This is a genomic window from Bradyrhizobium sp. CIAT3101 (assembly GCF_029714945.1).
GTDB lineage: Bacteria > Pseudomonadota > Alphaproteobacteria > Rhizobiales > Xanthobacteraceae > Bradyrhizobium.
The window spans coordinates 7,833,980-7,890,417 of sequence record NZ_CP121634.1 but is presented as its reverse complement, the minus strand read 5'-3'; the positions used below and the strand labels follow the sequence as shown (position 1 = coordinate 7,890,417).

The 56,438-nt window shown below is 63.4% G+C and carries 54 protein-coding genes, 2 tRNA genes and 1 pseudogene (2 of these 57 running past the window's edge); 37 read left to right on the top strand and 20 right to left on the bottom strand.

Annotated features, from left to right (window positions below; genetic code table 11):
- Both QA645_RS36815 and QA645_RS36810 read left to right on the top strand, forming a co-directional pair.
- Positions 1-434 carry the 3' portion of a hypothetical protein gene (locus QA645_RS36815; protein WP_254134327.1) on the top strand. 193 nt of this gene lie to the left of the window's left edge, so 434 of the gene's 627 nt are visible here — the last part of the coding sequence; its start codon lies off the left edge, out of view; it ends in the stop codon at positions 432-434.
- 99 nt (positions 435-533) lie between these two features.
- The gene (locus tag QA645_RS36810; protein ID WP_283053493.1) at positions 534-1,142 is read left to right on the top strand and encodes a hypothetical protein; all 609 of its coding nucleotides are present in this window, start codon (positions 534-536) and stop codon (positions 1,140-1,142) included.
- A gap of 109 nt (positions 1,143-1,251) precedes the next feature.
- Here the strand turns inward: QA645_RS36810 and QA645_RS36805 are convergent, their stop codons facing one another.
- Positions 1,252-2,394 carry an alpha-hydroxy acid oxidase gene (locus QA645_RS36805; protein WP_283046047.1) on the bottom strand — a complete coding sequence of 381 codons (1,143 nt, stop codon included), beginning with the start codon at positions 2,392-2,394 and terminating at the stop codon, positions 1,252-1,254.
- A gap of 103 nt (positions 2,395-2,497) precedes the next feature.
- On the opposite strand from QA645_RS36805, the gene QA645_RS36800 reads away from it, so the two are divergent.
- The 13 genes from QA645_RS36800 (at position 2,498) to QA645_RS36740 (ending at position 16,044) form a co-directional block, all read left to right on the top strand.
- On the top strand, positions 2,498-2,665 hold the full coding sequence (locus QA645_RS36800) for a hypothetical protein (protein WP_254134325.1): 168 nt from the start codon (positions 2,498-2,500) through the stop codon (positions 2,663-2,665).
- 222 nt (positions 2,666-2,887) lie between these two features.
- Positions 2,888-4,234 carry a phosphoglucosamine mutase gene (gene glmM, locus QA645_RS36795; protein ID WP_254134324.1) on the top strand — a complete coding sequence of 449 codons (1,347 nt, stop codon included), beginning with the start codon at positions 2,888-2,890 and terminating at the stop codon, positions 4,232-4,234.
- Between the two features lie 305 nt (positions 4,235-4,539).
- Positions 4,540-5,793, top strand: a complete 1,254-nt coding sequence (locus tag QA645_RS36790) for an MFS transporter (RefSeq protein WP_283046046.1) — start codon at positions 4,540-4,542, stop codon at positions 5,791-5,793.
- A gap of 237 nt (positions 5,794-6,030) precedes the next feature.
- Positions 6,031-6,867 carry an outer membrane beta-barrel protein gene (locus QA645_RS36785; protein WP_254134322.1) on the top strand — a complete coding sequence of 279 codons (837 nt, stop codon included), beginning with the start codon at positions 6,031-6,033 and terminating at the stop codon, positions 6,865-6,867.
- A 169-nt stretch (positions 6,868-7,036) separates the two neighbouring features.
- Positions 7,037-7,921 carry an outer membrane beta-barrel protein gene (locus QA645_RS36780; RefSeq protein ID WP_254134321.1) on the top strand — a complete coding sequence of 295 codons (885 nt, stop codon included), beginning with the start codon at positions 7,037-7,039 and terminating at the stop codon, positions 7,919-7,921.
- A 73-nt stretch (positions 7,922-7,994) separates the two neighbouring features.
- Positions 7,995-8,585 (top strand): glutathione S-transferase family protein, encoded by a 591-nt coding sequence (locus tag QA645_RS36775; RefSeq protein ID WP_254134320.1) that lies wholly within the window; start codon positions 7,995-7,997, stop codon positions 8,583-8,585.
- A gap of 33 nt (positions 8,586-8,618) precedes the next feature.
- The gene (locus QA645_RS36770) at positions 8,619-9,083 is read left to right on the top strand and encodes a GNAT family N-acetyltransferase (protein ID WP_283046045.1); all 465 of its coding nucleotides are present in this window, start codon (positions 8,619-8,621) and stop codon (positions 9,081-9,083) included.
- 125 nt (positions 9,084-9,208) lie between these two features.
- Complete coding sequence (locus tag QA645_RS36765; protein WP_254134318.1) at positions 9,209-9,463, top strand: hypothetical protein; 255 nt, start codon at positions 9,209-9,211, stop codon at positions 9,461-9,463.
- A 79-nt stretch (positions 9,464-9,542) separates the two neighbouring features.
- Positions 9,543-10,715, top strand: coding sequence for a phosphoserine transaminase (locus QA645_RS36760; protein ID WP_254134317.1), 1,173 nt, complete (start codon positions 9,543-9,545; stop codon positions 10,713-10,715).
- Positions 10,716-10,882: 167 nt separating this feature from the next.
- Positions 10,883-12,472 (top strand): phosphoglycerate dehydrogenase, encoded by a 1,590-nt coding sequence (gene serA / locus QA645_RS36755; protein ID WP_254134316.1) that lies wholly within the window; start codon positions 10,883-10,885, stop codon positions 12,470-12,472.
- Positions 12,473-12,658: 186 nt separating this feature from the next.
- On the top strand, positions 12,659-13,831 hold the full coding sequence (locus tag QA645_RS36750; RefSeq protein ID WP_283046044.1) for an acetyl-CoA C-acyltransferase: 1,173 nt from the start codon (positions 12,659-12,661) through the stop codon (positions 13,829-13,831).
- 276 nt (positions 13,832-14,107) lie between these two features.
- Positions 14,108-15,676 carry an FAD-dependent oxidoreductase gene (locus tag QA645_RS36745; RefSeq protein ID WP_283046043.1) on the top strand — a complete coding sequence of 523 codons (1,569 nt, stop codon included), beginning with the start codon at positions 14,108-14,110 and terminating at the stop codon, positions 15,674-15,676.
- Positions 15,677-15,801: 125 nt separating this feature from the next.
- Positions 15,802-16,044 carry a DUF1127 domain-containing protein gene (locus QA645_RS36740; RefSeq protein ID WP_283046042.1) on the top strand — a complete coding sequence of 81 codons (243 nt, stop codon included), beginning with the start codon at positions 15,802-15,804 and terminating at the stop codon, positions 16,042-16,044.
- 14 nt (positions 16,045-16,058) lie between these two features.
- Here QA645_RS36740 and QA645_RS36735 read toward each other — a convergent pair whose 3' ends face one another.
- Positions 16,059-19,538 (bottom strand): PAS domain-containing protein, encoded by a 3,480-nt coding sequence (locus QA645_RS36735; protein ID WP_283046041.1) that lies wholly within the window; start codon positions 19,536-19,538, stop codon positions 16,059-16,061.
- Positions 19,539-20,254: 716 nt separating this feature from the next.
- On the opposite strand from QA645_RS36735, the gene QA645_RS36730 reads away from it, so the two are divergent.
- The 7 genes from QA645_RS36730 to tenA all read left to right on the top strand — a co-directional run bounded on the left by QA645_RS36730 (position 20,255) and on the right by tenA (position 26,407).
- Positions 20,255-20,686, top strand: coding sequence for a phasin (locus QA645_RS36730; RefSeq protein WP_254134311.1), 432 nt, complete (start codon positions 20,255-20,257; stop codon positions 20,684-20,686).
- Between the two features lie 310 nt (positions 20,687-20,996).
- Positions 20,997-21,073: transfer RNA gene (locus tag QA645_RS36725), tRNA-His, on the top strand.
- A 445-nt stretch (positions 21,074-21,518) separates the two neighbouring features.
- Positions 21,519-22,148: a type II toxin-antitoxin system antitoxin SocA domain-containing protein gene (locus QA645_RS36720; protein WP_283046040.1), complete on the top strand. Its 630-nt coding sequence runs from the start codon at positions 21,519-21,521 to the stop codon at positions 22,146-22,148.
- Positions 22,087-22,794, top strand: a complete 708-nt coding sequence (locus tag QA645_RS36715) for a hypothetical protein (protein ID WP_283046039.1) — start codon at positions 22,087-22,089, stop codon at positions 22,792-22,794. The genes QA645_RS36720 and QA645_RS36715 overlap by 62 nt, the downstream gene beginning before the upstream one ends.
- 393 nt (positions 22,795-23,187) lie before the next feature.
- Positions 23,188-23,652 (top strand): hypothetical protein, encoded by a 465-nt coding sequence (locus QA645_RS36710; RefSeq protein WP_283046038.1) that lies wholly within the window; start codon positions 23,188-23,190, stop codon positions 23,650-23,652.
- Between the two features lie 642 nt (positions 23,653-24,294).
- Positions 24,295-25,521 carry a hypothetical protein gene (locus QA645_RS36705; RefSeq protein WP_283046037.1) on the top strand — a complete coding sequence of 409 codons (1,227 nt, stop codon included), beginning with the start codon at positions 24,295-24,297 and terminating at the stop codon, positions 25,519-25,521.
- Positions 25,522-25,732: 211 nt separating this feature from the next.
- A complete protein-coding gene (gene tenA, locus QA645_RS36700; RefSeq protein WP_283046036.1) occupies positions 25,733-26,407 on the top strand; it encodes a thiaminase II in 675 nt (224 codons plus the stop codon).
- A 476-nt stretch (positions 26,408-26,883) separates the two neighbouring features.
- Here the strand turns inward: tenA and QA645_RS36695 are convergent, their stop codons facing one another.
- Positions 26,884-27,822 (bottom strand): AEC family transporter, encoded by a 939-nt coding sequence (locus QA645_RS36695; protein WP_283046035.1) that lies wholly within the window; start codon positions 27,820-27,822, stop codon positions 26,884-26,886.
- A gap of 456 nt (positions 27,823-28,278) precedes the next feature.
- Here QA645_RS36695 and QA645_RS36690 point away from each other — a divergent pair, with 456 nt between their 5' ends.
- Positions 28,279-28,617, top strand: coding sequence for a hypothetical protein (locus tag QA645_RS36690; RefSeq protein ID WP_254195556.1), 339 nt, complete (start codon positions 28,279-28,281; stop codon positions 28,615-28,617).
- A gap of 459 nt (positions 28,618-29,076) precedes the next feature.
- A pseudogene (locus QA645_RS43405) lies at positions 29,077-29,497 on the top strand (ParA family protein); the annotation flags it as partial.
- 331 nt (positions 29,498-29,828) lie between these two features.
- On the opposite strand, the gene QA645_RS36680 reads toward QA645_RS43405, so the two are convergent.
- From QA645_RS36680 to trxB, 5 genes are all read right to left on the bottom strand, one after another.
- Positions 29,829-29,975 carry a hypothetical protein gene (locus QA645_RS36680; RefSeq protein ID WP_254134304.1) on the bottom strand — a complete coding sequence of 49 codons (147 nt, stop codon included), beginning with the start codon at positions 29,973-29,975 and terminating at the stop codon, positions 29,829-29,831.
- Between the two features lie 128 nt (positions 29,976-30,103).
- Positions 30,104-30,259 (bottom strand): hypothetical protein, encoded by a 156-nt coding sequence (locus QA645_RS36675; protein ID WP_254195555.1) that lies wholly within the window; start codon positions 30,257-30,259, stop codon positions 30,104-30,106.
- Between the two features lie 293 nt (positions 30,260-30,552).
- The gene (locus tag QA645_RS36670; protein ID WP_283046034.1) at positions 30,553-31,524 is read right to left on the bottom strand and encodes a 4-hydroxy-tetrahydrodipicolinate synthase; all 972 of its coding nucleotides are present in this window, start codon (positions 31,522-31,524) and stop codon (positions 30,553-30,555) included.
- A gap of 446 nt (positions 31,525-31,970) precedes the next feature.
- Positions 31,971-32,894, bottom strand: coding sequence for a LysR family transcriptional regulator (locus QA645_RS36665; RefSeq protein ID WP_187436649.1), 924 nt, complete (start codon positions 32,892-32,894; stop codon positions 31,971-31,973).
- A 5-nt stretch (positions 32,895-32,899) separates the two neighbouring features.
- Positions 32,900-33,865: a thioredoxin-disulfide reductase gene (gene trxB / locus QA645_RS36660; RefSeq protein WP_254195553.1), complete on the bottom strand. Its 966-nt coding sequence runs from the start codon at positions 33,863-33,865 to the stop codon at positions 32,900-32,902.
- A gap of 266 nt (positions 33,866-34,131) precedes the next feature.
- Here trxB and QA645_RS36655 point away from each other — a divergent pair, with 266 nt between their 5' ends.
- Positions 34,132-34,611, top strand: coding sequence for an Lrp/AsnC family transcriptional regulator (locus QA645_RS36655; RefSeq protein ID WP_027534298.1), 480 nt, complete (start codon positions 34,132-34,134; stop codon positions 34,609-34,611).
- A gap of 10 nt (positions 34,612-34,621) precedes the next feature.
- On the opposite strand, the gene QA645_RS36650 is transcribed toward QA645_RS36655, so the two are convergent.
- From QA645_RS36650 to QA645_RS36635, 4 genes are all read right to left on the bottom strand, one after another.
- Positions 34,622-35,017, bottom strand: coding sequence for a DoxX family protein (locus tag QA645_RS36650; RefSeq protein WP_283046033.1), 396 nt, complete (start codon positions 35,015-35,017; stop codon positions 34,622-34,624).
- Between the two features lie 136 nt (positions 35,018-35,153).
- Positions 35,154-35,627 carry a transcription elongation factor GreA gene (greA, locus tag QA645_RS36645; protein ID WP_212236205.1) on the bottom strand — a complete coding sequence of 158 codons (474 nt, stop codon included), beginning with the start codon at positions 35,625-35,627 and terminating at the stop codon, positions 35,154-35,156.
- Between the two features lie 210 nt (positions 35,628-35,837).
- A complete protein-coding gene (gene carB, locus QA645_RS36640; RefSeq protein ID WP_283046032.1) occupies positions 35,838-39,302 on the bottom strand; it encodes a carbamoyl-phosphate synthase large subunit in 3,465 nt (1,154 codons plus the stop codon).
- A 144-nt stretch (positions 39,303-39,446) separates the two neighbouring features.
- Complete coding sequence (locus tag QA645_RS36635) at positions 39,447-40,616, bottom strand: MFS transporter (RefSeq protein ID WP_254195552.1); 1,170 nt, start codon at positions 40,614-40,616, stop codon at positions 39,447-39,449.
- Positions 40,617-40,729: 113 nt separating this feature from the next.
- Between QA645_RS36635 and QA645_RS36630 the strand changes: the two genes are divergently transcribed.
- Entirely contained in the window at positions 40,730-41,101 is a 372-nt protein-coding gene (locus tag QA645_RS36630; RefSeq protein ID WP_283046031.1) for a helix-turn-helix transcriptional regulator, read from the top strand.
- 116 nt (positions 41,102-41,217) lie between these two features.
- Here QA645_RS36630 and QA645_RS36625 read toward each other — a convergent pair.
- Both QA645_RS36625 and QA645_RS36620 read right to left on the bottom strand, forming a co-directional pair.
- Positions 41,218-41,293, bottom strand: a tRNA-Ala gene (locus QA645_RS36625).
- Positions 41,294-41,347: 54 nt separating this feature from the next.
- Positions 41,348-42,049: a methyltransferase domain-containing protein gene (locus tag QA645_RS36620; RefSeq protein WP_283046030.1), complete on the bottom strand. Its 702-nt coding sequence runs from the start codon at positions 42,047-42,049 to the stop codon at positions 41,348-41,350.
- 104 nt (positions 42,050-42,153) lie between these two features.
- On the opposite strand from QA645_RS36620, the gene QA645_RS36615 reads away from it, so the two are divergent.
- Positions 42,154-42,678, top strand: coding sequence for a DNA starvation/stationary phase protection protein (locus QA645_RS36615; RefSeq protein WP_254134295.1), 525 nt, complete (start codon positions 42,154-42,156; stop codon positions 42,676-42,678).
- 118 nt (positions 42,679-42,796) lie between these two features.
- On the opposite strand, the gene QA645_RS36610 is transcribed toward QA645_RS36615, so the two are convergent.
- Together QA645_RS36610 and carA are read right to left on the bottom strand one after the other, a co-directional pair.
- Positions 42,797-43,318: a cupin domain-containing protein gene (locus QA645_RS36610; RefSeq protein ID WP_283046029.1), complete on the bottom strand. Its 522-nt coding sequence runs from the start codon at positions 43,316-43,318 to the stop codon at positions 42,797-42,799.
- A gap of 127 nt (positions 43,319-43,445) precedes the next feature.
- A complete protein-coding gene (gene carA, locus QA645_RS36605; protein ID WP_254195547.1) occupies positions 43,446-44,636 on the bottom strand; it encodes a glutamine-hydrolyzing carbamoyl-phosphate synthase small subunit in 1,191 nt (396 codons plus the stop codon).
- 146 nt (positions 44,637-44,782) lie between these two features.
- On the opposite strand from carA, the gene QA645_RS36600 reads away from it, so the two are divergent.
- From QA645_RS36600 to QA645_RS36570, 7 genes are all read left to right on the top strand, one after another.
- Positions 44,783-45,511, top strand: coding sequence for an alpha/beta hydrolase (locus tag QA645_RS36600; protein WP_283046028.1), 729 nt, complete (start codon positions 44,783-44,785; stop codon positions 45,509-45,511).
- A 33-nt stretch (positions 45,512-45,544) separates the two neighbouring features.
- Positions 45,545-46,000 (top strand): GatB/YqeY domain-containing protein, encoded by a 456-nt coding sequence (locus tag QA645_RS36595; protein WP_283046027.1) that lies wholly within the window; start codon positions 45,545-45,547, stop codon positions 45,998-46,000.
- 250 nt (positions 46,001-46,250) lie between these two features.
- The gene (locus QA645_RS36590; RefSeq protein WP_283046026.1) at positions 46,251-47,390 is read left to right on the top strand and encodes an epoxide hydrolase family protein; all 1,140 of its coding nucleotides are present in this window, start codon (positions 46,251-46,253) and stop codon (positions 47,388-47,390) included.
- A gap of 10 nt (positions 47,391-47,400) precedes the next feature.
- Entirely contained in the window at positions 47,401-49,011 is a 1,611-nt protein-coding gene (locus QA645_RS36585) for an acyl-CoA synthetase (protein WP_283046025.1), read from the top strand.
- Between the two features lie 9 nt (positions 49,012-49,020).
- Complete coding sequence (locus QA645_RS36580; RefSeq protein ID WP_254195543.1) at positions 49,021-49,488, top strand: MarR family transcriptional regulator; 468 nt, start codon at positions 49,021-49,023, stop codon at positions 49,486-49,488.
- A gap of 80 nt (positions 49,489-49,568) precedes the next feature.
- A complete protein-coding gene (locus QA645_RS36575) occupies positions 49,569-49,937 on the top strand; it encodes a nuclear transport factor 2 family protein (RefSeq protein WP_283046024.1) in 369 nt (122 codons plus the stop codon).
- 2 nt (positions 49,938-49,939) lie between these two features.
- Complete coding sequence (locus QA645_RS36570; RefSeq protein WP_254134286.1) at positions 49,940-50,380, top strand: hypothetical protein; 441 nt, start codon at positions 49,940-49,942, stop codon at positions 50,378-50,380.
- Here the strand turns inward: QA645_RS36570 and QA645_RS36565 are convergent.
- Positions 50,377-52,605, bottom strand: a complete 2,229-nt coding sequence (locus tag QA645_RS36565; protein WP_283046023.1) for an ATP-binding protein — start codon at positions 52,603-52,605, stop codon at positions 50,377-50,379. The two genes, QA645_RS36570 and QA645_RS36565, sit on opposite strands and share 4 nt — an antisense overlap.
- 241 nt (positions 52,606-52,846) lie before the next feature.
- On the opposite strand from QA645_RS36565, the gene QA645_RS36560 reads away from it, so the two are divergent.
- A complete protein-coding gene (locus QA645_RS36560; RefSeq protein WP_283046022.1) occupies positions 52,847-53,620 on the top strand; it encodes a DUF2189 domain-containing protein in 774 nt (257 codons plus the stop codon).
- Positions 53,621-53,894: 274 nt separating this feature from the next.
- Positions 53,895-54,836 (top strand): IS110 family transposase, encoded by a 942-nt coding sequence (locus QA645_RS36555; protein WP_283046021.1) that lies wholly within the window; start codon positions 53,895-53,897, stop codon positions 54,834-54,836.
- Between the two features lie 40 nt (positions 54,837-54,876).
- On the opposite strand, the gene QA645_RS36550 is transcribed toward QA645_RS36555, so the two are convergent.
- Genes QA645_RS36550 through QA645_RS36540 form a run of 3 tightly spaced genes read right to left on the bottom strand, consistent with a single transcriptional unit; the run spans position 54,877 to position 56,163 of the window.
- Positions 54,877-55,389, bottom strand: coding sequence for an SRPBCC family protein (locus QA645_RS36550; protein ID WP_283046020.1), 513 nt, complete (start codon positions 55,387-55,389; stop codon positions 54,877-54,879).
- The gene (locus tag QA645_RS36545; RefSeq protein ID WP_283046019.1) at positions 55,386-55,856 is read right to left on the bottom strand and encodes an SRPBCC family protein; all 471 of its coding nucleotides are present in this window, start codon (positions 55,854-55,856) and stop codon (positions 55,386-55,388) included. The genes QA645_RS36550 and QA645_RS36545 overlap by 4 nt, the downstream gene beginning before the upstream one ends.
- Entirely contained in the window at positions 55,849-56,163 is a 315-nt protein-coding gene (locus tag QA645_RS36540) for a helix-turn-helix domain-containing protein (RefSeq protein ID WP_283046018.1), read from the bottom strand. Before QA645_RS36540 ends, QA645_RS36545 begins: the two co-directional genes overlap by 8 nt.
- Before the next feature lie 116 nt (positions 56,164-56,279).
- Between QA645_RS36540 and QA645_RS36535 the strand changes: the two genes are divergently transcribed.
- Positions 56,280-56,438, top strand: partial view of a hypothetical protein gene (locus QA645_RS36535; RefSeq protein WP_283046017.1) — the 5' end (the start) only. 1,287 nt of this gene lie beyond the right edge of the window; the window shows 159 of its 1,446 coding nt (coding positions 1-159); it begins with the start codon at positions 56,280-56,282; its stop codon lies off the right edge, out of view.

Sequence of the window (56,438 nt, the reverse complement as noted above, 5' to 3'; positions counted from 1 at the left end):
ACGTCCGCGTGGCCGGCGTCACCAAGATTTCGCTCGCCGATATCAAGGTCGGTTCCTTCGTCGGCGCGACCACCGTGCCGGGACCGGACGGCGGCGAGAACGCCGTCGAGGTTCACGTGTTTCCGGAGAGCATGCGTGGCACCGGCGAAGGCTCGCGGCCCTACGACCTCAAGCCCAATTCCAGCATGACCAACGCGACGGTGTCGGAGAGCGTGGTCGGCAATGACGGCCACACGCTGCTGGTGAAGTACAAGGACGGCGAGAAGAAGGTGTTCGTCTCCGATATGACACCGGTGGTGACCTTCGTGCCCGGCGACAAGTCCGAGCTGAAGGCCGGCGCCAAGGTGATCGCCTTCATGAAGCAATTGCCGGATGGCTCGTTCGAGACCAACCGCGTCAATGTCGGCCGCGACGGCCTAACCCCGCCGATGTGATCAGGAATTCAGGGAATAGCGGCGGTCGCACGGGGTTTGCCGTGTGATCGCCGCAACATGCCTGGAAGGGACAAGGCCATGCCGACACTGAGCAACTGGATGCCGCGCGCCGTCGTGGCAGCGCTCGCCACCTTTATCGCCGTATCGACCGCCTCGGCGCAGCAGCAGGCGCCGACCGTCCGCATCCGTGGCGCCATCGAGAGCGTCGACGGCAACACGCTCGGCATCAAGACGCGCGAAGGCACCGACGTGAAGGTGAAGATGACCGACAACGTCGCCGTCTTCGCGGTGGTGAAGACCGAGCTCTCCGAGATCAAGGAGGGCTCCTATATCGGCGTCACCGCCATGCCCGAGCCCGACGGCACGCAGAAGGCCATTGCCGTCCACATCTTCCCGGAGAACCAGCGCGGCGCCGCCGAAGGCTTCCGCCCCTGGGATGCCCGCGCCAATTCGACCATGACCAATGCCACCGTGGCGCAGACGGTGAAGGGCACCGACGGCCAGAACATCACGGTCAAATACAAGGACGGCGAGAAGAAAGTCGTGGTGCCGCCGGAGACCCCGATCGTCACCTTCGTCGCGAGCGACAAGTCGGAAGTGAAGCCCGGCGCCAAGCTGATCATCTTCGGTGCGGCGAAGAAGGATGACGGCACGCTGGAAGCGAACCGGGTCAATGTCGGCCGGGATGGAATTACGCCGCCGATGTGAGCGATCGAGCGCTGAACTCGTAGGGTGGGCAAAGGCGCAACGCGCCGTGCCCACGCAATGAAAATGGTGGGCACGCTTTCGCTTTGCCCACCCTACGGCACCGCCGTCGTTACGGCGCTTCCGCGATGATGTGCTCGTCGATCTCGTCGATCCGGTTGACGCCGCACAGGCCCATGGTCGTGAGCAGCTCCTTCTGGATGATGTCGATCGCCTTGGCGACGCCGGCCTGGCCGCCGGCCCCCAGCCCGTAAGCATAGGCGCGGCCGATCATGCAGGATTTTGCGCCGAGCGCGAGCGCGCGCATCACGTCCTGGCCGGAGCGGATGCCGCCGTCGAACATGATCTCCATCCTCTCACCGACGGCGTCGGCGATCTCGGGCAGCACCTCGATCGAGGACGGCGCGCCGTCGAGCTGACGGCCGCCATGGTTCGACACCACCAGCGCCTGCGCGCCGGTCTTGGCCGCTTCCTCGGCGTCCTCGACGTCGAGAATGCCCTTGATGATGAGCTTGCCCGGCCAGATGCTCCGGATCCACTCGACGTCCTTCCAGTTCAGCGAGGTGTCGAACTGCGACGCCGTCCATTCGGCCAGCCGGTTGAGGTCCTCGGTGTTCTTCACATGGCCGGCGATGTTGCCGAAGGTGCGGCGCTTGCCCTGCAGCACGCCGGAGACCCAGGCCGGCTTGGTCGCGAAATCGATGAATTTCGACAGCGACCATTCCGGCGGGATCGTCATGCCGTTCTTGATGTCGGCATGGCGCTGGCCAATCACCTGCAAGTCGACGGTGAGCACGAGCGCGCTGCACTTCGCCGCGATCGCGCGCTGGACCAGCTCCTTGATGAAGCCGCGGTCCTTCATGACGTAGAGCTGGAACCAGAATGGCTTGTCGACGGCGGCGGCGATGTCCTCGATCGAGCAGATCGACATCGTCGACTGCGTGAACGGGATGCCGGCGGCCTGCGCCGCGCGGCAGGCGTGGATCTCGCCGTCGCCGTGTTGCATGCCGAGCAGGCCCACCGGCGCCAGGATCAGCGGCATGGTCGATTTCTCGCCGAGGATCGTGGTCGAGGTGTCGCGCTTGGAGACGTCGACCAGGATGCGCTGGCGGAACTTGATCGCCTGCATGTCCTCGCGATTGGCGCGCAGGGTTTCCTCGGCATAGGAACCGCGATCGCAATAGTCGAAGAACGCCTTCGGCACCCGGCGCTTATGCAGCGCGCGAAGATCGTCGATACAGGTGATGTGCTTCATGAACGTTCCCCGGCCGTCTCGTATTTAAAGTCTTGCATCGGAAGGTTTCGGGGTCATCTAGCATGGTTGGATGCACAGCCAAATCGTTTGCGAGAGGGGCGCCATGACCAAGCCGCGCACGGGACCTTCGCCCGAAGAGATCAAGGAGAAGCAGGACCTCGAGGACGCCTTGGAGGAGGGTCTGGAAGAGACCTTTCCCGGCTCCGATCCCGTGAACGTCACCCAGCCGGCGCCGAGCCGCGGGGACCGCCACGTCAAGCGAACGGATTAGCCCGGAATTCCCGCTCGGTCCGCCTTTTGGGAGAAAATATAGCGTTAACAATATGTTACTATGGGCAGAGCGTGCCCTGGTTCCGTAATGATTCATCATATTTTTTGAAGCCAAGTTAGCCGCGAACGCTTTATAAGACCCAAGCGTAATCAGGGATGGCGGAGCCGTAGAAGGCATCCGGTAGTTGTCGTGGGGATCCCTGGTTGTTGCGTGGGGGACGATATGAGCCGCAAATATTTCGGGACTGACGGGATTCGGGGCCGCGCCAACGGACTGATCACGCCGGAGCTCGCGCTCAAGGTCGGCCAGGCCGCGGGCCTCGCGTTCCAGCGCGGTGAGCATCGCCACCGTGTCGTGATCGGCAAGGACACCCGTCTGTCCGGCTACATGATCGAATACGCGATGGTCGCGGGCTTCACCTCGGTCGGCATGGACGTGCTGCTGGTCGGCCCGATGCCGACGCCGGCGGTCGCGATGCTCACCAAGTCGATGCGCGCCGATCTCGGCGTCATGATCTCGGCTTCGCACAATCTGTTCGAGGACAACGGCATCAAGCTGTTCGGCCCGCAGGGCTTCAAGCTCTCCGACGATGTCGAGAAGCAGATCGAGCTGCTGCTCGACGAGCCGATGGACAAGAAACTCGCGCAAAGTGCGAGCCTGGGCCGCGCCCGTCGTATCGACGGCGTGCATGACCGCTACATCGAATTCGCCAAGCGCACGCTGCCGCGCGATCTCTCGCTCGACGGCCTGCGCGTCGTGATCGACTGCGCCAATGGTGCCGCCTACAAGGTGGTGCCGGAAGCGCTGTGGGAATTGGGCGCCGACGTGGTGCCGATCGGCGTCGAGCCCGACGGCTTCAACATCAACAAGGATTGCGGCTCGACCTCGCCTGAGGCGTTGTCGCGCAAGGTGCGCGAGATGCGCGCCGATATCGGCATTGCGCTCGATGGTGATGCGGACCGCGTCATCCTGGTCGACGAACGCGGCCATGTCGTCGACGGCGACCAGCTGCTGGCGGTGATCGCGCAGAGCTGGAAGGAAGACGGACGGCTGTCGCATCCCGGCATCGTCGCGACCGTGATGTCCAATCTCGGCCTCGAGCGCTTCCTGAAAGGGCAGGGGCTCGATCTCGTGCGCACGCCGGTCGGCGATCGCTACGTGCTCGAGCAGATGCTGACCGGCGGCTACAATCTCGGTGGCGAGCAGTCCGGCCACATCATCCTGTCCGACTACGCCACCACCGGCGACGGCTTCGTGGCCGCGCTGCAGGTGCTGGCAGTGGTGCAGAAGCTGCGCCGGCCGGTGTCCGAAGTCTGCCATCGCTTCGATCCGCTGCCGCAGATCCTCAAGAACGTTCGCCACAAGGGCGGCAAGCCGCTCGACGCGTCCGAGGTGCAGTCGGCGATCTCCGACGGCGAGAAGCGGCTCAACGGCCATGGCCGCCTCCTGATCCGCTCCTCCGGCACCGAGCCCGTGATCCGCGTCATGGGTGAGGGCGAGGACCGCGTCCTGGTCGAGGACGTCGTCGACACCATCGTCTCCGCGCTGGGCCAGGCCGCGGCGGCCTGAGCCTTTCTTGCCCTCCCCTGGAGGGGGAGGGTCGATCGCGCGAAGCGCGAGCGGGGTGGGGTGATCTCTCCCCACGGGCAGCATTCGAGGTGGAGAGACCGTCACCCCACCCCGTCTCACATTTTCGCTGCGCTCGATGTGAGCCGACCCACGAGCGAGCTACGCTCGTCTCGGACCCCTCCAGGGGAGGGTAAGCGACGAGAGCACACACGCATCCCAGCTATCGACGATTGGCGGTGGTTCCACCGCCTCACGCATCGTAACCAGTAGATGCGGTGGTTCGCCGCGCCTGCCGGGATGCTCCCTTGAACAAGCCTGTCGTCGTCTCTGAGGAAACGCTGACCGAGCCCGTCGTCGTCAGCGATGTTGCGCCCTCCGCTGCCAAGGTGGTCGCGGGGCCGGCCTATGTCGTGCTCGCCGGCATCAGCTTCTCGCACTTCCTCAACGACACCATGCAGTCGCTGATCGCCTCGGTGTATCCGATCCTGAAGGACACCTACGCGCTCGACTTCGCGCAGATCGGCATGATCACGCTGGCGTTCCAGTTCACGGCGTCGCTGCTCCAGCCGGTGGTCGGGCACTACACCGACAAGAAGGCGCAGCCGTACTCGCTGTCGATCGGCATGGCCTCGACCTTTTTCGGCCTGCTGCTGCTCAGCGCCGCGCACCAATATCTCGTCATCCTGGTTGCCGCAGCCCTGGTCGGTCTGGGATCGGCGGTGTTTCACCCGGAATCGGCGCGCATTGCGCGGCTCGCCTCCGGCGGCCGCTACGGCTTCGCGCAATCGGTGTTTCAGCTCGGCGGCAGCTTTGGCACGTCGATGGGCCCGGTGCTTGCGGCGCTGATCGTGGTGCCGTTCGGGCAGGGCAGCATCGCCTGGTTCTCCTCGATCGCGTTCCTCGCGATCGTCATCCTCTGGCGCATCGGCCGCTGGTACGAACCGCAGATCAAGGCGAAGAAGGCCGCGGCGGTTCAGGCTCATCCCGATGCGCCGAGCTCGCGCCGCGTCGCGGTCGCGCTTGCCGTGCTCGTCGCGCTGTTGTTCTCAAAACAGCTCTACGTCTCGAGCCTGTCGAGCTACTATATTTTCTACCTGATCGACCGCTTCAACGTGTCGACGCAGGCCGCTCAGATGTACCTCTTCATCTTCCTGGCGGCGAACGCCGTCGGTGCGTTTCTCGGCGGACCGCTCGGGGATCGCTTCGGCCGCAAGATCGTGATCTGGATCTCGATCCTCGGCGCGCTGCCGTTCACGCTGGCGCTGCCTTATGCGGGGCTCTACGCGAGCGCGGTGCTATCAGTCGTCATCGGTCTCATCATCTCCTCGACGACGTCGTCGATCATCGTGTTCGCGCAGGAACTGGTGCCGCATCGCTTCGGCATGATCTCCGGCGTATTCTTCGGCGTCGCCTTCGGCATCGGCGGCCTCGGCGCGGCGGTGCTCGGCAAGCTCGCCGACCACACCTCGATCGAGTTCGTCTACCAGGTCTGCGCCTACCTGCCGGCGATCGGGCTGCTTGCGGTGTTCCTGCCCAAGCTGCCGCAGCACAAGCGTTAACAAAGCTTCCTTCGCTGCATTGCGGCTTCATACATCGTTAGGAAATGCGGCGAAAAACGCCGCTTTGGCGCGGCATTTTCGCAACGCTCGCACCTCATCCGCGTGTGCGGTGAGAAAATATCAACCTTAAAAATTAGGGTTAAGTGGCGCTTAAGCATTTGCTGCCATCGTCCGCCCGTGAGTTTCCAGAACGTGAGGCATCTGCATTTTGTCTCACCGGCCATAAGGACGAAGCCAATGCGTAGCGTTAAGTCTCTCCTTGCCGCGGGTGCGGCATCTCTGATCTCGTCGATGGCGTTTGCCGCCGATATGCCGATCGCGGCTCCGCCCCCCATGTACGCGCCGCCCGCTCCGCCCGCCGACTTCGGGGGCTGGTATCTGCGCGGCGACATCGGCATGACCAACCAGACTGCAAAGAGCATCGACAGCGCGACGTCGGCGACGTTCCCGACCACGACCGCCGGCCTTGGCTTCGACTCCTCGCCGCTGTTCGACGTCGGTGTCGGCTATCGCTTCAACAACTGGTTCCGCGCCGACGTGACCGGCCAGTACCGCGGCAAGTCCAATCTGCACGGTTCGCAGAGCGTTGCCCTCGGCGCGGCTGACGTCGAAGCCAACACCTACACCGGCAGCAAGTCCGAGTGGGTCGTCATGGCCAACGCCTATGTCGATCTCGGCACGTGGTGGTGCATCACGCCGTTCATCGGCGCCGGTGTCGGCGGCTCCTACAACCAGCTCTCGAGCTTCCAGGACAACGGCGTTCGCTACACCGCCGGCGCGCTGTCCAACAGCGTCACCTATTTCGACACCAACGGTAAGTGGAACTTCGCATGGGCCGCCCATGCCGGTCTCGCCTACAAGGTCAATCCCGGGTTCACCGTTGAACTGGCCTACAGCTACATGAATCTCGGCGACGCTGCGCCCGGCAACTTCCGTGCGTTTGATGGCAGCATCTCCGGCCCCTCCACGATCAAGATCAAGAACATCACCTCGAACGACGTGAAGCTCGGCGTGCGCTGGGAGCTCAACAGCCCGCCGGCCTACGTGCCGCCGCCGCTCGTCACCAAGGGCTGATCGCAAGCTTCATCGCTTAACTTCTCTTAACGGCGCGGGATCATCCCGCGCCGTTTTGCTTTGCATATTTTTCATGGCGCGCGGCGACGAAAACGTCAGACGCAACCATTGGTTAAGGTTAACAGGCGATGATCACGCTCAAGAGTTCGGAGTTCGATGGAGCGTTGCAATGCGTAGGCTTTGGGTGGTGGTGGCGGCCTTGGGATCTGTGTCCGCCGCACACGCGGCCGACATGCCGGATCTGCCCGTCCTGCGCGGCGGCTTCACCGACGGCCTGTCCACGACGTCCCACAATTGGGATGGCGCCTATGTCGGCGTCAATGGCGGCTACACGACCAACGCGACCGATTTCAGCCAGAGCGTCGTCGGCCTGACCAACTTCATCTTCCGCGACAGCGTGCTGCAGCAGCCGACCGCGAGCTGGTCGCTCATGAACAAGACCAACACGCAGAGCACGAATTTCGGCGCCTTCGTCGGCCGCAACTGGCAATGGTACGATGCCATTCTCGGTCTCGAGGGCACCTACAGCTACTTCAACAACCTTGCCACGTCGACGTCGGGCTCCAATTCGCTCATCATCACCAATCCGGCCGGCGACAACCCGCCCACCGGCACGACGGACAACTATAACGTCACGTTGACCGGTACCGCCGCGGCGAAGGTCAAGGACATGATTTCGCTCCGCGGACGCGTCGGCTGGGACGGCGGCGACTTCATGCCTTACGCCTTCGCCGGTGCTGCCATCGGCCGGATGGACGTTTCCCGCACGGTGACGAGCGATGTGACGCTGACCCAGATCGTGACGACGACGGGCGCGGGTGGCGCCACCACGACCACGAGCACGACATATGCCGTTCCTGCGCAGTCGCAGACGCAGAGCCAGCATCGAACCAACGCGTTCGCGGTGGGCTGGGTCGCCGGCCTTGGCCTCGAATACTGCATCTGGAACGGTCTGTTCGCGCGGATCGAATACGAATACGTGAAGTTCTCGCCCGTCATGAACACCTCCGTGACGCTGAACAACGCGCGCGTCGGGCTCGGCTACAAGTTCTGACGCGGCTTTGCTGCGCCGCGGTTGACAGGTCGGCCGCGTCCTGATGCTCTGTCGCCAGATGCGGGCGGCAGCGATGCAGATTTACGGCGACAGCAATTCCGGCAATTGTCTCAAGGTGAAGTGGGTCTGCGACAAGCTCGCATTGCCCTATCGCTGGATCGAGATCGACACCCGCAAGGGCGAGACGCGCACGCCGCAATTCCTGAAGATGAACGGCGCCGGCCAGGTGCCGACCGTCGCCTTCGACGACGGCCGCACGCTGGCGCAGTCCAACGCCATCATCCGCTATCTCGCCCGCGACAGCGCGCTCGTTCCGCGCGATGCCTTTGCCGCAGCCAAGATGGACGAATGGCTGTTCTGGGAGCAGTACAGCCACGAGCCCTATATCGCGGTGTGCCGCTTCCAGCTGGTCTATCTCGGCAAGGACGTCTCCGAGCTCGATCCTGACAAGGTCAAGCGCGGCTATGCGGCGCTCGACCGCATGGAGGCGCATCTCGCCGCCGTCAGCTTCTTTGCGGGCGATGAGGTCTCGCTCGCCGACGTCTCGCTGCTCGCCTATACCCGCCTCGCGCATGAAGGCGGTTTTGATCTCGGCCGCTATGCCGCCATCCGCCGCTGGATCGGAGAGACCGAGGCCCATCTTGGCCTTCCGTCGGCGCGCTAGCGTCCCTTGGCGCGGAGCTCTGGAGTTGCCTGCATGAACGATAAATCAGTCGCTATCCGTCCCGCGCGCCGCGAGGACGTTCCCGCGATCGTGGCGATGCTCGCCGACGATCATCTCGGCCGCGCCCGCGAGCGCCTCGAGGATCCGCTTCCGGCCGTCTACTATCAGGCGTTCGAGCGCGTCGAGCGCGACCCAAATCTCACGCTCGTGGTTGCCGAGAGCGAGGGCAGGGTGGTCGGCTGCCTGCAACTCGCGGTGCTCTCAGGCATCAGCTCGCAGGGCGGCATTCGCGGCCTGCTCGAGGATGTCCGTGTCGCCAGCGATTGCCGCAGCCGCGGCATCGGCGAACAATTGGTGCAATGGGCGATCGCGGAAGCCAAAGTGCGCGGCTGCAATCTGGTCGAATTGCTGACGCATCAGAGTCGCGTCGACGCGCAGCGCTTCTACAAGCGTCTCGGATTTTCACTCAGTCACGCCGGCATGACTGTCCGCTTTTGAAGCGGCGCGTTTTGAGGCAGGTGAATGCGAGCGTTGCATGATCAGCGAAATCGGATCGCGCATTCGTTCATCTTAACAGCTGATAAACTACCCGTTCGTCGTTCACGTTGATCGGGGAACGAACGGTGCTACGCAACGTCAGGACACCGGGCTCGGTCGGTTCGGGGATTTCGATGACAAATTATTCGATGATCAAGGTCGGCAACGACTACGTTGTGCAGGCCAATGACAAATGCATTTTGAAAGTCGGCAGCCGTCGGCGCGCAGCGCAATTGATCAGCGATGCCACGGACTTGCTGAACGCGCTCGCTGCGGTGGAATCCCCCGATATCGTGCCGGAATTGCCCTCACGCCGCCGTGAGCCGCCGGAAGTTTCTTGACGATCCTTCCCGATTCCCGTATCAGCCGCGGCGGGACACCTCCCCCCAACGGGAGGCTTACTATCTGGAAGGGTAGATCATGACTGTAGCGAAGCCCGCTTCGCGGCCGAACGTGCCGCATTTCTCCTCCGGCCCCTGCGCCAAGCGCCCCGGCTGGAACGCCCAAAATCTCAAGGACGCAGCGCTCGGCCGTTCGCATCGCGCGAAGGTCGGCAAGACCAAGCTCAAGCTCGCGATCGATCTGACGCGCGAAGTGCTTGAAGTACCGGCCGATTATCGCATCGGCATCGTGCCGGCGTCGGATACCGGCGCGGTCGAGATGGCACTGTGGTCGCTGCTCGGCGCACGGCCCGTCACCACGCTCGCCTGGGAATCCTTCGGCGAGGGTTGGGTCAGCGACATCGTCAAGGAATTGAAGCTCAAGGACGTCACCAAGCTCAACGCGGCTTACGGTGAGATTCCCGACCTGTCGAAGGTCGATCCCAAGAGCGACGTCGTCTTCACCTGGAACGGCACCACCTCCGGCGTGCGCGTGCCGAACGCCGACTGGATCAGCGCGACCCGTGAAGGTCTGACCATTTGCGATGCGACCTCGGCCGCGTTCGCGCAGCCGCTCGATTGGGCCAAGCTCGACGTCGTCACCTTCTCCTGGCAGAAGGCGCTCGGCGGCGAGGCCGCGCACGGCATGCTGATCCTGTCGCCCCGCGCGGTGGAACGGCTCGAGACCTACAAGCCGGCCTGGCCGCTGCCGAAGATCTTCCGCATGACCAAGGGCGGCAAGATCAACGAAGGTATCTTCGTCGGCGAGACCATCAACACGCCGTCGATGCTGTGCGTCGAGGACTATCTCGATGCGCTGAACTGGGCCAAGTCGATCGGTGGCCTGAAGGCGCTGATCGGTCGCGCCGATGCCAACACCAAGGTGCTCGCCGACTGGAAGGCGAAGACGCCCTGGATCGACTTCCTGGCCAAGGACGCGGCGATCCGCTCCAACACTTCGGTGTGCCTGAAGTTCACCGATCCCGCGATCACCTCGCTCTCGGAGGACGCACAGGCCGACTTCTCCAAGAAGCTGGTCGCTCTCGTCGAGAAGGAAGGCGCCGGCTACGACTTCGCGTACTACCGCGATGCGCCGGCAGGCCTGCGCATCTGGTGTGGCGCCACCGTCGAGGCCAAGGATGTCGAGCTGCTTACGCAGTGGATCGACTGGGCCTTCGCCGAGACCAAGGCCCAGCTCGCCAAGGCGGCGTAAGTTCTTACCCTCCCCTGGAGGGGGAGGGTCGACGCACCGTCAGGTGCGTCGGGGTGGGGTGATCTCTCCACACGGCGCACCGGCAACTTTCTTTTTGCAGCTTCACCCCACCCCGGCGCTTCGCGCCGACCCTCCCCCTCCAGGGGAGGGTGTGAAGGATACACCTCATGACCAAACCCAAAGTTCTCATTTCCGACGCGCTCTCGCCCGCCGCTGTTCAGATCTTCAAGGACCGCGGCGTCGAGGTCGACTTCCAGCCCAACCTCGGCAAGGACAAGGACAAGCTCGCCGAGATCATCGGCAATTACGACGGCCTCGCGATCCGCTCCGCGACGAAGGCGACCGCCAAGATCCTGGAGAAGGCCACCAACCTCAAGGTGATCGGCCGCGCCGGCATCGGCGTCGACAACGTCGAAATCCCTGCGGCCACCGCCAAGGGCATCATCGTGATGAACACGCCGTTCGGCAATTCGATCACGACCGCCGAGCACGCCATCACCCTGATGCTGGCGCTGGCCCGCGAGATCCCGCAGGCCGACGCCTCGACCCAGGCCGGCAAGTGGGAGAAGAACCGCTTCATGGGCGTCGAGATCACCGGCAAGGTGCTCGGCGTGGTCGGCTGCGGCAATATCGGCTCGATCGTCGCCGATCGCGCGCTTGGCCTGCGTATGAAGGTCGTGGCGTTCGACCCCTTCCTGTCGCCGGAGCGCGCCAAGGACATCGGCGTCGAGAAGGTCGACCTCGATGACCTGCTCAAGCGCGCCGACTTCATCACGCTGCACACGCCGCTGACGGAGAAGACGAAGAACATCATCGACGCGGCCGCAATCGCAAAGATGAAGAAGGGCGTGCGCCTGATCAATTGCGCCCGTGGCGGTCTCGTCGACGAGCAGGCCGTGGTCGATGCGCTCAACGCCAAGCACATCGCGGGCGCCGCCTTCGACGTGTTCGTCGAGGAGCCCGCGAATACCAACGTGCTGTTCGGCCATCCCAACGTGATCTGCACGCCGCATCTCGGCGCCTCCACCACGGAAGCCCAGGAGAACGTCGCGCTTCAGGTCGCCGAGCAGATGTCGGATTACCTGCTCACCGGCGCGATCTCGAACGCGGTGAACTTCCCCTCGATCACCGCGGAAGAAGCGCCGAAGCTGAAGCCGTTCATCACGCTCGCCGAGAAGCTCGGCTCGTTCGCCGGCCAGCTCACCGAGAGCGGCATCCTCAAGGTCGAGATCACCTATGAGGGCCACGTTGCCGAGATGAAGATCAAGGCGATCACGTCAGCGGTGCTGTCGGGCCTGCTGCGGCCGATGCTGGGCGAGGTCAATGTCGTGTCCGCGCCGGTCGTCGCCAAGGAGCGCGGCATGGTGGTGGACGAGATCGTCCGCGCCGCCCAGAGCGACTATGAGAGCCTGATCACGGTCACGGTGGCGACGGAGCGCCAGGAGCGCTCGGTCTCGGGCACCGTGTACCACGACGGCAAGCCGCGACTGGTCGACGTCAAGGGCATCCGTGTCGATGCCGAGTTCGGCAAGTCGATGCTCTACATCACCAACGAGGACAAGCCGGGCTTCATCGGCCAGTTCGCGAGCCTGCTCGGCGATGCCAAGATCAACATCGCGACCTTCCATCTCGGCCGCGTCGCGCCCGGAAGCGATGCCATCGCGCTGGTCGAGGTCGACGGTGCGGTGCCGGCAGATCTGCTGGCCAAGGTGCAGGCGCTGCCGCAGGTCAAGCAGGTCAAGGCGCTGACGTTCTGAGGCGTCCGCGGGGCGCGCGCCTCGCGGAATGACGCCCATCATATATTCCGACGTGCGGAACAACGCCGCCCTTCTCGCGAGGGGCGGCGTTTTTGTTGATGCGGCGCGCCGCTTTATGTCTCCCAAGGCTGCCGAACTTTGTGTACCAATGGCGCCCAGAACGCTTTTTGCCAAAGGGAGAAAACAATGCGTGAAGCCGTCATCGTTTCCTACGCGCGCACGGGCCTGGCCAAGTCCGGCCGTGGCGGGTTCAACATCACCCCGCCGATGTCGCTCGCGGCCCACGCCATTCACCACGCGGTTGACCGCGCCGGCGTCGACAAGGATTACGTCGAGGATTGCTATCTCGGCAATTGCGCCCATGGCGCACCGAATATCGGCCGCCAGGCCGCGCTGCTTGCGGGCCTGCCGAAGTCGACCGGCGGCGTGTCGGTGAACCGCTTCTGCTCCTCGGGGCTTCAGACCATCGCGATGGCTGCGAACTCGATCCGCTCCGACGGCGCCGACTGCATCGTCGCCGGCGGCGTCGAAAGCATCTCGATCCCCGGCGGCGGCTCGCCGAAGGAGTGGGTTGATCCCGAACTGCTCAAGACCGCGCCCGACATCTTCATGGCGATGATCGACACCGCCGACATCGTCGCCGAGCGCTACAAGCTCAGCCGCGAGTACCAGGACGAGTATTCGCTGGAGTCGCAGCGCCGCATGGCCGCCGCCCAGCAGGCCGGCAAGTTCAAGGACGAGATCGTCCCGATGAAGACCAAGATGAAGGTGGTCGACAAGGCGACCAAGGCCGAGAGCATCGTCGACTACGTGGTCGACCGCGACGAGTGCAATCGCCCCGAAACCACGCTGGAAGGGTTGGCCAAGCTCGAGCCGGTGAAGGGCCCGGGCAAGTACGTCACCGCCGGCAACGCCAGCCAGCTCTCCGACGGCGCCGCCGCCGTGGTGCTGATGGAAGCCAAGGACGCCGAGAAGCGCGGCCTCAAGCCGCTCGGCCGCTTCGTCGCCTGGGCAGCCGCGGGCTGCGAGCCGGACGAGATGGGCATCGGCCCGATCTTCGCGGTGCCGAAGCTGTTGAAGCGTCACGGCCTGAAGATCGACGACATCGATCTCTGGGAGCTCAATGAGGCCTTCGCCAGCCAGTGCCTCTATTCGCGCGACAAGCTCGGCATCGATCCCGAGAAGTACAACGTCAACGGCGGCTCGATCGCGATCGGCCATCCCTTCGGCATGACCGGCGCCCGTCTCACCGGCCATCTGCTGCAGGAAGGCGCCCGCCGCAAGGCCAAGTGGGGCGTCGTGACCATGTGCATCGGCGGCGGCCAGGGCGGCGCCGGCCTGTTCGAGATCTATAGCTGATCTGAACCGCCTGAATTAACGAAAGGCACGGCGCCCAAAGCGCCGTGCCTTTTTTGTTGCGCATCCATCGCGACGAAACTATAGAGGCCCCGTCGGAAAAGGCAGACTTGGTCTGGTAAGCCCAAGTCCTTCTGGTAACGGAAGCTCTGGTCTTTGGCCTTGTGCCGAGATCCCCGCGACGAACATCGGGCGCCACGCAGGCGCTCAATCGTTCGTCCGTGTGATTCTCGCATCTCAGGGAACGCTCCGGTCGAACATCGACCACAGGAGCGTCTCATGCGAACCCAATCCCTCGATATCTACGACGTCGTCATTGCCGGTGCCGGACCGGTCGGCCTGTTTCTCGCCTGCGAGCTGCGGCTCGGCGGTCTCTCGGTGCTGGTGCTGGAACAATCAGAGGATCCGTACTCGGCGCTGAAGCAGCTCCCGTTCGGCTTGCGCGGTCTTTCGATCCCGACAACCGAGGCCTTTCACCGGCGCGGCCTGCTTGACGATATCCTGGCCGCGCAGCGCGCGAGGTCGGGTGCGATCAAGAGTGCCGCGCACTGGATGCAGCAGACGCGCCGGCCCGCCGGTCATTTCGCCGGTCTCCAGTTCTATCAGGAGGACGTCGACGCCGCGAAGTGGCCCTGGCGCCTGCCGACGCCAGCCGATGCCAACGTCGCCGTCGACATGGACACGCTCGAATCCGCGCTCTCTGCGCGCGCCGGACGCATGGGTGCCGACATCCGATGCGGTCTCGGCGTCACCGCCATTGCAGCGTCGGACCACGACGTGACCGTGCAGGCGGGGGGAGAAACGTTTCGCGGTCGCTGGCTGGTCGGTTGCGACGGCGGCCGCAGCGCGGTGCGCAAACTCTGCGGATTCGATTTCGTCGGCACCGACCCCGAATTCACCGGCTATTCCATCGACGTCGAGCTGGCCGATCCGGAGAAACTCAACCCCGGCCGCAACTACACGCCCACGGGCATGTACACCTATGCGCAGCCGGGCACGATCGCGATGGTCGATTTCGACGGCGGCGCGTTCCACCGCAGCGCGCCGATCACGCCCGAGCATGTGCAGGATGTCCTGCGCCGCGTCTCCTGCACCGACGTCACCATCACCGCGCTCCGCCTGGCCGCGACCTGGACGGACCGCGCCCGGCAGGTCGCAACCTATCGCAAGGGGCGCGTGCTGCTCGCAGGCGACGCCGCGCATACCCATTCGCCGCTGGGCGGCCAGGGCCTCAATCTCGGTCTCGGCGATGCCATGAACCTCGGCTGGAAGCTGGCCGCGACGATCGGCGGCCACGCGCCCGCAGATCTGCTCGATACCTATTCGCACGAGCGGCACGCGATCGGCGCGCAGATTCTCGACTGGTCGCGCGCGCAGGTCGCGATCATGCGGCCGACGCCAAGCGCCCGCGCGCTGCAGGCCATCATCCGCGATCTCGTCGCGACCCGCGACGGCGCGACCTATTTCGCCTGTCGCGTGCGCGGCGTCTCGCTGCGCTACGATCTCGGCGGCAGCCATCCGCTGGTCGGCCGCAGTAGTCCCGATTTCGAGCTCTCGGGCGGCACGACGGTCGGAGAGCTGCTCAGGCCAGCGAAAGGCCTGTTGCTGGATTTCGACGCGCGTGCGCCGCTGCAAGTGCTTGCCAGCCGCTGGGGCGATCGGGTTGCGTATATTGCAGGCGAGCCGAACAATCGGCTCGGCTTGAGCGCGGTGTTGGTCCGCCCCGATGGTTTCGTCGCGTGGGCCAGTGATGGCGCCCCCGACGCCGATGAGCTTGCTCTCGCTGCGGCCCGATGGTTCGGCGAACCCACGTCACGGCCATGTGAGCGGCCGGCGGAAACCATGTGAACTCGTTCACACAGGGCAACGCCGAAGCCGCGGTACGATCGGCAGGTCAACCGGATGTCGAGCATTTTCTCGCGCGGCCTGACACATTCATCCAATGAAAAGAAACACCCGCGGGAGATGCTGTGATGAGCATAACCTATGGTGCAACTGGGCTGCGACGGACCGCCGCGAGAAAGCGGTACGTCTCCCATGTCTTCAGGCAATATTGGCGTGCGTTTTTGCAATGGCGCTGCCGCGAGAGGCTGCGCACCGACCTGTGCAATCTCAGCGACAGGGAGCTGATGGATATCGGCACCACGCGCGGCGAGATCGACTACGTCGCCTCGAACCAGTGGCGCGACCCGCGCGGCATCCGATCCGTCGAATAGCGGCGGCGTCGACCTCAGGCCCGCGCCACCACCGGTGCGAACGTCACTTCGATCAGCGTGCCGGAACTGCCTGCGCTCTTGATGTTGAACTGGGCGCGGTTGGCTTCGACCAGCGCTTTCGTCAGCGACAGGCTCAGCGCGGAATTGTCCGCGGCATCGCCCGGCGGCGGCGTGCGGAACGGCTCCATCGCGGCGGCGACTTCCCGCTCGCTCAGGCCCTGGCCGGTGTCGCGGATGCGCAAGCACACCTCGCCGCGATCGTTCAATGCGGTCGAGACGATGACCTGGCCGCCGGCGCTGGCCAGCCGGATCGAGTTCGAGATCAGATTCATCGTCACCTGCCGCAGCGTGCGCGTGTCGGCCGTCACCTGCGGCAGCGCGTGCGCGAGCGAGGTGCGGATGATGATGCGCTCGCGGTTGGCCTGCGGCTGCATCACGGTGACGCAGGCTTCGACGAGGTCGTTGAGGTTGAGATTGGCGAAGACGAGATCGAGCTTGCCGGTCTCGATCCGCGACAGCTCCAAGAGATCGTCGATGATGGTGATCACGCGCTCGCCGGAGGCGCGGATGTCCTTCATGTATTCGCCGTAACGCTCGTTGCCGAGCGCGCCGAAGCGCTCGGAGATCATCACCTCGGCAAAGCCGATGATGGCGTTGAGCGGCGTGCGGATCTCGTGGCTGATTCGCGCCAGCATGTCGGCCTTGGCATTGGCTGCGCCGTCGACGAGCCGTCGCGCCTGCGTCAGCTCGCTCTCGCCCTTCTTCGCATGCGAGAGGTCGCGGAACACGGCAAAGAAGTTCGGCCCGTCCGGCCGCGTGCGGCCCATGATCATGGCGAGCGGCAGCACGCCGCCCTTCTTCTCGCGGCCGAGCACCTCGCGGCCGTGATCGAGCAGGCTCGCGATGTCCTCGTTCTTCACGCTGTCGAGATAGTCGACGACGACCTGCTGGCTCTCGGGCGCGAACAGCGTCAGCAGATTCTGCTGCATCAGCGTCTCGCCGTCATAGCCGAACAGCGCTTCCGCGCTGCGGTTGCAGGCGTGGATGTTGCCTTCGGCATCGAACATCACGATGCCCTCGGCCGTGGTGTCGAGGATCGCGGCGAGATCTTCGGCGTCGGCATCGCCGGCCTCCAATTCCGCCTCAGGCTCCGGCAGGTCGGGGATCACCACCATCGGCTCCGCCATCGCGGGTGCGACCACGACAGGCGTGACTTGCGGCAGCGCGCAGATCAGCGCATGCGCGCTCGCGCCGTCCCAGTCGATCGTGTGCAGATGCGCTTCGGTGGTTGCCAGCGGCTGCTCGCCATTGGCGACCGCGGCGCTGATCGTCACCGGCGTGCCGCCCTGCGAGGTGCTGCTGGCGGCGGAGACGCCGGGCTCGACATAGAGCGCATCCAGCCCGCCGGCATCTTCCAGCGCACTGATGCTGGCATAGCCCATGCGGGCGAGGAAGGCGGGGTTGGCGTAGAGCAGGCGATCGAGCCGGTAGATCAGCATGCCCGTCGGCACCAGGTCGAGCAGCGCGCGGTCGCGCATGCTGTGGCCGTGCGCGGGCGGCGCGGGCTCGATCAGCCATTCGGCCGCGGCCGGCGGCGCGTCGGGCTCGGCCGGCATCAAGGGTTCATGCGCGATCTCTTCCGTCGGCGGCGCGCTTGCGGCGGATGTAATCTGCTCGCGCTCGCGTTCGAGCCGCTCGGACAATTGCCGCGCGAGCTCGTTGAACGCGCTGTTCTCGACCGGCGTCAGCGTCGGCGATCTCGTATCATTGGATGATCTCTGATCGCCGGGTGCGCGGAACGGCACGACATTGGGAGGCGTTTCCACGGGCGTTTCCAAATCGGTTGGGTGTGAATTCGCTTCGATGAAGATTGCGGGCGGTTCGGGTTCAGTGGCAGTCGGCGGTTCGGGCTCAGGTGCGGGCGGCTCGACCGGCGGAGCCTCGATCGAAGGCGCCGCCGCCTCGGGTTCGGGATCAGGCTCGACCACATCGGCCGACAGGCGCTGCGCGGCGCGCGGCTCGGAGAACAGTTCGTATCGGCGCAGCGCATCGAGCCGGTTGAGCCCGTCGAGATCGCGGCAGACGCCAAAACCCTTGAAGCCCGCGAAGTTGCGCGCGTGGTCGTAGACGGGAAGGCCTGCAAGCTCGACCGGCAGGTGCTCGCCGCCATCGGCCGGCCAGTTCACGGTGATGCCGGCCCAGGTGTCGTGGCTCGCCAGCGCCTGCGCGACGCGGCCGTCCGGATCGAGTGCAAATTCGTCAGCGATCTCGCGCCAAGGCCGGCCGAAGCCGGCCGCGGTGTGCGCGCCCATCAGACGGATGAATTCGGCCGAGGCCAGCACAAACCGCCCCTCCGCATCCATCTGCCACAGGAAACGCAGCGGATGCTGGCGCGGTGTTTCCGCTAGCGCATGCGGCGGCTCGACCATGGCGGCCGTGATCGGCGCGGCTTGCGGCGGCACGATGGCTGCGGGCGGGTTTTCAACCGGTGTTTCCGGTGCGGCTGCCGCGATCGTGTCCGCGACAGGCGCCTCAGCCGCCTCGCTCACGGCGTCCTGGATTGGGACGATCTCTGTCGCCAAATCTTCCGTCGCCAAATTCTCCGTCGGCAAGTCTGGCGCGGGCGGCTCCGGCGTGATCGTCGCGGCCGTCTCAGGCGTCTCGTCCAGATCGGCAAAGGCATCGAACAGGTCGATCCCCGCGGCAGGTTCGTTGGCCTGCGGCATTTTCGCGGTTTGCGGCGCGGGCTCGACCGGCGCGTGCGGGGCAGGGGCCGCCACCGCGTCAGGCATCATAGCGGGCGCAGGATCCCGCGTGATCTCAGCGTCGGCCGCAGCTTGCGCCACCGCCGGCTCGATCAGCGCGACGAGGCCGACATCGGCCCCGGTGCCGACCCGCTGCAGCACCATCTTGCCGATGCCGATCGGCATCTCGACGCGGCCTTGCGCCAGCGCATCGCTGCGCGCCTGTTCGAGGCCGGCCTCGCCGAGATCGCGAAAGCCGAGCAGAGCGCGCGCGGCTTCGCTGGCGCCGGCGAACATGCCATCGGGCGCGAACGCCGCCATCGGGACATCAGCGCCGTCGACGAGACGATGCAGCCGCTCGACCAGCGACATGGTGCGCGCGCCCGCATCCATCGCGGTGACGAGCACGGCAGAGCTGCCGTCGGCAAAGTCGAGCCGCGCACAGGCGCAGGTCATCAGCGTGCCGAGCCGGGCGCCGAAGCCGCGCAGCCGCTCCAGCCGGACGGCGCCGTTCGCCGGCAGCTTGCGGGCGAGGCGGGTGACCTGGCGGCGATGGGTATCGGCTGGGCCGAACGTCTTTCCGGCGAGCGCCGCCGCATTGGCCGCGCCAAAGAACCTGGCGCCGACCGCATTGGCCCACAGCAGGCGGCTGCCGTCGGGCGACCAGAGCCAGGCCGGCAGCGGAGAGGTCGCATGCACGGACAACCGCGGATCGCCGACGCCTCGCAACTGGAAATCCGAATTCGTCATCCGACCGGCTTTAAGTCTCTCTCACGCGTCACTTGGGGGGCTGCCGGGAAGGGCAGCCTTAAGAAAGGGTTACTATCGCCCGCGGTCACGGGCAGGTCCACGGTGCAGGTCTACAGAGGAAGCCCTAAAGCCGCGATAACCTTAATCCGGCCGCCCCCGCAAGGAGCAGCAGGCGCGCATCCGCAGGATTCAGTGGCCTCGGGCAGGCCAGCGAGATGAGCGAGGTCCGGCGCGGCGCCACAGGTGCCCATCCTCCCCTGGAGGGGGAGGATCGGTTCGCATGAAATGCGAACCGAGGTGGGGTGATCTCTCCCCGCAGGCGGTGCCCGTGAGGAGAGATCACCCCACCCCGCTCGCGCTACGCGCGATCGACCCTCGAGCGAGCTTCGCTCGTCTCGGACCCCTCCAGGGGAGGGTAAGAGAGAGAGAGAGAGCGCCGCTTCACCGGGACCAAAATACCTCAACCCCCGGTTCCCCATCCCGGGAACCTCATCCTCTCCGAGATTAAATTTTGCGCAGCACCCCCGGATCACATTGCGGTGCACAATGTTGACATGTTAGGCAGCGATACTACTGGGCGCTGGACGAGCCATCTCGTTTGTTCTGCGTTTTCCAGTCTTTCGTACCCGCCAAGCGTCAAGAAGAAATGGCCCCGGTTGGGTCGGCGGGCGCGCCAGAAGGCTCACTCCATTTTTGTTTATCGCGAGGGACCAACCATGACAGGTGCGACTGATCCGTTTTCTGCCTCGATCATTCCGTTCGAGGTTCCCGAGCAGGTGCGTGCGTTCGCCGAAAAGGGCGTTTCGCAGGCCCGCGAGAACTACGCCAAGTTCAAGGACGCGGCCGAGACCCACAACGGCACCATCGAGGCCGTGTTCGCATCCGCCCAGAAGGGCGCGAACGAGTACACCGCCAAGCTGATGGAATTCGCCAAGGCCAATTCCACCGCCCATCTGGACTTCACCCAGGAGCTGCTCGGCGTGAAGTCGCCGACCGACGCCTTCCAGCTCTGGAGCGGCCACGCCAAGACCCAGCTCGAGACCTTCCAGGCCCAGGCCAAGGAGCTGCTCGAGATCGCCCAGCGCGCCGCCAGTGCGACCGCCGAGCCGATCAAGGCCTCCGCCTCGAAGTTCTACCCGGCCGCCTGATCAAAAGGCGGATCGATCGAGTTTGCGAAACCCGGGCCGCGAGGCCCGGGTTTTTCTTCACCTCTCCCGCGCGCGGGAGAGGTCGGCGCTCCGGGCGATGCGAAGCATCGTCGCGCGCGCCGGGTGAGGGCTCTCCCCCCACGGGAGTTTCCCCCAATTAACCCGATTTCATCGCGCGAGAGGTGATTTCCGCTGGTTTTTCGTGCGTTTGCGGCCTTGCCAAAAAGGCCCGTTGCACCTAGTTTCCGCCCCGTCCAGCCCCCCTCGGCAGTCGGCCTTTTCAGGCAGCCCCAAGGCGGCTCGCAAGGATGCAGTTGTAGCTCAGTTGGTTAGAGCGCCTGTCTGTGGAACAGGAGGTCGGTGGTTCGAGCCCACCCAACTGTACCAGCGTCAACAATCAGCTACCTCAAGGCGCTCGATCTTCATAAGCCGTCGGGTGGGCACATTTGCAAACTCGCCCACACAGCTAACCTGAGTAGGTGTCCCACCTGCCGTGCCTTACGCCTGCGAAACCTTGGTCTCCGACTCGTACTCTAGGAACTCGTTGGCCAAGATGAGCGAACCGATGATCGAGTGCAGATCGCCACCGCGCACCAGCGATCGTTTGATCGGCGGCCATATCCAATCGCTCCGACTCCGATTGCTCGTCGGACGGTCCAACATCGGGCTTCCAAAACGCGACTTCCGAGAATAAGAACATAACAAGAACAAAATGATCCTTCACACAACGCGGAGTCAAGCATCGAGTTATCCACATTCGAAAAGATCGGGCGTATTGGTTCAGCAGCGTTGATGTTGAGCGCGCTGAGTTGTCTGTGGGATTGGAAATTGAATGCCGATCTCCGAGCGTTCAGCAAAGCAAGCAGGTTACGCTCAGATGCCTTATGATGCGCGCGCAGTGGCGAATTTCCTGTTGGACTATGGGTCGTCCAAGGGGCGCGCCATCAGCATGATGTCGTTGCAGAAAATCTTGTTCTTCGCGCACGCATGGCACCTCGCAAGGAATGACAAACCCCTTGTAGGGCAGCCTTTCGAGGCGTGGACGTATGGGCCCGTCAATCGGGTCGTCTACGATCAGTTCAAGCAATTCAAAGACAAGCCCATAGATGCGAGGGCCAAGATCTTGAACGCAGCGGCCGGCAGGTACGAGACCGCGCAGTGCAACGACATGGACGACGAAACCGCCACGCTGCTGCGCGACATCTTCGATTATTACGCGACGTACCACCCCTTCAAACTATCCGACCTGACGCACGAAGAAGGCTCTCCGTGGGATCAGGTGTGGAACGCCGCGACTCGGCGGGCAGTGCCCGGCATGGTAATCTCGAACGACTCGATTCGTGACTGGTTTCGGCACGACCGGCAACCATTCCGAGTAGGGCGTACCTCGGATGGAAGCCATGATCAAACCGCCGACGCCAGCCGTGCCGGACCTAGCGCGCCTCGAAGGCGATACAGTTAAAGCGGTCGAAGCCTCGCTTATCCGCTATTACGAAACGCCGAGCGCCCCCTTTAATTATCGCCGCGGCACCCGGGCAGTGAAATATGCCTACAGGGGTATGTGGGATATCAGCCAACTGATCCAATCCTGCGAAGCCGAGACCAACAAGATTGGCCGCAAGGCCAACATCGACGTCGTTGCTCTCGCTGCACCGCTCGCCTTCAATCGCTCCGTGCAAGTATTTGACTTGAGCGCGCGGAAGTTTCCGTTTGGAAGCGACCTGCAGGCCGGATACCGCATTCCCTTCTTCTTTGTGGAGGAAGGCAAGATCCGCCTTTACTACTTGCAGCCTCGAAAAGATGCCGCCTTGACGGATGACCAACTCGGAATGGTCGCCGCCATCCACAAGCGGTACCTGCTGGACATTGAGTTCTTCGGTCAGCCCTCAGACCTAGAGTACGTCGATCTGAGCGCGCCGGGTAAGGGCCTCGACAGGCGAGTGCGCAGGCTCTCGCTCGATCAACTGAACCTGTGGTCGGAAAAACGTCTCGCCGACCGCCTCAACCTCATCGCGGAAGCACTGCGCAATGTCGCCGAACGCGAACTGGTGAGGCCGCGCCGCGCGACCATCATCCGACCAGAGCGCGACATGCCGCTGTTCGACTAGGACTGCGTGATCACGCACTCACGACGAGTTCTTCTATCGTGCCGCCGTTCTCAAGGCTGACCGTGAGCCGGTTGTGGCTTTGATTATGGCAACAGCCACTAAGCCCCCAATCCCGTAGGCCGTGCGCTATTCGCAACGCTGGTCAGGGCTAATTATGTGCACTGTCACCGCAACTCCAGGGTTAACCGAGCGGGAGTGGAACGGGAGGTCTAAAGGTGCAGCCCTCTCGTGGACTGGACCGTCAGTGGATGCAAAACACGCAGTTGGAGGGTCAAGATGACGAGACAAACAATGCGAAATGTTGGTCTAAGATGTCTCGTAGCAGGCGCAGTATTATTTTCTTCCCCGGCTATAGCCGAGCCCAGTCGTGAGTTGCTCGGGCTGACGCCTGGCATGACCGTCGACCAGATCAAGAGCGGCCTCAAGTGCGACTTCAAGCAAGGCGGCGATTACAATCCAGTCGCGGTAGGCTTCTTATGCCAGTTGCATGCAAACCAGTCGGTGCAAATCGATGTCGGGATTACGTCCTCTAAGCTGCTCGCCGTATCGACTACGGTTCGGATTGATGGACCGGTCTCTCGCGAAAACCTTTTTCATCAAATCTGCGAGAAGTTTGCGATTTCCTGTCCGGCGAAGATGACGGGCGTTCCGTACGAGATTGGAGGTATGGGCGGCACTAAGACGGAGATATCGACGACAAACTTCAAAGATGAATTCGATCTGGGCGATGGCTTGACTCTAACGATCCTCTCGCCCGAGCCGGATCGCTTCTTGGTGTGGTTTTTTAGCAAGCCCATGCTGGAGGAAGAGAAGCGGGCGGTCGCCAAGCGCAATGCGCCGCCGCCTGCTCGATTTTGAAAGAGTCCGAGCTCCGCTACATCAGGCGACATCAATTTCGCGCATGGTCATCGCAAATTCCCCTCAGCTATTGCGAGGGCGCTCATGCTCGCTCATCGACCCCGTTATTTGCTTCCGAGTGAAATGATGAGAAACACGCCCGCAGCCGTTGTGAGCAGGCAGTACAGCGCGATATAGGCCCAAAACGAGCGGGGGCGCTCATCTCTCACAATGTCCGGACCGGATCTGCGTGGCGATATACGTCGTGCTGTTAGGCAGTCGTGGATTTGCCACGGTCCAACAATCAACATCAATCCGGCCGCGACCTTGAAATAAAGCATTTCCTCGCCCTGCGAACTGTTGTGTTACGAAACTCCACGATATCAGGCGACATCAGTCCAGCACCTTCACTGTAATTGCTTGCAAAGATGTACGCATCGGCACAGGTCGACATGGATTGCGGTGACAGTGCACTAAACTTTCGATCACTTAGGACCGGGCTATTCGCAACGCTTGCGCCGAGACGAATTTGTGCACTGTCGCCGTAATTCCGGGCGCCATCGCTTCTGACGCTTCAAAATTCCGATATACCGTCGGTAGTGCGGACTATAGGATATCACCCAAAGTAATCGCGCTCATAGAAGTTACATTTGGAGGTCAGTGGTGGCGGGAGAAATGGGACGCGGATTTGGAATTGCCGCGCAAATTATCGAAGGATTGCCTGCGGCGCTGCCTAAGGCTGATCTTGCTGAGCTGAAGAGCTTGCAACATCTAACTCGCCAATTGATTGAAAGGTTAGCTTATCAGCAAGCTCCTGTGCCATGGCAGATCAAAATGTTCTGTGACGATCCAACACCGAGGCGATGGGAGTCTCTGCATCTTACACTTGAAGCGGTGGTGCTCGAGACCACCTTCATCTCTCAAGAACTAAAAAGGTTTGATGGTGATTTTATCATTGATGGCCATCGGACCTATCGGGAGCTAGTCATGGGATTAGCCGATCGCAATCGTTTGATCGCCGAAGTGAACTCAATGTCGTATCCAATCTCCCCATCAGGATTAGAATATCTTCGGCGCATCGCTGACGATTACGAGCGTTTGATAGTCGGCTTGTTCAAAATTCAAGACAAGATCGTCGGTTACATAAAAGCGAAAGACGCTCATGCCGTTGAACTTCTGACGGGAGCGCCAATTGTGTTGCTGGTTCACGGCATTCGTGACTTCGCGCTCTGGCAAAACATGATCAGAAAAACTCTCGAGGACAATTATTACCTTGTAGAGGCGACTAATTATGGTCGGGTAAATCTGCTGCAGTTCTTGCTGCCCTTTTCCGGGGCTCGCCGTAAGGCCATAGACTCGGTGTGGAGGCAGATCAAAATCATCAGAGCTAACAATCCTAATTCGCCGATCTCCGTCATCGCGCACAGCTTCGGTACTTTGATTATCTCTCAGATGATGAAAGAAAACTTCGACTTACGGTTCAAGCGTGTAATCTTCTGCGGTAGCGTTGTGCCCTATTCTTATCCGTTCGAAGAATTCCAGAACCGGTTTCATCCGCCAATTCTAAATGAGGTTGGGACGAGAGACATCTGGCCCGCGATCGCGGAGAGTGTGACGCTTGGCTATGGCAGCGCGGGCACTTATGGGTTTCGCCGGCCGCTGGTTCGCGATCGATGGCACAACGGTGCAGAGCACGGCTATTTCCTGTCTGCTGATTTCTGCAAAAAATACTGGTTCCCATTCTTGGATAGCGGCGAAGTTGTTGAAGGTGCCGCTGAACCAGAGCGTCCGCGAGCTTGGTTGCAAATTATTTCGATATTCAAGCTGAAGTATGTCATCGCGGCCGTCCTTGTCGCTGGGGTCTACTTTGTGCTTCGTCATTTTCGTTGAAAATCGAACTTCGCGTAGTACTCATCGGGCGCCTCTTTCACAGGCGCTCTCGATGTCGTTGAGATCTTTTTTCCTGCGCTTGTGATAATATACACATTTTCCCCCATTCCTTCTCGCGTTCACGTCCCTTACCGTAGCTCCTCGGTTCGCATTGCGATATCGGTAGCGAGCCCAGCACGTTCATGGACAAGCAAGCCAGGCGGAAAACATCGTGAGTTTCTTCGAGCGTCTCAAGACAGCAGCATCCGTTGAGTGGCGGGCCTACACCGAGCATCCCTTCACGAACGGATTGGCGGACGGCTCGCTCCCCGAAGCGGCGTTTCGTCACTACCTCGTCCAGGATTACCTGTTCCTCATCGAGTTTGCGCGCGCCTACGCGCTCGCGGTCTACAAGTCGCCCAGACTTGACGACATGCGCGAAGCCGCGGCCGGCCTGTCGGCCATCCTCGATGTCGAGATGAACCTGCATGTAAAACTCTGTGCCGATTGGGGGCTGTCGCCGGCCGACCTCGAACAGGCGCCTCCGGCGGCCGAGATGCTGGCCTATACGCGCTACGTGCTCGACGCGGGAATGCGCGGCGATCTGCTGGCACTCAAGGTGGCGCTTGCGCCTTGCGTGATCGGGTACGCGGAGATCGCAACGCGGCTCGCCGCGCTGCCCGATGCAGGCGCTGCGACGAACGCCTACAGCGTCTGGATCGCCGAGTACGCCGGCGTGCCGTACCAGGAGGTCGCCGCCAAAGCGCGGGCGCACCTGGATCATCTCGCCGATCTCTACGCCACGCCGGCCCGCGAGGCCGAGTTGATTGCGATCTTCAAGGAAGCCACCCGGCTCGAGGCAGACTTCTGGGAGATGGCCTGGCGCGCGGGCAAGCGTGCTGAATAGCGGTTTCGGCAACCGTCGGGCGACCGCTACCTCGCCCCGCCACCAGCAGCACCACCGCCGGCAACGTCACCGTAACCCCGCCAGGTCGTCGTGATGCGAGTTCTGCCGGCACTTTGATGCCGGGGATGTGAGCAATCGTGAAGGGTGGCGGACTGGTGCGGCAAGGGCCGAAGCCCACGTCAACGTCAATACCTCCCCTCAACAGGAGCCATTGCGATGCGTGCGATCTTGGCCTTGGGCATCCTTGTCGCCCTGACTGCCTCCGCCAGTGCCGGGACGGCACATCATAGGCGACATGCCGCGCCGGCCACACAAACCTTCGCACCCCAACTCACGCCGCGTGCGGCTGAGAGCTTTGGCTATGTGCCCTACTCGGCCCCGTACTCGGGTGGATCCCCATACTCGGGCGGATACACCGATATCTACCAAGCCATGCACTGGGGCGGCTAACCTCTCGGGAGCATGACGGCAGGGGCTCAGCGCGCCACCAGCACCACCACCACCGGCAACGTCAGCGCCGCCAGCAGCGTCCCCAGCGCCACCGCGCCCGACACCGGGTTCACCAGCCGCTGATACTGCACCGCGAAGATGTAGGCGTTGGCGCCGGTCGGCATCGCCGCGAACAGCACGACGACGCCGGTCACGATCGGCGGCAGGTTCAGCAGTTTTGCGAGAGCGAACGCGATCGCCGGCATCGCCAGCAGTTTGAGCGCGCTCATCACGACGACGCTCAGCATCTCACCCTTCACCTCGAAGCGAAAGAGAGTGATGCCGAGCGCGATCAGGGCTGCCGGCGATCCCGCCTGCGCGAGCAGCTCGATCGTCTTGTCGACGACGGGGTTGAGGCCGAGGCCGGTGAAGCGCCAGACCACGCCGAAGCCGATGCCCAGCATCAGCGGGTTGCGCGCGAGATCGGCGAGCACGGGGCGGATCACCGCAAGCGGCGAGCCGGTGCGCTTTTGGCTGACGAGCTCCATCTGCAGGATGCCGCAGAGCCAGAGCAGCGGCGTGTTCACCGACAGGATCAGCGACATCGGGCCGGCGCCCTCGTTGCCGAGCGCCGAGAGCACCAAGGGAATGCCGAGCATCACGATGTTGCCGTAGACCGAGCCGATCGCGAACACGACGCCGTCCTCGTGGTCCTCGCGCCGTTCGCGCAGCAGCGCCGAGATCACCAGCGCCGCGATCCAGGTCAGCGCCAGCGCGCCGTAATAGGCGCCCCACATCCGCCACGGGCTGACATCGGGGAATTCCGAGACGACGATGGTGCGAAACAACAGCGCGGGGATCGCGATGCTGAAGGCGAATTCGGAGATGCCCTTGTGCGCGCCCTCGGAGACGAAGCGAAACAGCACCGACGCATAGCCGGCCGCGATCAGCGCAAACACCGGTGCGACGATCAACACGGTGGCCATGCGGTCCTCCCCCTCACGGGGAGATCAGGCCCACCACCCCACGCAGCTCTCGATCCTGCCATCATGCCGGTGTTTTGCCCGACGTGTCAAAGGAAATTCGCAAAATCCGCAAAGTGCGCGGATTTCGTGAGGCGGCCGAGAACCCCGGCTACTGTGCATGGGGTTGTTTTCGAGGTTTGGCCGGGCAGGGTGCCCACCCACAACTGTCATCCCCCGCGAAGGCGGGGGATCCAGTACGCCGAGGCATCTCGGGGAACGTCGGGCGTCTCTGGAATACTGGGTCACCCGCTCAAGGCGGGTGACGACAGCGGAGAGGAAAGCACTGCCTCGCTGTTGCCGGGAGCGCACAGGTGGCCGTTTTCGCCTTGAGCCTCGTTTGGCCCTCGTTGCCAACCAACGCCCGTTCACCCACACTCCCGCCCTGACTCGACACTTGCTCGACATTTGGGGGGATCGATGCCGGCGTTTCGCTTGAAGACATCCTTGGCTCTCGCGGGCCTCTCGCTGGCGCTCGCCGTTCTGGTCCAGCCGGGCACCGGCTTCGCCTACACGCAGGAGCAGCAGCAGGCCTGCACGCCGGATGCGATGAACCTGTGCGGCGAGTTCGTGCCGAACGTCGACGCCATCACCGCCTGCATGATCCGGAAGAAGTCGCAGCTGTCGCCGCAGTGCCGGGCGTTCTTCCGCCAGGGGCCGGAGCCGGGCGAGGTCCGCGCCGGTCAGCCCACCAACATCAAGCCCGTCGTGGCGAAGAAGACCAAGCCGAAGAAGAAGAAAAAGACCGACGACGGCTAGGCGCTCGCGCCCCCTCTCACGACACGCTCGACCCCCCGCGCGTCAAAACGCCTCAAGGCGCATCAGCTTCACGACAGCCCCCGGACTCGTTTTGTTCGCTCCGCCCGCGCGCATGCCTGCAGCGATTGCGAGCCCGCGCGATGGCAAAGGTCGCGTGAGGATTTGCGCGGCGAGGTTGTACGGCGCTCTTCCCCCGTGAATAGGCCCGGAAAACACACGATCGGCTGTGCGAACAGCGATTCATGACGGTTCGTGTCTGTCGTCGCTCGCGGCAGTGTGACTCAAAGCCAACACGTCTTGTTATTTCGTGGCTCCGACGCAACTCCTGATAAATTTTTCTTTCACGAATCAGCGCGGTGATTCATTTTCGCGACCTGGGGTCAATCTGGAGGCCAGAGGTATGAACGTTATTGTTTTTGCATCGCGTAAAGGCGGCTCGGGCAAGAGTACCCTGGCCGCACATCTCGCTGCGCAGATCAAGGCGAGCAAGCAGGTGATGCTTGTGGACGCGGATCCGCAAGGCTCGCTCACGCTGTGGCACAAGCTGCGTGGCACCAACGAGCCGCCGATCAAGCCGGCGGTGAACTCGGTCAGCGGCATCGTCTCCGCTGCCAAGCGCGACGGTTACGAATGGGTGTTGATCGACACGCCGCCGAATCTCTCGGCCGTGGTCGACGACGCGATCAAGAACGCGACGATGGTAGTCATCCCGGCACGGCCCGGCGTGTTCGACGTCAACGCGGTGCAGGAAACCATCCAGATGTGCCGCGCGGCGCGCAAGCCCTACGCGGTCGTGCTCAATGGTGCTCCGGCGCGTCGCGACGAGTCCGAAAGCCCGATCGTCACCATCGCCCGCGAGGCGCTGGCCAAATTCCGCGCTCCGGTGTGGGGCGGTCAGATCACCAATCGTTCCGATTTGTTGATGGCACTCAGCCACGGCGAAGGCGCGCGTGAGTATCAGGCCGAGAGCCGTGCTGCTCAGGAAATTGCAAGGCTGTGGGCGGCGATCGAGCGTTCAGTGAAAGCTATTCGCGGCACGGCGTCGGCGTCCGGCGCAATGCACAAGCAGGCGGCATAATTTCATCAATCATTCCCCGGACGACAAACGCGCGGAAGTCCGCGCGTTTTGCGTTTTTGGGCGAGCACGATCCGGAAAAGTGTGAAGCGGTTTTCCGATAAGATCGTGCTCAAAAAGAAAATGAGGATGAAGGTTAGGCCACCATCAGCATGTAAAACACGATGACCGGCGACAGCGTCAGGATCACCGACCAGATGCCGACGGCCCAGATGATGTCTTCGGTGGAAAAGCCCTGCTGTCCGGCGTCGTAATGCGACGCCGCATCATTCTGATTGTTCAAGATCGCCCCCGCGATTTCTTCGCTTATGGGGACGACGATAGGCTGGATGTTTTAAGATTCCGGCTTGCGGGCCCGCTCGCATTTAAACGCAATCGCGATCCACGGGTTAACCATGCAAGCAGGCTTCGTCAGCCGGCAAGCCAGACCCGAAACAGCAGCACCGGCATCAGGCCGAGCATCACCGCCCAGAAACCGAACGACGATACCACCAGGATTCCCTGCAAAAGATCGGCAGGCGCGAAGTCTTCCGCCGCAGTCGGGCGAACGCGTTGTCCCATGGTCATTCCCCCTCTTGATGGACGTGGAAGCGAAACGATAGGCGCGATTACGTAAACGAGGCGTGGATGCGCCATGCGGCAGGTGCGAAGCAAGTTCGCGCCCGGTTAACCAAGCGATGCTCTCTCACGCGCTCTCGCCGTCCTCACGGAGAGAGCGCGTGGTGAGGGGCTACCACCACCCACTATGCCTGCGCCTGATCTCGTCCACGCGGTCCCAAGCCGATGTCACGATGTCTTCGCTCAGCCCGATATCGCGGCGCAGCCAGGTGGACATCGGATCTATCACGACCCTTCGATGCTCAGGTCTGGACGAAAGGTGTTGCCATACGGCTGTCGGGGCGCAGTGCCACCAACGGTTCTTCAAAGACCGATTTTTCCGACCTCCGCTCGATCTCGCGATCGATCGCGGCGGCGAGCTCGCTGCTCACCTCCACCATCGGCAGGCGCACCTCGGGGCTGTCGATCAGGCCTGTCCGCCACAGCCAGTACTTCGCCGGCGCCGGGCTCGGCTCGGTGAAGAGCAGCCGCGTCAGGTCCGACACCTCCTGCCAGCGCGACAGCGCCGCATCCACGTTGCCGCGCTTCAGCTCGGCATGGACGGCAGCGAAGGTTGCCGTCTCGAGATGGGCCGACAGCAGAATGCCGCCGTCGGCGCCGTCGCCGAGCGCCTCGAAATAGTTCGCGTCCTCGCCGGTCAGCACGCGAAAGCCCTTCGGCCTGTCGCGCAGCAGCGCGATCGATTGCTCACGGCTCGCGCCGCAATCCTTCAACCCGATGATGTTGGGATGTTCGGCGAGCCGCAGCAGGGTCTGGTTGGTGATGCCGACGGCGCAGCGATAAGGAATGTTGTAGAGCGCGAGCGGCCAGGCGGCGTGATCGGCCAGCGTCTCGAAATGCGCGAGGATGCCGCGCTGCGACGGCCGCACATAATAGGGGCTCGCGATCAGATAGAAGTCGATCGGCCAGTCCGCGGTTTCATCGAGCCGCTCCTTCATCCGCGAGGTGTCCGCGCCCGACAGGCCAAGACCGATCGGCAACGTCCGTCGGCCGGTCGCCATCTCGTCGCGGACGATGGCGACGAGGCGTTCGAGCTCGGCATCGCGCAGCGTCATGCCTTCGCCCGAGGTCGCGCCCAGGATGAAGCCGTCGATGGCTTGGGTGCAGTAGTGCCGCGTCAGCCGTCGCAGCGACGTCTCGTCGAGGCGACTGTTCCGAAACGGCGTCACCAGCGGCAGCCAGAGCCCGTGCATATGAGTTCGCACATCAGTCATGTTCATTCTCCTTCTCGGGAAAAACCTGAGACGGAGGGCACATGAAAAAACCCCGTCCAGGCGGCGGGGTTTTCGGGATTTGCTTGCGATGACGAAGCGGTGATTAGCGCGCGCAAAAATCCGAGGTCCCCGGGTGGGGGCCTTTTTTCGAGACGATTGCGCACGACTTCGTGATCATTTGGAAATGATGCGGGGGATACCCAAAACTGTCAATACACGCGGAAGGCGAAACCCGGATTGGGTAGAAAAAAAGCCGGACCCGAAGGCCCGGCTTAGGTATTGGCCACGTGAGGCCGACACAATCACCTTCCAAGAGGGATTACTGAACTCCCGCGCCACTGGAGGAGGGGGACAAATGCGCAACGCGAAGGCTCAGCGTGCAAGCAGTATGGGCTTGACGAGCGGCATGCAGCAACAGCCGAGGCCGCATGTCAGTCATGCGGAAATCAGGACGGCCAGCGCTGCGCCTTGCTCACCACGAAGTCGCGGAACACCTGCACGCGCGCGACCGTCTTCAGCTCTTCCGGATAGACGAAATACGTATCGAGCTGAATCGAATCAGATTCGCCGAACAGTTGTACGAGGCGGCTCTGTTCTTCGATCAGGTAGTCCGGCAGCGCTGCGATACCGAGGCCCTGCTGACAGGCGCGCACGAGGCCAAGGATATTGTTGACCTTGAAATAGGCTTCGCGCGGACCGGAGCCGTTGCGGCCGGCTTCGATCAGCCAGTTGCGGTTCTGCAGATGCGGCGCGAAGTTGCCGTCGGACAGCGTGATGATGCGGTGGGAGTCGAGTTCCTCCAGCGTCCGCGGCGTGCCGAAGCGCTTGATGTAATCCGGCGAGCAATAGGCGTGGAAGCCCATCGCGAAGAGCTTGCGCTGGATGAGATCCGGCTGCGTTGGCTTGCGCGTGCGGATCGCGACGTCGGCTTCGCGCATCGACAGATCCAGCTCCTCGTCGGTGACGATCAGCGAGATCCGGATCTCCGGATAGAGCGCGGTGAATTCGCCGAGCCTCGGGATCAGCCAGTTGATGCCGACGCCGGGCGTGGTGGTGATCTTGAGATCGCCGCTCGGCCGCTCGCGGCTGTCGGTCAATTTCGCGCGCGCCGCCTGCAGTTGCATGAACACGTCATGCGCGGTGCGGAACAGCAGGTCGCCCTGCTCGGTGAGGATCAGGCCGCGGGCGTGGCGGTGGAACAGCGAGACCGAGAGCTCCTGCTCCAGTGCCGAGACCTGGCGTGAGACCGCCGATTGCGACAGACCGAGCTGCTCTCCCGCATGCGTGAAGCTGCCCGCTTCCGCCGCCGCGTGAAACACCTTCAGCTTGTCCCAATCCATATCCGTAAATCCGTCGCGTGTTCGAGGCATGATCGTTATTCCGCTGCCGCGCGCTCGCTGGCGCGCAGGGCCAAGAAACGTTCGGCCTCGAGGGCTGCCATGCAGCCGAGGCCGGCGGCCGTGACGGCCTGGCGATAGGTTTCGTCAGCGACGTCGCCGGCGGCGAACAGGCCAGGCACGGAGGTCGCGGTCGAGTTCGGGGCCACCTCGACGTAGCCCGACGGTTTCAATTTGATCTGGTCTTTCACGAGCTCGGTTGCCGGTGCGTGGCCGATGGCGATGAAGACGCCGTCGGTCTTCACGTCCGAAAGCGCACCGGTCTTGACGTTCTTCAGGCGCACATGGGTGACCTTGTTCGGGTTCTCGGTGCCGCAGATTTCGTCGACGGCGGAGTTCCAGATCACCTTGATCTTGGGGTGCTTGAACAGGCGTTCCTGCAGGATGCGCTCGGCGCGGAAGTGATCGCGGCGATGCACGATGGTGACCTGCGAGGCATGGTTGGTCAGGTAAAGCGCCTCCTCGACCGCGGTATTGCCACCGCCGACCACCACGACCTCCTTGTTGCGGTAGAAGAAGCCGTCGCAGGTGGCGCAGGCCGACACGCCGCCACCCTGGAATTTCACCTCGGATGGCAGCCCGAGCCAGCGCGCTTGCGCGCCGGTCGCAAGGATCACGGTTTCGGCGAGATAGACGTCGCCGGAGTCGCAGGTGAGGCGGAACGGCCGCTGGCCGGTCTCCAGCTTGGTCACCAGGTCGGTGACGATCCTGGTGCCGACATGGACGGCCTGCTTCTCCATCTGTTCCATCAGCCAGGGGCCCTGGATCACATCGGCGAAGCCGGGATAGTTCTCGACATCCGTGGTGATGGTGAGCTGGCCGCCGGCCTGCATGCCCTGGATCAGGATCGGCTCGAGCATCGCGCGCGCGGCGTAGATCGCCGCGGTGTAGCCGGCGGGGCCGGAGCCAATGATGACGACCTTTGCATGAACAGGAGCGGACATATTTGCGGACGCCTTTCACGGGGGATTTGCAGCGCGGGCGCGGAACGTGCCGGGAGGCCTCGCGGAGGCGCTGAAATATCAGAGCTAATCTAAGCCTTCTGATGAGCTATGCAAGAATTGCATTCCCAATCGGCGGATTTTTCCAACAAGGAACAAAAGTCAGGTGGGGTGAACGCGCAATAAAATTGCGCAAACCTGCGTGACTGGCTATGAGGATTGCATCAGATCCACCCGATACCGCCATAAAGGCCAGGAGTTCCAATCACGTGTCGCGGAACCTAGACGAGATCGACCTCAAAATTCTCGCCGAGATCCAGGCCGACGGCCGAATCACCAATGTCGAGCTCGCCAAACGGGTCGGTATTTCGCCCCCGCCCTGCCTGCGCCGGGTCCGGGCACTGGAGGAGGAGGGCTACATCCATGGCTACCGCGGGCTGCTGGATGCGCGAAAGCTCGGCTTCGACGTCACGGTGTTCGCAGCCGTGCACCTCTCCAGCCAGGCGGAAGCCGATTTGCGTGCCTTCGAGGAATTCGTCCGCGCCGAGCCTTTGGTGCGGGAGTGCTGGATGCTGTCGGGCGAGGTCGATTTCATCCTGAAATGCGTCGCCCCTGACATGGCGACCTTCCAGGATTTCGTCACCCACCTGACCGCCGCGCCCCATGTCCGCAACGTGCGCACGTCACTGGTGCTGCACAACTCGAAGTACGAGGCGGCTGTGCCGCTCGACGTGAAGGGCCGGCGGTAGAAGCGGGCAGTCAGCGCCGCATCGCGTCCACGCTGAGCGGGCCCCCGCCGGCGGCGGCGAGGAAGAGGCAGGCAAAGCACAGGATGATCGCCAGCGCACCGTCGTTGACGACGGGAAAGAAGCTGTGCGGCAGGTGCTCGATGAAATAGGCGAAGGCCATCTCGCCCGAAAGGATGAAGGCGGCCAGCCGCGTGAAGAGCCCGATCATCAGGAGGCCGCCGAGCACGAATTCGAACATCCCGGCAACCCCCCAGAGCGACAGCGGCGTGACGTCGGAAAACATCTCGACCGGCGGAAACTTGAACAGCTTGGCCACGCCGTAGTGAAAGAACAGCAGCCCGGTGATGAAGCGGAAGAGGCTGAGCAGATAAGGCTGGCTCCGAGCGGCGATGCGATCGATGTTCATCGTGTCCTCCCTTGCTCGGACGGCAGCCTAAAGCATGATGGAGGGCAGTGCGGTTCACAATCGCGGGCTGGACACCTCGCGAAACAGAAAAGCCGCGCAGATGGCGCGGCTTTTCAGGCAGATCCTGCGGAGTGGATTACCGCCACTCGACCTTGGTGATCTCATATGCCTTGGCGCCGCCGGGGGCGTTGACCTCGACGGTCGAGCCCTTCTTCTTGCCGATCAGCGCGCGCGCAAGCGGCGAGGTGATGGAGATGCGGCCCTTCTTGGCGTCGGCCTCGACCTCGCCGACGATCTGCCACACCGCCTTCTTCTCGGTGTCCTCGTCGACCAGCGTCACGGTGGCGCCGAACTTGATGGTGTCGCCGGAGAGCTTGGAAATATCGATGATGTCGGCGCGCGCGAGCTTGTCTTCGAGCTCGGCGATGCGGCCCTCATTATGGGACTGCTCTTCCTTGGCGGCATGGTATTCGGCGTTCTCGGACAGGTCGCCGTGCGAGCGCGCCTCGGCGATATGCTCGATGATGCGCGGACGGTCCTCGGACTGGCGCTTCTTCAATTCTTCCCCGAGTGCGGCAAAGCCGCTCGCAGTCATCGGAACCTTTTCCATCTCTTCTCTCGTCCTTCGGTCGCGCGCCCGCCAACAACAGAGGGCGCGCCAACCTTGATTCGTCAGTATGTCCGGGGGCTGAACACGCCGCCGCCGGAGCGTTATGTGGGTCTGGCGCCGGAACAGAACAACCACATGGCCGGGACAGTTCCTCCGGCCATTGTGGCTTCATTGCCAATCACTTAGCTGCAGCGAAGCTGCCGCCCGCGATCAGGTTTCCGAAAAGTAGCTCTGCAGGGTACGAACCTCAAGGTCTCCGCCAAGATAGGCGCGGATGCCCTGCGCGGCCGCCACGGCCCCGGAAAGAGTGGTGTAATACGGCACTTTATGCAAGAGGGCCGCGCGCCGCAGCGATCGGCTGTCGGCAAGCGCCTGCGGGCCTTCGGTGGTGTTGAAGACCAGCTGGACGTCGCCATTGGTGATGGCGTCGACGATATGCGGCCGGCCCTCCAGCACCTTGTTCACCTTCTCGGTCGGGATGCCTTCATCGGTCAGGAAGCGCGCCGTGCCGGAGGTCGCCAGCACCTTGAAGCCGAGCGAATGCAATTCGCGGACGGCCTCCGCGATGCGCGTCTTGTCGCTCTCGCGCACCGAGACGAACACCGTGCCCTTGCGCGGCACCCGCGTGCCGCCGCCGAGCTGGCTCTTGGCGAAGGCGACCGCGAAGGAGCGGTCGATGCCCATGACCTCGCCGGTCGAACGCATCTCCGGACCAAGCACCGTGTCGACGCCGGGGAAGCGGGCGAACGGAAACACCGATTCCTTCACGCCGACATGCTTGAAGTCGGCCTTCTTCAGCTTGAAGTCGGCGAGCTTCTCGCCGGCCATGATGCGCGCGGCGATCTTGGCGACCGGCGTGCCGATCACCTTGGCGACGAACGGCACCGTGCGCGAGGCGCGCGGATTGACCTCGAGCACGTAGATCTCGCCGTCCTTGATCGCGTATTGCACGTTCATCAGGCCGACGACGTCGAGGCCGAGCGCGAGCTCGCGGGTCTGCCGCTCCAGCTCCTCGATCATCTTGGCGTCGAGCGAGTGCGGCGGCAGCGAGCAGGCGGAGTCGCCGGAATGGATGCCGGCTTCCTCGATGTGCTCCATGATGCCGACGATGAACGTGTCCTTGCCGTCACAGAGGCAGTCGACGTCGATCTCGGTCGCGTCGGACAGATAGCGGTCGAACAGCAGCGGGTTCTTGCCGAGCACGGTGTTGATCTGCCCGGTCTTGTCGTTCGGGTAGCGCGCCTTGACGTCGGCCGGCACCAGCTCCGGCAGCGTGCCGAGCAGGTAGTCGCTGAGCTGGTTCTCCTCGCGGATGATCTGCATCGCGCGGCCGCCGAGTACATAGGACGGACGCACCACCAGCGGCAGGCCGAGATCGGTCGCAACCAGGCGCGCCTGCTCGACCGAATAGGCGATGCCGTTCTTCGGCTGCTTCAGCCGCAGCTTGTCGAGCACGCGCTTGAAGCGGTCGCGGTCTTCCGCAAGGTCGATGGCGTCGGGCGAGGTGCCGAGGATCGGCACTTCAGCGGCTTCCAGCGCCCGCGCAAGCTTGAGCGGAGTCTGGCCGCCAAACTGCACGATGACGCCATGCAGCGTGCCGTTGCTGCGCTCCTTGGCGATGATCTCCAGCACGTCCTCGGCGGTGAGCGGCTCGAAATAGAGCCGGTCCGCGGTGTCGTAGTCGGTCGACACCGTTTCGGGGTTGCAGTTGACCATGATGGATTCGTAGCCGGCGTCATGCAGCGCGAAGCAGGCGTGACAGCAGCAATAGTCGAACTCGATGCCCTGGCCGATACGGTTCGGGCCACCGCCGAGGATGATGACCTTCTTCTTGTCCGACGGCGTGCTCTCGTCGGCGGTGCTGCCTGCAAACGGCGATTCGTAGGTCGAGTACATGTAGGCAGTGGGCGAGGCGAATTCGGCCGCGCACGTGTCGATGCGCTTGTAGACCGGACGGACGCCGAGCGCGTGACGCTTCGCGGTGAGCTCGGCCTCCGTCGTCTCGGCGAGCACCGCAAGGCGCGCGTCCGAAAAACCCATGGCCTTGAGCGTACGCATGCCGAAGGCATTGCCGGGCAGGCCGTGCTTCCTGACCTTCTCCTCCATGTCGACGATGCCGCGCATCTCGCCGAGGAACCACGGATCGATCTTGCAGGAGTTGAAGATGTCCTCGTTCGACCAGCCGAGCCGCATGGCCTGCGCAACCTGCAGAATGCGGTTCGGCGTCGGTGTGCCGAGCGCGGCGCGGATCGCATTCTTGTCGTCGTCGCGACCAAGGCCTTCGATCTCGATCTCGTCGAGGCCGGTCAATCCCGTCTCGAGCCCGCGCAGCGCCTTCTGCAGGCTCTCCTGGAAGGTGCGGCCGATCGCCATGACCTCGCCGACCGACTTCATCGACGTCGTCAGCGTGGTCGATGCGCCCGGGAATTTCTCGAAGGCGAAACGCGGGATCTTGGTCACCACGTAGTCGATCGTCGGCTCGAACGAGGCCGGCGTCGCACCGCCGGTGATGTCGTTGGCGATTTCGTCGAGCGTGTAGCCGATCGCGAGTTTTGCCGCGACCTTTGCGATCGGGAAGCCGGTGGCCTTCGAGGCCAGTGCCGACGAACGCGACACCCGCGGATTCATCTCGATCACGACCATGCGGCCGTCTTCGGGATTGACGCCGAACTGCACGTTGGAGCCGCCGGTCTCGACGCCGATCTCGCGCAGCACCGCCAGCGAGGCGTCGCGCATGATCTGGTATTCCTTGTCCGTCAGCGTCAGCGCCGGCGCGACCGTGATGGAGTCGCCGGTGTGCACGCCCATCGGATCGAAATTCTCGATCGAGCAGACGATGATGCAATTGTCCTTCTTGTCGCGCACCACCTCCATCTCGAACTCTTTCCAGCCGAGGACGGATTCCTCGATCAGGACTTCGTTGGTGGGGGAGGCGTCAAGGCCGCGCTCGATGATGTCGAGGAACTCTTCCTTGTTGTAGGCGATGCCGCCGCCGGTGCCGCCCATGGTGAAGGAGGGGCGGATGATCGCAGGCAGGCCGATCTCGGACAGCGCCATCATGGCCTGGCCGAAAGCGTATTCCTGGTAGCGCTTGCGGCGGTCGCTCTCACCGAGGGTCCATTGCCGATCGAGCTCCTCGAGTGCTGCGCCCGACAGCTTCTCGCGTTCGGCGTGGTATTTATCGCGGAACGACTTCTTCAGCTCGGATGCATTGGCGAGCCGCGACTTCGGCGTCTCGAGCCCGATCTTGGTCATCGCCTCGCGGAACAGCTGGCGATCCTCGGCCTTGTCAATGGCATCGGCCGTGGCGCCGATCATCTCGACGTTGAACTTGTCCAGCGTGCCCTGCCGGCGCAGCGACAGTGCACAGTTCAGCGCGGTCTGTCCGCCCATGGTCGGCAGCAGCGCGAAGCCGCCGGGAACGACGTGACGTTCCTTCTCGATGATTTTTGCGACGATCTCGGGCGTGATCGGCTCGATATAGGTCGCATCCGCCAATTCCGGATCGGTCATGATCGTGGCCGGATTGGAATTGACGAGGACGATGCGGTAGCCCTCTTCCTTCAGCGTCTTCACCGCTTGCGTGCCCGAATAGTCGAACTCGCAGGCCTGGCCGATCACGATGGGACCGGCGCCGATGATCAGGATGGTGGTGATGTCTGTACGTTTGGGCATCAACTCTCGCCGAAGTGGAATTTGGGCACAAAAAAAGGGCGCGCTTGCTGCGCGTCCCCTGTGGCCGAGAGCGCGTTGGTCTCCCTCGCGCGCGGGTGGGTCTTAGACCAGTTTTCGGGGCGGCGAAACCCCGAAAAACGCCCATCAACCGGCAATTTTGACGGGTTTCGGCCGCGCCTGCCAGCCGCGGGCGAGATGCACCAGAAGCGAGGCCGCAACGCTCGTTCCACCGATCCAGCCGAGGTCGTTTGGCGAGAGGGTGGCCAGCACCGCCCCGCCCAGGGCGCCACCGATGGCGAAGCCGAGATACATGGCGGAGGCGTTGAGCGAGAGCGCGATCATCGAGGCCTGCGGCTCGATCCGGATAATGCTGGCGATCTGGGCCGGATAGAACGCCCAGCCCGAAAGGCCCCAGAGGAAGATCGCCCCAAGCACCGCGTAATGCGCCTGTCCGGGCAGGAGCTTCAGGACCAGCGAATGCAGGATCAGCGCGCTCGCCATGCCGGCGAGCCCGAGCGCCGCGGTGGCCATCGTGCCGAGTCGGTCGGCCAGGACGCCGCCAAGCATGTTGCCGATCGCGGCTGCGCCGCCGAACACCAGCAGGGCAAGGCTGATCTGCGAAGCGTCGAAGCCGAGGCCGCGCAGCGGGACCGCGAAATAGGTGAACACGGTGAAGCCGCCCAGCGCCCATAAAATCGTGATCAGAAGCGCGATCACGACATTGCTGTGACGCGCGACCGCAAGCCTTTCGCTGAGCGAGGCCGTGTTGCGCGGCAGCCCGCGAGGCAGGCCGAGCAGAAGGCCGGCGAGTGCAACGGCGCCGATCATTGCGACCATGGCGAAAGTCGCGCGCCAGCCGAACCAGCTGCCGACGAGATTGCCGAGGGGCACGCCGATGACGGTCGCGACGGTGAGGCCCGAGGTGACGAGCGCCACCGCGCGGCCGCGCCGTTCCGGCGAGGCGACCGCCACGGACACCGCCAGCGCCGTCGGCATACACAGCCCGGAACCCAGCGCCATCAGCATGCGCGAGGCCAGCAGTACGGCGTAATTGGAGGCGACCATTGCGGCGAGGTTTCCGGCGATGAAGGTCAAGAGCGCGAGCGCCAGCACGGTGCGGCGGTCGATATTGTTCAGCGTCACCGCCAGGATCGGCGAGCCCACGGCGTAGGTGAGGGCGTAGGCGGTGACCAATTGGCCGGCGGCCGAGACCGAAATCGAGAGGTCGCTGGCGATCGACGGCAAAAGCCCAGCAATCACAAAGCCTTCGGTGCCAATCGCAAAGGCCCCCAGGGCCAGCCAGAATACGCTCATTGCTAGTAGTCCCTATGTTCAATGTTTATTGAACTATCGAAGATGGCGATTCAGGAGTCAATTGGTTCAAGAACTATTGAACATTGTGATCGCATCGCTATGATTCAGGGATCATGAGCCGCACGCCTCCCCATCCCACGCGCGAACAGATCGAGCTGCCCCTGATTCTGGATTGTCTGAGCGATCCGATCCGGTTGGCGATCGTGTATCAGCTCGCCCAGCAGGAACGTGTCAGCAGCGAGCTTTGCTGCGGCGACTTCAACGGCCTCTCCGGCAAGTCGAACCTCACCTATCACTTCGCAAAGCTGCGCGATTGCGGGCTGATGCAGACGCGAATCGCGGGCACCAACCGCTTCATGCGGCTCCGTCGCGAGGATCTCGAGGCACGCTTTCCCGGCCTGCTTGACGCCGTGCTCAAGTCAGCGGCGAAGGATGCGGACAGGCTTCAGCTGAGTGCGACGTGCGAAGTCGTGAAGGTGGATTGAAGTCTTTGGGCGGACAGTCCGTCTTCGCCGTCGCTTCGCTCCGGCTACGCCGGACACGCTTCGCCCCTGCGGGCCTTGCGTGGCTGCGCCACGCGTAGCCCCGCAGGGGCGAAGCGTGGAGACCCGGCCTGGATTTGAACCAGGATGAAGAGCAATGCACTGCTCTCGCGTAGACGCTTCCGCCACCGGGCCGCGGCGATCATGTCCGATCGAGCTGCGACAAGCCACCTCAGCCAAGTGTTATGCTTAACGCACCAAAGGCGGCCGCGCGATGAAAGTCATGCGCCAGCGATTGTGGCCGATATTGGTGTTGGCGCGCTGACCTGCGAAGCCCGCTGCCTTCAGCTTGGCCGCGATCTCGTCCTCGCTGTAGCGCTTGAGCCCGATGCGCGTGCGCAGATGACGGTAATCTGACAGCGCGGTGCTGACGAGCCCGATCAGTGCGTCCTTCAGGAAGCCGTGGCGCAGGCCGAAGGAGAGCAGCGCCGTGACGTCGCGGCCCATGCCGACATGGGGCTGCAGGATATCGCCGAGCACCAGCTTGCCGGACGGCTTCAGGATGCGCCTGACATTGATGAGTGCGGCATCGAACTCCTCCGCCGTCATGTATTGCGCGACCGAGTTCATCACGACGAGATCGATCGACTGATCCTGCATCTTGCGGACGTCGTCGAGTGACCGAACACGGATTTTTGTATTCGGCGCAAACCGCGCGATCAGCCGGCCGCGCACGCCGGGCGCGGGTTCGGCCAGGATCAGCTGGCCGCAGGCCGCCGCCACCTGGCTCGCCGACAGCGCCTCGCCGCAGGCATAATCCAGCACGGTCGCGTCGGGCGAGGTGATGTAGCCGATGATGTCCCGCGCGATGATCTGGAAGTGCAAATCGCGATGCAGCTTGCTGACATAGATCGTATGCGTCGAGTCGTAATAATCGATCCAATCGTCCATGGTATCCCGCCCGGCGGTTCCTATCTAGGAACCGCGCTGCCCGCCTTGCGTTAGGGGTGCGACGGCGCGCCGTCAATGTCCGCGTCCTAACAGGAAGGTTTCCCGTGAGCAAAGCCCCCAGCAAGGTCTCGCCCGACCTCGACACCCCCACCGATCTGCAGCCCCAGGCGGTCAACAAGGTCTCGGAGGCGCTCAACGTGCTTCTGGCCGATGCGTTCGCGCTGTACCTGAAGACCAAGAATTTCCACTGGCATATCAGCGGCCGGCATTTCCGCGATTATCACCTGCTGCTCGACGAGCAGTCGGACCAGATTTTTGCCACCACCGACCAGCTCGCCGAGCGCGTCCGCAAGATCGGCGGCACCACGGTGAAGTCGATCGGCCAGATCGCAAAGCTCCAGACCATCAAGGACAACAACGAGGACTACGTCCCGCCGCGCGAAATGCTGCGCGAGCTGATGCAGGACAACAAGCATGTCGCGGCCGCAATGCGCAAAGCGCACGAGGTCTGCGACGACGCCGGCGACGTCGCCAGCGCCAGCATCCTCGAAAACTTCATCGACGAGACCGAGCGCCGGACCTGGTTCCTGTTCGAAGCCACCCGCCAGGAAGGCGGCAACGAGGCTTAAGCCGAACCTCCGCAGGGTGGGCAAAGCGAAGCGTGCCCACGTCTCGTATCAATCATTGAGAGATCGTGGGCACGGCGCAAATGCGCCTTTGCCCACCCTGCGGCACCGTCGCCGGTAACTACCGCCACAGCCGCATCAACGCGCCGTGCTTGCCCGTGACCGGATCGGCTGGCGGCCGTGCGACGTTCGGAATCGTCTTCAACGCCTTGGCGTGGTTCTCCGGCGTGGCCCGCGTGACCTCCATCCGCGAGCCCGGCGGATAGGCGCCGATCACGCAGAAATCGTCGCTCGCATTGATGCGCTGATGTCCCGTGCCGGCCGGCAGGATCGCGATATCGCCGGCCTTGATGTCCAGCTCCTGGCCGTGATCGCCGCCGAAACGAACGCGGGCATGGCCGCGCGCGACGCCGAGCACCTCATGCACCGTCGCGTGGTAGTGCAGGTAATCGTAGACGCCGTTGCGCCAGGTGCCGCCCCAATTGTTGGTTTCGAACAGGTTTTCGATGGTCTCCTCAGGGCGCTTCGGATCGAGCGTCACCGCGCCCTGGTAAACCAGGAAGGGGAGGATGTTGTTCGGCACCAGCCCGTCATCCCTGAAGACGATGGCGAGCGGCTCGGCATAGTCGCGGACGACGGACATGGCAGGGCTCCTGCGTGAGCGTAGCAGGTTCAACGAGAGAAATTCGGTGGTGTTCCCGGTTCTCGGAACAGCAAAAAGGCCCGGGACGAACCCGGGCCTGATGTCACGAAGCAATGTCGAGCGCGCCTTACGCGCTCTTCTTCTGCCGCATCAGATCGGCAAAGCGCTGGAACAGATAGTGCGAGTCGCGCGGACCCGGCGACGCCTCGGGATGGTACTGCACCGAGAACACCGGCCTGCCGTCGAGCTGGATGCCGCAATTGGAGCCGTCGAACAGCGAGATGTGGGTCTGCGTCGCGCCCTTCGGCAGCGTGTTCTCGTCCACCGCAAAACCGTGGTTCATCGAGGTGATCTCGACCTTGCCGGTGGTCTCGTCCTTCACGGGATGATTGGCCCCGTGATGGCCCTGATGCATCTTCTTGGTCTTCGCGCCGACGGCGAGGCCGAGCATCTGGTGACCGAGACAAATTCCGAAGGTCGGCGTCCCCGACTTGATCACGTCCTGGATCACGGGCACCGCGTATTTCCCGGTCGCGGCCGGATCTCCCGGGCCGTTCGACAGAAACACGCCGTCCGGCTTCATCGCCAGAATGTCTTCGGACGAGGTCGTTGCCGGCACCACCGTCACCTTGCAGCCGACGCCGGCGAGCAGGCGCAGGATGTTGCGCTTGATGCCGTAGTCGATGGCGACGACGTTGAATTCAGGGTTGTCCTGCCGGCCAAAACCCTTGTCCCACAGCCACGGCGTCTCGTCCCAGGTGAAACGCTGGCCCGAGGTGACCATCGGCACGAGGTCCATGCCCTCGAGGCCGGGCCATTCGCGCGCTTCTTCCTTCAGCCCATGCAGATCGAACTCGCCGTCCTTGGCGTGTGCGATCACGGCGTTGGGCATGCCCTTCGAACGGATCAGCGCGGTCAGCGCGCGGGTGTCGATGCCGGAGAGGCCGATGATGCCACGCGCCTTCAGCCACTGGTCGAGGTGCTTGGTGGCGCGGTAATTCGAGGGATCGGTGATCGCGGTGCGCAGGATCACGCCACGCGCGCCGGGCGTCGCGGCCATGTTCACCGTCTCGATGTCTTCGTCGTTGGTGCCGACGTTGCCGATATGCGGGAAGGTGAAGGTGATGAGCTGCCCGGCATAGGAGGGATCGGTGAGGATCTCTTCATAGCCGGTCATCGCGGTGTTGAAGCAGACTTCACCGACGGCCTGGCCTTCGGCGCCGAGACCAAAGCCTTCGAGCACCGTGCCATCGGCGAGCACGAGGAGCGCGGTCGGTTTATGGTCCGGCCAAGCGTTATCGTTTTCATGTTGTGTCATGAGCCCGCTTCATAAGCCCCCGAAGCGCGCCCGTCAAAGCGGGAAACGGCGGATTCACATGCGTTTTTGCATATTTGACAGGTCTCCTCAGGCACTTAAGCTTGGCGGAATAATTTCCGGCAAATTCCTGGGCTTGCGAGGCAATAATGGACCAGACCACCCCGCTTCTACTGGTTCCGGGGCTGGCTTCCTCGGCCCGCATCTATGCGCCCGTGATCCCCGCGCTCTGGCGCTTTGGCCCCGTGATGGTTGCCAACCATATCCGCGACGACAGCATGGCTGCGATCGCCGCTCGCGTGCTGAGCGAGGCCCCGCCGCGCTTCGCGCTCGCGGGCCATTCGATGGGCGGTTACATCGCGCTGGAGATCATGCGCCAGGCCCCCGAGCGGGTGGCGAAGCTCGCCCTGATCAACACCCAGGCGCGGCCTGATACGCCGGAGGCGACCGCGCGCCGTCTTGGCCTGATGGAGCGCGCCAAGCGCGGCGAGTTGCGCGCCGCGCGCGAGGAGATGTTTCCGGAATTGGTGCATCCTTCGCGCCGTGACGATCTCAGCCTACGTCAACTCGTGCATGAGCAGGGCGACGACGTCGGCGTCGAAGGCTATCTGCGGCAACAGAGCGCGATCATCGCGCGGGTGGATTCATGCCCCACATTGGCGGCGATCAAATGCCCGACGCTGGTGCTGACGGGCGATCAGGACAACACCATTCCCAACGCCTTCTCGAAGGAGATGGCGGAGGGCATTGTCGGCGCGAAGCTCGTCGTTCTGGCCAATTGCGGACATCTGCCGCAGCCGGAGCAGCCCGAGGCGACCACGCGGGCGCTGGCCGAATGGCTGGGAACTCCGGTTGTGTCAGGGGCGCGAACGGCCTAGATCAGGCGTCGGATACTCGAAGGGATCACCATCATGCTGCGCGACGACATCAACAATGCGGTCAAGGAGGCCATGAAGGCCAAGGACGAGCGCAAGCTGTCCACGCTGCGCATGGTCAATTCGACCATCAAGAATGCCGATATCGAAGCGCGCGGCAACGGCAAGCCGCCGCTGTCGGACGCCGATCTGCTCGGCGTCTTCCAGAAGATGATCAAGCAGCGCCAGGAGTCGGTCGAGCTCTACGACAAGGGCGGCCGTGCCGAGCTCGCAGCCCAGGAGCGCGAAGAGATCGCGGTCATCTCGGCGTACTTGCCGAAGCAGATGTCGGACGACGAGGTGAAGAAGGCGATCGCGGACGCCATCAGCGAAACCGGTGCCGCCGGCATGAAGGACATGGGCAAGGTGATCGCCGCGTTGCGGGCAAAGTACGCCGGCCAGATGGACTTTGGCAAGGCATCTGGTCTCGTGAAGTCGGCACTGTCGGGCTAGCCTCTTACCCTCCCCTGGAGGGGTCCGAGACGAGCGGAACTCGCTCGTGGGTCGAATGCGCGAAGCGCGAGCGGGGTGGGGTGATCTCTCCACTCGGGTACCGCTCGTGTGGAAAGATCACCCCACCTCGGTTCGCATTGCGCTTCGCTCCATGCGAACCGATCCTCCCCCTCCAGGGGAGGATGGGCACCTTTGTTGTTGTGGCGATCCGGTCTACTCTCTCCCGACAGAAACAATCGGGAGGCAACCGATGACCGGCGCCATCAAACCGTTTCGCATCGCGATCAGCGACGACATTCTCGCCGACCTCAAATCACGTCTCGCCCGTACGCGCTGGCCGGAAGCGGAACTGGTTGATGATTGGAGCCAGGGCTCGCCGCTGAAATGGATCCGGGAGATCTGCGCCTATTGGGCGGATGGCTACGACTGGCGGGCGCGCGAAGCAAAACTCAATCGCTTCGACCAGTTCACCACCGAGATCGACGGGCTAGACATCCACTTCCTGCATGTCCGCTCGAAAGAGCCGGCCGCGCTGCCGCTGATCATCACCCATGGCTGGCCCGGCTCGATCGTCGAATTCCAGAAGGTGATCGCGCCGCTCACCGATCCCGCCGCGCATGGCGGCAATCCCGCGGACGCCTTCCATGTGATCTGCCCCTCGCTGCCGGGCTTCGGCTTCTCGGCCAAACCCAAAACCACCGGCTGGGGCGTCGACCGCATCGCGGCGACCTGGGCGAAGCTGATGGACCGGTTGGGTTACGCGCGTTACGGCGCGCAAGGCGGCGACTGGGGCTCGGCGGTGACGACCTCGCTCGGTGGGCAGGACCCGGAGCATTGCGCCGGCATCCACATCACGCTCGCGTTCAACGCCGCGCCGAAGGTTGAGGGGGAGCCGACGGTGGAAGAGAAGCGCGCGCTTGCGGGGCTCAAGCATTACGTCGATCTCGACTCCGGCTACTCCAAGCAGCAATCGACGCGGCCGCAGACGCTGGGCTACGGCTTGACGGATTCGCCGAGTGGGCAGGCGGCCTGGATCCTGGAGAAATTCTGGGCCTGGACCGATTGCGACGGCCACCCCGAAAACATCTTTGACAAGGACGAGCTGCTCGACAACGTCATGCTCTACTGGACGACGGAGACGGCGACCTCCTCGGCGCGGCTCTATTGGGAGAGCTTCGGCAAGCGCCGGACGACGCCGGCCGTGAAGGTGCCGACCGGTGTTGCGGTGTTCCCCAAGGAGATCATCACGCCGGTGCGGCGCTGGATGGAGCCGAATTTTTCCAACATCACCCACTGGAGCGAGATGGAGAAGGGCGGGCATTTCGCCGCATTCGAGCAGCCGGAGCTGTTCGTGCGCGATGTCCGCAAGTTCTTCGCGACCGTGCGGTAGGATCAAGCCCATGCTCACGGAAGCCGCAACCTACGACGAACTCATCCGCAACTTCCGCTGGGACATCCCGGCGCGCTTCAACATGGCGGAGGCGTGCTGCGATCGTCATGCCGACGGCACCGGTCGTCTCGCGCTGGTCTATGTCGATGAGAGCGGCGCCACCACACGCACCTCCTTCGATGAGATCGCGGAGATGTCGCGCCGTTTCGCCAATGTGCTGACGGCGGACGGGCTCACGCGCGGCGACCGCGTTGCGGTGTTCCTGTCGCAATCGCTGGAGCTGCCGATCGTGCATATGGCGGCGTTCCGCGCCGGCCTGATCTCGATTCCGCTCTTCGCGCTGTTCGGTGAGGACGCGCTGGAATTCCGCCTGGCGAATTCGCAAGCGAAGGCGATCATCACGGATGAGGCGGGCTGGGAGAAGCTCACGAAGATCCGCGATCGGCTGCCTTATCTGCAGGACATCTATGTCACGAGCGGTGCCGTCCACGCCGGCGCCAAGCCATTCTGGTCGGCGATCGAAACCGCGTCCGAGGACTTCGCGACCGTCGACACCTCCCCCGACGATCCCGCACTGATCATCTACACCTCGGGCACGACAGGCAATCCGAAGGGCGCGTTGCATGCGCATCGCGTCGTGCTCGGCCATCTCCCCAATGTCGAGATGTGCCACAACTTCCTGCCGCGGCCCGGCGACCTCATGTGGACGCCGGCGGACTGGGCCTGGATCGGCGGTCTCGTCAACGGCCTGTTCGCGTTCTGGTATCACGGCATCCCGCTGGTCGGCCATCGGGCGCGAAAATTCGAGCCGCAGGCGGCGATGCAGATGATGGCCGATCTCGGCGTGCGCAACGTCTTCCTGCCGCCGACCGCGCTGAAGCTGATGCGGCAGGCCGGCGTGAAACATGCGGGCGTCAAGCTGCGCAGCATTTTTACCGGCGGCGAATCGCTCGGCGGTGAGTTGCTCGGCTGGGTGCGCGAGACCTTTGGCATCGACGCCCATGAAGTGTTCGGCCAGACCGAGTGCAATCTGGTGATCGGCAGCAATGCGAACCTGTTTCCGATCCGCCCGGGCTCGATGGGCAAGGCGACGCCGGGTTTTGATGTCCGTATCGTCAATGACAAGGGCGAGGAGCAGCCACACGGGCAGCGCGGCATCATCGGCGTGCGCCAGCCATGCCCCGTGACCATGCTCGAATACTGGCGCAATCCCGAGGCGACGGCGAAGAAATATGCCGGCGAGTTTCTGCTCACCGGCGATCTCGGCGTGCAGGACGAAGACGGTTATTTCTGGTATGTCAGCCGCGAGGACGACGTCATCACCACCGCCGGCTACCGCGTCGGCCCGTCCGAAATCGAGCACACGCTGATGAAGCATCCGTCGGTGGCGATGGCTGCCGTGGTCGGCATTCCCGATCCGATCCGGACGGAATCGATCAAGGCCTGGATCGTGCTGCGCCCGGGTTTTGCGGCGGGCGATACGCTCGCGCGCGAGATCCAGGAATTCGTGAAAGTGCAGCTTGCGGCGCATGAATATCCGCGCTTCGTCGAATTCGCCGAGACCTTGCCGATGACGGCGACCGGCAAGGTGCTGCGGCGTGAGCTGCGGGCGAGGGGGTAGCTTCCAGGAATGCCAAAGACGTCTCAAGCCGCGGGGCTGCACCGCGCCTCCCTTACCAAGCTGCACGATCTCGATGCGGCGCTGGAGCTGATGTATTACGGCTGGCGCGGGATGACGCTCGAGGCCGACGACTATCTCGCCAAGCAGGGCCTGTCGCGCTCGCACCATCGCATCCTCTACGTGGTGGCGCGTCAACCCGACATCGCCATCGGATCGCTGATCGAAATCCTCGGCATTTCCAAGCAGGCCCTGAACCGGCCGCTCAATCTGTTGCTGGAGCGCAAGCTTGTGACATCGCAGCGGTCGCCCGAGCAGCATCGCTCGAAGCTCTTGCGGCTGACCGAAGCCGGGAAACGCATTGAGCAAACCGCGTCCGGCCACGAACGCAAGGTGATGCGCGAGGCGTTCGATCGGGTCGGGACGCGAGGCGCGGCGGCATGGATGGCGGTCATGGAGACGATCGCCGACAACAACTGACAGGCCGTCAAGTCAATATAGTTGACATGAGCCGCGAGCTTTGCCACTTTCCCGGCAACGAACCGGGGGAGGGCCGCGTCATGGGCGCACAGACAATGGATCGTGCCGCCGCCGAAGGCTTTGTCGCGGCGTGGTGCGCAAACTGGTGCAAGGTCGATATCGACGCCGTCGTCGCGCATTTCGCCGACGATGCGGAGATGCGCAGTCCTCTGGCGCTGTCGCTGACCGGTTCGCCAATTGTCACGGGTGCCGAGAGTATCCGCGCCTATTGGCGTGAGGCCTATGGTCACATCCAAAGCGCGGACCTGAAGATCTTGAGCTGGAGCTGGGACGAGGGGATCAAGCGCCTGACGGTGTGGTGGCAGCTCGGCGATGTCAGAGCCAGCGAGTTCATGGATTTCGACGATGCGGGTCGCGTGATGCGCAGCGAAGCCTTCTACGGAAAATGATCATGCACCTCTCGGATTTTGTCCTGCTCCTCAATGCGCTCTGGTTCGGTGGCGCCTTCATCCAGTTCAGCATCGCGCAAGCCAACACGCTGAAGATCCTCCTGCCGCGCGAGGAGCGCAGCAATCCCATCGCGCCGACCTTGGCGGCCAGCGTGGCGTTTCTCGGCGGGATCAATCTGCCGATCGGCCTACTCTCGCTCTATCTGCTGGCCGCGCGCCCACTCTTCTTCCAGCCGGTCGAGGCGCAGCTGGCGCTGTTCCTGTTCTTTGCGGCCTGCCACTTCAGCCAATTCGCCTATAACCTTCCGGTGCTGATGCGCGGCGGCCGCGTCGGCGTGGCTTACTGGCCCGTGCTGAAAGGCCCGATGCTCAGGATCTTCGTCATCGATGCGGCGCTGTTCGCGGCCAATCTCGGCGTGGCGGTGCTGCTGGTGTCCCGCTAGCGCGTCGGCGCCGACAGGGCGGACCGCAGCATCGCGGCAAGATCCTGCCGCTTGAACGGCTTGGTCAGAATGCGGGCGTCGACCCCGTCGGGCGTCTTGACCGGATTTTGGCTATAGCCGGAGGTGAAGAGCACCTTGAGATCGGGCCTCAACGCGGTTGCCTGCCGCGCAAGCTCCGGTCCGAACATGCCACCAGGCATCACGACGTCGGTGAACAGCAGATGGATATCGCCGGGCTGGCGCAGCACGTCCAGCGCCGCCGGCCCGTTCGACGTCGCGATGACGCGATAGCCGAGCGTCCTCAGTTCGCTCTCGACATAGGCCCGCACCATGTCGTCGTCCTCGACCACGAGAACGGTCTCGCTTCCGTCGGGGGCGATGATCTGTTCTGCGGGAGCCGGGTCCTCGTTCGACACGGAGGCGATACGGGGGAAGAACAGCCTCACGACGCTGCCTTGCCCCGGCTCGGACTGCAACTGTACGAGTCCGCCGGACTGCTGCGCAAACCCGTAGACCATGCTCAGGCCGAGGCCGGTGCCCTTGCCGACCTCCTTGGTGGTGAAAAACGGCTCGAACGCGCGGCTGGCGACGTCGGCTTCCATACCGCTGCCGGTATCGGTCACGGCCACCATGACGTAGTCGCCGGGGCGCGGCTCGCCGTTGACGTCGAGGTCGGATGGGCCGAGCGAGTTGTTGCGTACCTCGACCGTCAATCTGCCGCCGTCGGGCATCGCATCGCGCGCGTTGAGCACGAGGTTGAGCAGGGCGGTTGCCAACTGGCCGGGATCGACACTGGTCAGCCATAGATCCGTTCCAAACGCGAAGCTGCACTCGATGTGCTCGCCGAGCGACCGGCGCAACAGCTGCTCCATGCCGACGACTTTCTCGGCAATGTCGATCTCTCTTGGCCGGAGCGGCTGCTTGCGCGCGAAGGCGAGCAGGCTGCGTGTCAGGTCGGAGCCGCGCTCGGCGGCGGTCGCGATATCGCCGGCGATCCGCTGCAATTCCTTGTTGCCCGCCAGCCGGTCGGCCAGATGCTCGGAGTTGCCGAGAATGACGGTGAGGAGATTGTTGAAATCGTGCGCCACGCCGCCGGTGAGCTGGCCCATGGCCTCCATTTTCTGGGACTGGCTGAGCTTGTGGCTGAGGTCAGCGATGGCCGCGCGTTGCTGCTCCAGCGACTCGGCGGTGCCGTTGAGCAGGGCCATCAATCCACCCAGCTCGCCGCTCGGATGCGGCGGCGGAATGCGCGCGCTGAGATCGCCAAGCCCGAGCCGCTTTGCCATTGCGGCGAGCCGTCCGACCTGGCGCCCGACGCCGACGGTCGCAAGGATCCAGATGCCGGCGAGCAGCAACAGCGAGGCCACCGCGAGGATCGCCATGTCTTCGTAGAGCCGGCGGTTCGCTGCCGCGACCAGTCCGTCCTTGGAGCGTCCGACCATGACATAGAGGCCGGCCTTGCGGATCGACGGCGAGCGCGCGACGGCCCAGACTTGCGTGCGGCCCTCGCGATCGGTCACCTCGCGGGACGCCTGGCCATCGGGTGTTACAGCGAAGCGGAACAAGTCGGAACCGGCGATTGAAGCGCCGACGGGCTCGCTCCAGTCACCTCCCCTCGGTGCGACCAGCACCGTGCCCTTGCTGTCGACGAACAGGATCTCCTTTTCGGCGAGCAAACGCTTGTCGTGAAATTCCGCGAATTTGTTCAGGTTGAACGAAGCGAGCAGCACGAATTTCAGCACGCCGGCATCGGATCGCACGGGGTAGGCGATCTGGAGCACCGATAGCCCGGTCAGGCGGCCGAACACCGGCTCGACCGCGACGACACCCTGCGAGACCTTCGCTTGCCTGAAATAGGCGCGATCGTTCAGATCGAGCGTACGGTTGGTCCGGAGCGAGTCGCAGAACAGACTGCCATCGGGATCGATGGTCAAAATGCCGGTGAACTGCGGGTACTCTTCGCGCACATCGGACAGGAACGCAGAGCATGCCGCCTTGTCGCGCGTGTCGAGGTCGCGGGCACGGGCGAGGCCGTAATGAAGCTGGGCGGTGCCCTGAATCTTCTCTTCCAGATCGCTTGCAATATCGTCGGCGGACGCGGCCAGATTGGCCAGGGCCGCGTTGATCTCGCTGGTGCGATTCTGCACGAAGCGCAAGCCAACGAGGCATGCCGGCACCAGCATGGCCGCGATGACGAGGATCAGTAACCGGGTACGCAGGCTCATCGGTGGGGGCGGGTCCGCTCTTCGCGCGTATTTGTTTGGAGGTACAATCTGCGGCACGATCGTCTGCGCAGTCCATAGCCATCGGCTGGAAAATCGTACCGATGGTCAAGATTTCGCTGCGCGTGCATTGCGGCGTCGCCACAATCATCCCGTTATCGGGCGTCAAGTTGCGTGTGTACGCAGCGGCGCTAATATCGCGGTTTGAGCGCGACGGAAGATTGCGCTTTTGCGGAGGGAGCTGATGTCCATCTCGGGCAAGGTCGATCCGGTGGTGCGTCCCGTCGCGGCGACCGACATCGCCGAGGCGCTGGTCGAGGGCCTGCGCGATTTCCAGGCGCTGCCGCTTTACGGACTTTGCTTCGGCGCGCTTTATGCTGCCGGCGGCATCTCCATCATGCTCTGCCTCACCGCCTTCGGCATGATCTATCTGGTTTATCCCCTGGCCGCCGGCTTTGCGCTGATCGGGCCATTCGTGGCAATCGCGCTCTATGAGGTGAGCCGCCGCCGCGAGCGCGGCGAGCCGATCTCTTTCGGAGCGATCTGGTCGGCGATACGCTCGCGCAGCGAGATCGGCTGGATGGCCTTCGTCACGCTGTTCGTGTTCGTGATCTGGATGTACCAGGTCCGGCTTCTGATCGCGCTGCTGCTCGGCCTGCACGCCTCGTTCTCGAGCTTGCAGGAATTCATGACGGTGGTGCTGACCACGAACGAGGGCCTGCTGTTCCTCGCGATCGGCAACGCGGTGGGGGCGGCGCTGTCGCTGATTCTGTTTTCGCTGACTGTGGTGTCATTTCCGCTGCTGCTCGATCGCGAGGTCGATTTCGTCACGGCCATGGTGACGAGTGTGCGCGCGGTGGTGACCAGCCCGCTGCCGATGATCGGCTGGGCGGCGGTGATCGTGATGCTGTTGATCGTCTCGGCGCTGCCGTATTTTCTCGGGTTGGTGGTGACGCTGCCCGTGCTCGGGCATGCGACGTGGCATCTTTATCGGCGGCTGGTGGTGCCGGTGCCGTAACCTCGGTGTCGTCCCGGCGAAGGCCGGGACCCATACCGCGGGATCTATCGATTGCGAACGGTCGGAGTACCGAACGACGAGTGTCCGCTAAACTCAATCTTGTGGTTATGGGTCCCTGTGTCTTTGAAGTCTGTCAGGATGGGTTGGGCGGGAAGCCGTTGGGTCCTTGGCGCTTGACGCCGTGAGCCGGCTCGGCCTCCCGCCCGTTCCATTACCAACCTGAACAGTTGCACGAGGCTGCGGCAACAGACCTCGCATCACAGGGACAGGCACCGTGATCATACCTCTTCGTTACGTCGGAATCGACGTCTCCAAAAAGCATCTCGATATCTTTGATGAAGCTGACGGTGTGCCCAGGCGTATCGCCAACGCGGCACAGGCCATCACACAGCAGGTGGCGCGTTGGCGATGCGATGCGCTGATCGTCTTCGAGGCCACGGGTACCTATGACCTTGCGCTTCGCGAGGCCCTGGGCCAGGCCGGTGTCCGCTTCGCCCGGATCAATCCGGCTCGAGCTCGCGATTTTGCGCGGGCCAGCGGCCAACTTGCCAAAACCGACCCGATCGATGCACGGATGCTGGCGGCTTTTGGCCGGGTCATGCAGCCGGCAACCGAGCAGGCCGCCAATCCCGCCCGCAACGCCTTGTCGAGGCTTGCAAAACGGCGGGATCAGCTGGTTCTCATGCGCGCGCAGGAGAAGAACCGGCGCAGCGAGGCTGACGACCGCGCCATGGCCGAACGGATCAGCCGCCTTATCGAGGTTCTCGACGGCGAAGTTGCCGAGATCGAAGCCGACATCAAGGCGCTGACCAAGGCCGAGCCGGAGATCGCGGACGATGCAAAGTTGATCCGCTCGCTTCCGGGTGTGGGTCCCGTGGCTTGCATGCAGTTCATCTCGAAGATGCCGGAACTCGGACGTGTTGGTGCAAAACAGATCGCGGCACTCGCGGGCCTTGCCCCCTTCAACGTCGACAGCGGCGTCTTCCGTGGCAAACGCAAGATCGCCGGCGGTCGAAAGCGCGTTCGTGACGCCCTCTACATGGCTGCCCTCAACGCGGTTCGCCGGGCCGATCCGTTCAAGGCCTTCTACGCACGACTGCGACAGGCCGGCAAACCAGCCAAGCTCGCTCTCATTGCCGTCGCCAGGAAGCTCCTAACCGTCCTCAACGCCATGATGCGCGACAGGAAGCCCTACCTTCAGACCGGGCCGACATAACAGTTGCCGGCCTTCGCCGGGACGACAGCGGAAGTTGGTGCTACGGTGTCTTGATCCCCATCGCCTTCAGCGCATCCAGCATCCGCTGTGGCGGGCCCATCTTGACCACCAGCGGCTTGCCGGTCTCGAGCAGGCTCTTGAGGCTGGACAGGATCGCGGGCCAGCCCGAGCGACCGCCGGCGAGAATATCATCGCTGAGCGGGCGATCGTGGCCTTCGCTCATGGTGAGCCGCACCGCGTCGCCGGCCTGCTCGATCTCGTAGGTGACGAGAGTCGGTCCCAACTTCTCGATCAGCTCGGGCCAGTTGACGTTGAATGTCACGGCGAGCTTGCGGGGCGGATCGTAGGCGAGCACCTCGCCGCTGATATGCAGCGCGCCGTCAGGCGTGCGTACGATGAATGTGCCGCCGAGCCGCGGCTCGACCTCCACGGCATTGCCGAAGAAGTATTGCTTGCTGAACTCGGCCGAGGTCAGCGCTTCCCACACCTTTTCCGGCGTCGCTGCGATGTAGATGGTGTAGACCGTCAGCGGCTTGAATTGATCGAGATTCATTTTGCGTCGAACCCCTTGTTGAGCGCCGCGCGCGGAATGCCGAGCAGTTTGCCGGTCTCGAGCAGGCTCTTGAGCTGGGACAGGATCGCCGGCCAGCCATTGGAGACAGCGCCGAGATATTTTCCACCCTCGACGAAACCGTCATGCAGCACGGTCAAACGCACGAGCGAGCCAAATGGTTCGAGCGTGAACACGACGCGCGAGATCGGCTCGTCGCGAAGTTCCTCGTATTTCAGGTGCTTGAAGCTGTAGGAGAGGCGGCGCGGCGGATCGGCCTCGAGGATTTCGCCGGAATCGGTGACCTCGCCGTCCAGCGTCAACGCGAAGGGTGAGCCGACCGTCCAGTCGGAGCGAACCTCGGCGCCGAACCAGTATTGCCGCGTGAACGCGCTCGACGTCAGCGCCTCCCACAGCTTTTCCGGCGTGGTCTCGATGTAGGTGACATAGACGAATTGCGGCTTACTCATCACGCTTCTCCAACTGGCGTTTCAACTCGCTGAGTGCGGCGAGCCTGCCGCGCTCGAATTTCCTGATCCAGCGCTCGCCGATCTGATGGATCGGCAAAGGATTGAGATAATGCAACTTCTCGCGGCCATGCTTGATGGTCGTGACCAGATTGGCCTCTTCCAGGATGACCAGGTGTTTTGTCACCGCCTGGCGCGTCATCTCCAGGCCTTCGCAAAGCTCGTTCAAGGTCTGGCCGTTCCTGGCGTGAAGCCTGTCCAGCAGCGACCGTCGCGACGCATCGGCGAGCGCTTTGAAGACCTCATCCATGGCGACGATAATAGGCAACCAAATGGTTGCATGTCAAGATGATGTCTTTGGCGCGCGCGAGCGGCTGTGCTAGCGTTGAATCTCAGCCAACGCAGATTGGTTCCGGGAGGACTTTGATGTTCCGTTGCGTCCTGACTGCTGCCGCCCTCGTCCTTTTCGCTGGCAGCAATTTTGTTCACGCCCAGAAGCAGACCATCGGTGCGCCGCCTGAGGCGTCCAACATGAAGCTGGTGGGCACCAACGATTTGCAGGCGCGCAGCGCCTATCAGCCGACC

What these genes read in the sequence shown, in the direction of transcription:
- QA645_RS36810 (WP_283053493.1), top strand. Translation starts at nt 534, where the DNA reads ATGCCGCGCGCCGTCGTGGCAGCGCTCGCCACCTTTATCGCCGTATCG.
- QA645_RS36805 (WP_283046047.1), bottom strand. Translation starts at nt 2,394, where the DNA reads ATGAAGCACATCACCTGTATCGACGATCTTCGCGCGCTGCATAAGCGC.
- QA645_RS36800 (WP_254134325.1), top strand. Translation starts at nt 2,498, where the DNA reads ATGACCAAGCCGCGCACGGGACCTTCGCCCGAAGAGATCAAGGAGAAG.
- glmM (WP_254134324.1), top strand. Translation starts at nt 2,888, where the DNA reads ATGAGCCGCAAATATTTCGGGACTGACGGGATTCGGGGCCGCGCCAAC.
- QA645_RS36785 (WP_254134322.1), top strand. Translation starts at nt 6,031, where the DNA reads ATGCGTAGCGTTAAGTCTCTCCTTGCCGCGGGTGCGGCATCTCTGATC.
- QA645_RS36780 (WP_254134321.1), top strand. Translation starts at nt 7,037, where the DNA reads ATGCGTAGGCTTTGGGTGGTGGTGGCGGCCTTGGGATCTGTGTCCGCC.
- QA645_RS36775 (WP_254134320.1), top strand. Translation starts at nt 7,995, where the DNA reads ATGCAGATTTACGGCGACAGCAATTCCGGCAATTGTCTCAAGGTGAAG.
- QA645_RS36770 (WP_283046045.1), top strand. Translation starts at nt 8,619, where the DNA reads ATGAACGATAAATCAGTCGCTATCCGTCCCGCGCGCCGCGAGGACGTT.
- QA645_RS36760 (WP_254134317.1), top strand. Translation starts at nt 9,543, where the DNA reads ATGACTGTAGCGAAGCCCGCTTCGCGGCCGAACGTGCCGCATTTCTCC.
- serA (WP_254134316.1), top strand. Translation starts at nt 10,883, where the DNA reads ATGACCAAACCCAAAGTTCTCATTTCCGACGCGCTCTCGCCCGCCGCT.
- QA645_RS36750 (WP_283046044.1), top strand. Translation starts at nt 12,659, where the DNA reads ATGCGTGAAGCCGTCATCGTTTCCTACGCGCGCACGGGCCTGGCCAAG.
- QA645_RS36745 (WP_283046043.1), top strand. Translation starts at nt 14,108, where the DNA reads ATGCGAACCCAATCCCTCGATATCTACGACGTCGTCATTGCCGGTGCC.
- QA645_RS36740 (WP_283046042.1), top strand. Translation starts at nt 15,802, where the DNA reads ATGAGCATAACCTATGGTGCAACTGGGCTGCGACGGACCGCCGCGAGA.
- QA645_RS36735 (WP_283046041.1), bottom strand. Translation starts at nt 19,538, where the DNA reads ATGACGAATTCGGATTTCCAGTTGCGAGGCGTCGGCGATCCGCGGTTG.
- QA645_RS36730 (WP_254134311.1), top strand. Translation starts at nt 20,255, where the DNA reads ATGACAGGTGCGACTGATCCGTTTTCTGCCTCGATCATTCCGTTCGAG.
- QA645_RS36720 (WP_283046040.1), top strand. Translation starts at nt 21,519, where the DNA reads ATGCCGATCTCCGAGCGTTCAGCAAAGCAAGCAGGTTACGCTCAGATG.
- QA645_RS36715 (WP_283046039.1), top strand. Translation starts at nt 22,087, where the DNA reads ATGATCAAACCGCCGACGCCAGCCGTGCCGGACCTAGCGCGCCTCGAA.
- QA645_RS36710 (WP_283046038.1), top strand. Translation starts at nt 23,188, where the DNA reads ATGACCGTCGACCAGATCAAGAGCGGCCTCAAGTGCGACTTCAAGCAA.
- QA645_RS36695 (WP_283046035.1), bottom strand. Translation starts at nt 27,822, where the DNA reads ATGGCCACCGTGTTGATCGTCGCACCGGTGTTTGCGCTGATCGCGGCC.
- QA645_RS36690 (WP_254195556.1), top strand. Translation starts at nt 28,279, where the DNA reads ATGCCGGCGTTTCGCTTGAAGACATCCTTGGCTCTCGCGGGCCTCTCG.
- QA645_RS36675 (WP_254195555.1), bottom strand. Translation starts at nt 30,259, where the DNA reads ATGACCATGGGACAACGCGTTCGCCCGACTGCGGCGGAAGACTTCGCG.
- QA645_RS36670 (WP_283046034.1), bottom strand. Translation starts at nt 31,524, where the DNA reads ATGACTGATGTGCGAACTCATATGCACGGGCTCTGGCTGCCGCTGGTG.
- QA645_RS36665 (WP_187436649.1), bottom strand. Translation starts at nt 32,894, where the DNA reads ATGCCTCGAACACGCGACGGATTTACGGATATGGATTGGGACAAGCTG.
- trxB (WP_254195553.1), bottom strand. Translation starts at nt 33,865, where the DNA reads ATGTCCGCTCCTGTTCATGCAAAGGTCGTCATCATTGGCTCCGGCCCC.
- QA645_RS36650 (WP_283046033.1), bottom strand. Translation starts at nt 35,017, where the DNA reads ATGAACATCGATCGCATCGCCGCTCGGAGCCAGCCTTATCTGCTCAGC.
- greA (WP_212236205.1), bottom strand. Translation starts at nt 35,627, where the DNA reads ATGGAAAAGGTTCCGATGACTGCGAGCGGCTTTGCCGCACTCGGGGAA.
- carB (WP_283046032.1), bottom strand. Translation starts at nt 39,302, where the DNA reads ATGCCCAAACGTACAGACATCACCACCATCCTGATCATCGGCGCCGGT.
- QA645_RS36635 (WP_254195552.1), bottom strand. Translation starts at nt 40,616, where the DNA reads ATGAGCGTATTCTGGCTGGCCCTGGGGGCCTTTGCGATTGGCACCGAA.
- QA645_RS36630 (WP_283046031.1), top strand. Translation starts at nt 40,730, where the DNA reads ATGAGCCGCACGCCTCCCCATCCCACGCGCGAACAGATCGAGCTGCCC.
- QA645_RS36620 (WP_283046030.1), bottom strand. Translation starts at nt 42,049, where the DNA reads ATGGACGATTGGATCGATTATTACGACTCGACGCATACGATCTATGTC.
- QA645_RS36610 (WP_283046029.1), bottom strand. Translation starts at nt 43,318, where the DNA reads ATGTCCGTCGTCCGCGACTATGCCGAGCCGCTCGCCATCGTCTTCAGG.
- carA (WP_254195547.1), bottom strand. Translation starts at nt 44,636, where the DNA reads ATGACACAACATGAAAACGATAACGCTTGGCCGGACCATAAACCGACC.
- QA645_RS36600 (WP_283046028.1), top strand. Translation starts at nt 44,783, where the DNA reads ATGGACCAGACCACCCCGCTTCTACTGGTTCCGGGGCTGGCTTCCTCG.
- QA645_RS36595 (WP_283046027.1), top strand. Translation starts at nt 45,545, where the DNA reads ATGCTGCGCGACGACATCAACAATGCGGTCAAGGAGGCCATGAAGGCC.
- QA645_RS36590 (WP_283046026.1), top strand. Translation starts at nt 46,251, where the DNA reads ATGACCGGCGCCATCAAACCGTTTCGCATCGCGATCAGCGACGACATT.
- QA645_RS36585 (WP_283046025.1), top strand. Translation starts at nt 47,401, where the DNA reads ATGCTCACGGAAGCCGCAACCTACGACGAACTCATCCGCAACTTCCGC.
- QA645_RS36580 (WP_254195543.1), top strand. Translation starts at nt 49,021, where the DNA reads ATGCCAAAGACGTCTCAAGCCGCGGGGCTGCACCGCGCCTCCCTTACC.
- QA645_RS36575 (WP_283046024.1), top strand. Translation starts at nt 49,569, where the DNA reads ATGGGCGCACAGACAATGGATCGTGCCGCCGCCGAAGGCTTTGTCGCG.
- QA645_RS36570 (WP_254134286.1), top strand. Translation starts at nt 49,940, where the DNA reads ATGCACCTCTCGGATTTTGTCCTGCTCCTCAATGCGCTCTGGTTCGGT.
- QA645_RS36565 (WP_283046023.1), bottom strand. Translation starts at nt 52,605, where the DNA reads ATGAGCCTGCGTACCCGGTTACTGATCCTCGTCATCGCGGCCATGCTG.
- QA645_RS36560 (WP_283046022.1), top strand. Translation starts at nt 52,847, where the DNA reads ATGTCCATCTCGGGCAAGGTCGATCCGGTGGTGCGTCCCGTCGCGGCG.
- QA645_RS36550 (WP_283046020.1), bottom strand. Translation starts at nt 55,389, where the DNA reads ATGAATCTCGATCAATTCAAGCCGCTGACGGTCTACACCATCTACATC.
- QA645_RS36545 (WP_283046019.1), bottom strand. Translation starts at nt 55,856, where the DNA reads ATGAGTAAGCCGCAATTCGTCTATGTCACCTACATCGAGACCACGCCG.
- QA645_RS36540 (WP_283046018.1), bottom strand. Translation starts at nt 56,163, where the DNA reads ATGGATGAGGTCTTCAAAGCGCTCGCCGATGCGTCGCGACGGTCGCTG.